The 57,671-nt window shown below is 41.3% G+C and carries 62 protein-coding genes (2 of these 62 cut by a window edge); 20 read left to right on the forward strand and 42 right to left on the reverse strand.

Annotation, left to right across the window (positions count from 1 at the left end; genetic code table 11):
• From OFN73_RS01120 to OFN73_RS01180, 13 genes are all read right to left on the reverse strand, one after another.
• Nucleotides 1-586: the 5' portion of a glycosyltransferase family 4 protein gene (locus OFN73_RS01120; protein WP_270861863.1), read on the reverse strand. 506 nt of this gene lie to the left of the window's left edge; only the first 586 of its 1,092 coding nucleotides appear in the window; its start codon is at nt 584-586; its stop codon lies beyond the left edge, outside the window.
• On the reverse strand, nt 583-1,476 hold the full coding sequence (locus tag OFN73_RS01125; protein ID WP_270861864.1) for an ELM1/GtrOC1 family putative glycosyltransferase: 894 nt from the start codon (nt 1,474-1,476) through the stop codon (nt 583-585). The genes OFN73_RS01120 and OFN73_RS01125 overlap by 4 nt, the downstream gene beginning before the upstream one ends.
• Complete coding sequence (locus OFN73_RS01130) at nt 1,476-2,357, reverse strand: lysophospholipid acyltransferase family protein (RefSeq protein WP_270861865.1); 882 nt, start codon at nt 2,355-2,357, stop codon at nt 1,476-1,478. The genes OFN73_RS01125 and OFN73_RS01130 overlap by 1 nt, the downstream gene beginning before the upstream one ends.
• 57 nt (nt 2,358-2,414) lie before the next feature.
• The gene (gene mnmE / locus OFN73_RS01135; protein ID WP_270861866.1) at nt 2,415-3,746 is read right to left on the reverse strand and encodes a tRNA uridine-5-carboxymethylaminomethyl(34) synthesis GTPase MnmE; all 1,332 of its coding nucleotides are present in this window, start codon (nt 3,744-3,746) and stop codon (nt 2,415-2,417) included.
• Nucleotides 3,746-4,483 (reverse strand): Jag N-terminal domain-containing protein, encoded by a 738-nt coding sequence (locus tag OFN73_RS01140; RefSeq protein WP_270861867.1) that lies wholly within the window; start codon nt 4,481-4,483, stop codon nt 3,746-3,748. Before OFN73_RS01140 ends, mnmE begins: the two co-directional genes overlap by 1 nt.
• Nucleotides 4,473-6,056, reverse strand: coding sequence for a membrane protein insertase YidC (gene yidC / locus OFN73_RS01145; RefSeq protein ID WP_442868094.1), 1,584 nt, complete (start codon nt 6,054-6,056; stop codon nt 4,473-4,475). Before yidC ends, OFN73_RS01140 begins: the two co-directional genes overlap by 11 nt.
• Nucleotides 6,057-6,058: 2 nt before the next feature.
• The gene (yidD, locus tag OFN73_RS01150) at nt 6,059-6,388 is read right to left on the reverse strand and encodes a membrane protein insertion efficiency factor YidD (protein ID WP_270859068.1); all 330 of its coding nucleotides are present in this window, start codon (nt 6,386-6,388) and stop codon (nt 6,059-6,061) included.
• On the reverse strand, nt 6,385-6,717 hold the full coding sequence (rnpA, locus tag OFN73_RS01155) for a ribonuclease P protein component (protein ID WP_333720327.1): 333 nt from the start codon (nt 6,715-6,717) through the stop codon (nt 6,385-6,387). The genes yidD and rnpA overlap by 4 nt, the downstream gene beginning before the upstream one ends.
• Nucleotides 6,705-6,839 carry a 50S ribosomal protein L34 gene (gene rpmH, locus OFN73_RS01160; protein ID WP_270859069.1) on the reverse strand — a complete coding sequence of 45 codons (135 nt, stop codon included), beginning with the start codon at nt 6,837-6,839 and terminating at the stop codon, nt 6,705-6,707. The genes rnpA and rpmH overlap by 13 nt, the downstream gene beginning before the upstream one ends.
• Nucleotides 6,840-6,940: 101 nt before the next feature.
• On the reverse strand, nt 6,941-8,299 hold the full coding sequence (locus tag OFN73_RS01165) for a TolC family protein (protein ID WP_270861868.1): 1,359 nt from the start codon (nt 8,297-8,299) through the stop codon (nt 6,941-6,943).
• A 2-nt stretch (nt 8,300-8,301) separates the two neighbouring features.
• A complete protein-coding gene (locus OFN73_RS01170; RefSeq protein WP_270861869.1) occupies nt 8,302-10,230 on the reverse strand; it encodes a MacB family efflux pump subunit in 1,929 nt (642 codons plus the stop codon).
• A 16-nt stretch (nt 10,231-10,246) separates the two neighbouring features.
• A complete protein-coding gene (locus tag OFN73_RS01175) occupies nt 10,247-11,431 on the reverse strand; it encodes an efflux RND transporter periplasmic adaptor subunit (RefSeq protein ID WP_270861870.1) in 1,185 nt (394 codons plus the stop codon).
• A 131-nt stretch (nt 11,432-11,562) separates the two neighbouring features.
• Nucleotides 11,563-12,420 carry an EamA family transporter gene (locus tag OFN73_RS01180; RefSeq protein ID WP_270861871.1) on the reverse strand — a complete coding sequence of 286 codons (858 nt, stop codon included), beginning with the start codon at nt 12,418-12,420 and terminating at the stop codon, nt 11,563-11,565.
• 167 nt (nt 12,421-12,587) lie between these two features.
• On the opposite strand from OFN73_RS01180, the gene glmU reads away from it, so the two are divergent.
• The 7 genes from glmU to OFN73_RS01215 all read left to right on the forward strand — a co-directional run bounded on the left by glmU (nt 12,588) and on the right by OFN73_RS01215 (nt 19,895).
• Nucleotides 12,588-13,889: a bifunctional UDP-N-acetylglucosamine diphosphorylase/glucosamine-1-phosphate N-acetyltransferase GlmU gene (glmU, locus tag OFN73_RS01185; protein ID WP_270861872.1), complete on the forward strand. Its 1,302-nt coding sequence runs from the start codon at nt 12,588-12,590 to the stop codon at nt 13,887-13,889.
• Nucleotides 13,882-15,063: a bifunctional phosphopantothenoylcysteine decarboxylase/phosphopantothenate--cysteine ligase CoaBC gene (coaBC, locus tag OFN73_RS01190; protein WP_270859075.1), complete on the forward strand. Its 1,182-nt coding sequence runs from the start codon at nt 13,882-13,884 to the stop codon at nt 15,061-15,063. The genes glmU and coaBC overlap by 8 nt, the downstream gene beginning before the upstream one ends.
• A gap of 3 nt (nt 15,064-15,066) precedes the next feature.
• On the forward strand, nt 15,067-15,744 hold the full coding sequence (gene uppS, locus OFN73_RS01195) for a polyprenyl diphosphate synthase (protein ID WP_270861873.1): 678 nt from the start codon (nt 15,067-15,069) through the stop codon (nt 15,742-15,744).
• A gap of 747 nt (nt 15,745-16,491) precedes the next feature.
• Nucleotides 16,492-17,250, forward strand: a complete 759-nt coding sequence (locus OFN73_RS01200; protein WP_270861874.1) for a prepilin peptidase — start codon at nt 16,492-16,494, stop codon at nt 17,248-17,250.
• Nucleotides 17,250-18,281: an LptF/LptG family permease gene (locus OFN73_RS01205; RefSeq protein WP_270861875.1), complete on the forward strand. Its 1,032-nt coding sequence runs from the start codon at nt 17,250-17,252 to the stop codon at nt 18,279-18,281. Before OFN73_RS01200 ends, OFN73_RS01205 begins: the two co-directional genes overlap by 1 nt.
• Nucleotide 18,282: 1 nt before the next feature.
• Nucleotides 18,283-18,984: a tRNA pseudouridine(38-40) synthase TruA gene (gene truA, locus OFN73_RS01210; protein ID WP_270861876.1), complete on the forward strand. Its 702-nt coding sequence runs from the start codon at nt 18,283-18,285 to the stop codon at nt 18,982-18,984.
• Between the two features lie 92 nt (nt 18,985-19,076).
• The gene (locus OFN73_RS01215; protein ID WP_270861877.1) at nt 19,077-19,895 is read left to right on the forward strand and encodes a hypothetical protein; all 819 of its coding nucleotides are present in this window, start codon (nt 19,077-19,079) and stop codon (nt 19,893-19,895) included.
• A 307-nt stretch (nt 19,896-20,202) separates the two neighbouring features.
• Here the strand turns inward: OFN73_RS01215 and OFN73_RS01220 are convergent, their stop codons facing one another.
• The 6 genes from OFN73_RS01220 to OFN73_RS01245 form a co-directional block, all read right to left on the reverse strand.
• Complete coding sequence (locus tag OFN73_RS01220) at nt 20,203-20,949, reverse strand: energy transducer TonB (RefSeq protein WP_270861878.1); 747 nt, start codon at nt 20,947-20,949, stop codon at nt 20,203-20,205.
• Nucleotides 20,942-21,325 carry a TonB system transport protein ExbD gene (gene exbD, locus OFN73_RS01225; protein ID WP_270861879.1) on the reverse strand — a complete coding sequence of 128 codons (384 nt, stop codon included), beginning with the start codon at nt 21,323-21,325 and terminating at the stop codon, nt 20,942-20,944. The genes OFN73_RS01220 and exbD overlap by 8 nt, the downstream gene beginning before the upstream one ends.
• Nucleotide 21,326: 1 nt before the next feature.
• Nucleotides 21,327-21,740 (reverse strand): TonB-system energizer ExbB, encoded by a 414-nt coding sequence (gene exbB / locus OFN73_RS01230; protein WP_270861880.1) that lies wholly within the window; start codon nt 21,738-21,740, stop codon nt 21,327-21,329.
• A gap of 217 nt (nt 21,741-21,957) precedes the next feature.
• Nucleotides 21,958-22,533 carry a cytidylate kinase-like family protein gene (locus OFN73_RS01235; RefSeq protein WP_270861881.1) on the reverse strand — a complete coding sequence of 192 codons (576 nt, stop codon included), beginning with the start codon at nt 22,531-22,533 and terminating at the stop codon, nt 21,958-21,960.
• Nucleotides 22,534-22,542: 9 nt separating this feature from the next.
• Nucleotides 22,543-23,235 (reverse strand): LrgB family protein, encoded by a 693-nt coding sequence (locus OFN73_RS01240; RefSeq protein ID WP_270859088.1) that lies wholly within the window; start codon nt 23,233-23,235, stop codon nt 22,543-22,545.
• On the reverse strand, nt 23,232-23,615 hold the full coding sequence (locus tag OFN73_RS01245) for a CidA/LrgA family protein (RefSeq protein ID WP_270861882.1): 384 nt from the start codon (nt 23,613-23,615) through the stop codon (nt 23,232-23,234). The genes OFN73_RS01240 and OFN73_RS01245 overlap by 4 nt, the downstream gene beginning before the upstream one ends.
• 145 nt (nt 23,616-23,760) lie before the next feature.
• Between OFN73_RS01245 and OFN73_RS01250 the strand changes: the two genes are divergently transcribed.
• Nucleotides 23,761-24,948 (forward strand): ammonia-forming cytochrome c nitrite reductase subunit c552, encoded by a 1,188-nt coding sequence (locus OFN73_RS01250; protein WP_270861883.1) that lies wholly within the window; start codon nt 23,761-23,763, stop codon nt 24,946-24,948.
• Nucleotides 24,949-25,022: 74 nt separating this feature from the next.
• Here OFN73_RS01250 and OFN73_RS01255 read toward each other — a convergent pair whose 3' ends face one another.
• The 8 genes from OFN73_RS01255 to OFN73_RS01290 all read right to left on the reverse strand — a co-directional run bounded on the left by OFN73_RS01255 (nt 25,023) and on the right by OFN73_RS01290 (nt 32,279).
• Nucleotides 25,023-25,262 (reverse strand): hypothetical protein, encoded by a 240-nt coding sequence (locus OFN73_RS01255; protein ID WP_270861884.1) that lies wholly within the window; start codon nt 25,260-25,262, stop codon nt 25,023-25,025.
• Entirely contained in the window at nt 25,263-27,302 is a 2,040-nt protein-coding gene (locus tag OFN73_RS01260; RefSeq protein ID WP_270861885.1) for a TRAP transporter permease, read from the reverse strand.
• Between the two features lie 8 nt (nt 27,303-27,310).
• Nucleotides 27,311-28,252, reverse strand: a complete 942-nt coding sequence (locus OFN73_RS01265; protein ID WP_270861886.1) for a TAXI family TRAP transporter solute-binding subunit — start codon at nt 28,250-28,252, stop codon at nt 27,311-27,313.
• Nucleotides 28,253-28,326: 74 nt separating this feature from the next.
• On the reverse strand, nt 28,327-29,463 hold the full coding sequence (folP, locus tag OFN73_RS01270) for a dihydropteroate synthase (RefSeq protein ID WP_270861887.1): 1,137 nt from the start codon (nt 29,461-29,463) through the stop codon (nt 28,327-28,329).
• Nucleotides 29,463-30,080 (reverse strand): DNA polymerase III subunit delta', encoded by a 618-nt coding sequence (locus OFN73_RS01275; protein ID WP_270861888.1) that lies wholly within the window; start codon nt 30,078-30,080, stop codon nt 29,463-29,465. The genes folP and OFN73_RS01275 overlap by 1 nt, the downstream gene beginning before the upstream one ends.
• A complete protein-coding gene (locus OFN73_RS01280) occupies nt 30,077-30,610 on the reverse strand; it encodes a HobA family DNA replication regulator (RefSeq protein ID WP_270861889.1) in 534 nt (177 codons plus the stop codon). Before OFN73_RS01280 ends, OFN73_RS01275 begins: the two co-directional genes overlap by 4 nt.
• On the reverse strand, nt 30,610-31,815 hold the full coding sequence (locus tag OFN73_RS01285) for an aspartate kinase (RefSeq protein ID WP_270861890.1): 1,206 nt from the start codon (nt 31,813-31,815) through the stop codon (nt 30,610-30,612). Before OFN73_RS01285 ends, OFN73_RS01280 begins: the two co-directional genes overlap by 1 nt.
• Entirely contained in the window at nt 31,815-32,279 is a 465-nt protein-coding gene (locus OFN73_RS01290) for an RNA pyrophosphohydrolase (RefSeq protein WP_270859098.1), read from the reverse strand. The genes OFN73_RS01285 and OFN73_RS01290 overlap by 1 nt, the downstream gene beginning before the upstream one ends.
• Nucleotides 32,280-32,392: 113 nt before the next feature.
• Here OFN73_RS01290 and hemW point away from each other — a divergent pair, with 113 nt between their 5' ends.
• The 5 genes from hemW to OFN73_RS01315 are packed head-to-tail and all read left to right on the forward strand — an operon-like array spanning nt 32,393 to nt 36,857.
• A complete protein-coding gene (gene hemW / locus OFN73_RS01295) occupies nt 32,393-33,451 on the forward strand; it encodes a radical SAM family heme chaperone HemW (protein ID WP_270861891.1) in 1,059 nt (352 codons plus the stop codon).
• 57 nt (nt 33,452-33,508) lie between these two features.
• Nucleotides 33,509-34,009, forward strand: a complete 501-nt coding sequence (tatB, locus tag OFN73_RS01300; RefSeq protein WP_270861892.1) for a Sec-independent protein translocase protein TatB — start codon at nt 33,509-33,511, stop codon at nt 34,007-34,009.
• A gap of 3 nt (nt 34,010-34,012) precedes the next feature.
• Nucleotides 34,013-34,795, forward strand: a complete 783-nt coding sequence (gene tatC / locus OFN73_RS01305; RefSeq protein ID WP_270861893.1) for a twin-arginine translocase subunit TatC — start codon at nt 34,013-34,015, stop codon at nt 34,793-34,795.
• Nucleotides 34,795-35,811 carry a tRNA preQ1(34) S-adenosylmethionine ribosyltransferase-isomerase QueA gene (gene queA / locus OFN73_RS01310; protein WP_270861894.1) on the forward strand — a complete coding sequence of 339 codons (1,017 nt, stop codon included), beginning with the start codon at nt 34,795-34,797 and terminating at the stop codon, nt 35,809-35,811. The genes tatC and queA overlap by 1 nt, the downstream gene beginning before the upstream one ends.
• Complete coding sequence (locus OFN73_RS01315; protein ID WP_270861895.1) at nt 35,808-36,857, forward strand: hypothetical protein; 1,050 nt, start codon at nt 35,808-35,810, stop codon at nt 36,855-36,857. The genes queA and OFN73_RS01315 overlap by 4 nt, the downstream gene beginning before the upstream one ends.
• 44 nt (nt 36,858-36,901) lie before the next feature.
• Here OFN73_RS01315 and rpsR read toward each other — a convergent pair whose 3' ends face one another.
• From rpsR to OFN73_RS01345, 6 genes are all read right to left on the reverse strand, one after another.
• Nucleotides 36,902-37,162 (reverse strand): 30S ribosomal protein S18, encoded by a 261-nt coding sequence (gene rpsR, locus OFN73_RS01320; RefSeq protein WP_270859103.1) that lies wholly within the window; start codon nt 37,160-37,162, stop codon nt 36,902-36,904.
• Nucleotides 37,163-37,175: 13 nt separating this feature from the next.
• Complete coding sequence (locus tag OFN73_RS01325) at nt 37,176-37,763, reverse strand: single-stranded DNA-binding protein (protein ID WP_270861896.1); 588 nt, start codon at nt 37,761-37,763, stop codon at nt 37,176-37,178.
• 11 nt (nt 37,764-37,774) lie between these two features.
• Entirely contained in the window at nt 37,775-38,182 is a 408-nt protein-coding gene (gene rpsF, locus OFN73_RS01330) for a 30S ribosomal protein S6 (RefSeq protein ID WP_270859105.1), read from the reverse strand.
• Nucleotides 38,183-38,291: 109 nt separating this feature from the next.
• On the reverse strand, nt 38,292-39,275 hold the full coding sequence (locus tag OFN73_RS01335; RefSeq protein WP_270861897.1) for a hypothetical protein: 984 nt from the start codon (nt 39,273-39,275) through the stop codon (nt 38,292-38,294).
• Nucleotides 39,275-41,197, reverse strand: a complete 1,923-nt coding sequence (locus OFN73_RS01340; protein WP_270861898.1) for an RNB domain-containing ribonuclease — start codon at nt 41,195-41,197, stop codon at nt 39,275-39,277. Before OFN73_RS01340 ends, OFN73_RS01335 begins: the two co-directional genes overlap by 1 nt.
• Entirely contained in the window at nt 41,194-41,994 is an 801-nt protein-coding gene (locus OFN73_RS01345; RefSeq protein ID WP_270861899.1) for a hypothetical protein, read from the reverse strand. The genes OFN73_RS01340 and OFN73_RS01345 overlap by 4 nt, the downstream gene beginning before the upstream one ends.
• 108 nt (nt 41,995-42,102) lie before the next feature.
• Here OFN73_RS01345 and ilvC point away from each other — a divergent pair, with 108 nt between their 5' ends.
• Genes ilvC through proC form a run of 7 tightly spaced genes read left to right on the forward strand, consistent with a single transcriptional unit; the run spans nt 42,103 to nt 48,594 of the window.
• On the forward strand, nt 42,103-43,125 hold the full coding sequence (gene ilvC, locus OFN73_RS01350; RefSeq protein ID WP_270861900.1) for a ketol-acid reductoisomerase: 1,023 nt from the start codon (nt 42,103-42,105) through the stop codon (nt 43,123-43,125).
• A 2-nt stretch (nt 43,126-43,127) separates the two neighbouring features.
• Entirely contained in the window at nt 43,128-44,219 is a 1,092-nt protein-coding gene (locus tag OFN73_RS01355; RefSeq protein WP_270861901.1) for a divergent polysaccharide deacetylase family protein, read from the forward strand.
• Complete coding sequence (locus OFN73_RS01360; RefSeq protein WP_270861902.1) at nt 44,203-44,994, forward strand: DNA-processing protein DprA; 792 nt, start codon at nt 44,203-44,205, stop codon at nt 44,992-44,994. Before OFN73_RS01355 ends, OFN73_RS01360 begins: the two co-directional genes overlap by 17 nt.
• A 19-nt stretch (nt 44,995-45,013) precedes the next feature.
• Nucleotides 45,014-45,406, forward strand: a complete 393-nt coding sequence (gene ruvX / locus OFN73_RS01365; protein WP_270861903.1) for a Holliday junction resolvase RuvX — start codon at nt 45,014-45,016, stop codon at nt 45,404-45,406.
• A gap of 37 nt (nt 45,407-45,443) precedes the next feature.
• Nucleotides 45,444-46,562, forward strand: a complete 1,119-nt coding sequence (proB, locus tag OFN73_RS01370; protein ID WP_270861904.1) for a glutamate 5-kinase — start codon at nt 45,444-45,446, stop codon at nt 46,560-46,562.
• Complete coding sequence (locus OFN73_RS01375) at nt 46,563-47,810, forward strand: glutamate-5-semialdehyde dehydrogenase (RefSeq protein ID WP_270862230.1); 1,248 nt, start codon at nt 46,563-46,565, stop codon at nt 47,808-47,810.
• A gap of 10 nt (nt 47,811-47,820) precedes the next feature.
• Nucleotides 47,821-48,594 carry a pyrroline-5-carboxylate reductase gene (gene proC, locus OFN73_RS01380; protein ID WP_270861905.1) on the forward strand — a complete coding sequence of 258 codons (774 nt, stop codon included), beginning with the start codon at nt 47,821-47,823 and terminating at the stop codon, nt 48,592-48,594.
• Between the two features lie 103 nt (nt 48,595-48,697).
• On the opposite strand, the gene OFN73_RS01385 is transcribed toward proC, so the two are convergent.
• The 9 genes from OFN73_RS01385 to rpsB all read right to left on the reverse strand — a co-directional run.
• Nucleotides 48,698-50,518, reverse strand: coding sequence for an autotransporter outer membrane beta-barrel domain-containing protein (locus tag OFN73_RS01385; RefSeq protein WP_270861906.1), 1,821 nt, complete (start codon nt 50,516-50,518; stop codon nt 48,698-48,700).
• A 145-nt stretch (nt 50,519-50,663) separates the two neighbouring features.
• A complete protein-coding gene (locus tag OFN73_RS01390) occupies nt 50,664-51,218 on the reverse strand; it encodes a hypothetical protein (protein WP_270861907.1) in 555 nt (184 codons plus the stop codon).
• A 35-nt stretch (nt 51,219-51,253) separates the two neighbouring features.
• The gene (gene argS / locus OFN73_RS01395) at nt 51,254-52,849 is read right to left on the reverse strand and encodes an arginine--tRNA ligase (RefSeq protein ID WP_270861908.1); all 1,596 of its coding nucleotides are present in this window, start codon (nt 52,847-52,849) and stop codon (nt 51,254-51,256) included.
• A gap of 3 nt (nt 52,850-52,852) precedes the next feature.
• The gene (locus tag OFN73_RS01400; protein WP_270859118.1) at nt 52,853-53,056 is read right to left on the reverse strand and encodes a twin-arginine translocase TatA/TatE family subunit; all 204 of its coding nucleotides are present in this window, start codon (nt 53,054-53,056) and stop codon (nt 52,853-52,855) included.
• 9 nt (nt 53,057-53,065) lie between these two features.
• Entirely contained in the window at nt 53,066-53,680 is a 615-nt protein-coding gene (gmk, locus tag OFN73_RS01405; protein WP_270861909.1) for a guanylate kinase, read from the reverse strand.
• Nucleotides 53,681-55,552, reverse strand: coding sequence for a hypothetical protein (locus tag OFN73_RS01410; protein ID WP_270861910.1), 1,872 nt, complete (start codon nt 55,550-55,552; stop codon nt 53,681-53,683).
• 58 nt (nt 55,553-55,610) lie between these two features.
• Nucleotides 55,611-56,252, reverse strand: coding sequence for an ABC transporter ATP-binding protein (locus OFN73_RS01415; protein WP_270861911.1), 642 nt, complete (start codon nt 56,250-56,252; stop codon nt 55,611-55,613).
• Between the two features lie 2 nt (nt 56,253-56,254).
• Nucleotides 56,255-57,313, reverse strand: coding sequence for a translation elongation factor Ts (gene tsf, locus OFN73_RS01420; RefSeq protein WP_270861912.1), 1,059 nt, complete (start codon nt 57,311-57,313; stop codon nt 56,255-56,257).
• Nucleotides 57,313-57,671 carry the final stretch of a 30S ribosomal protein S2 gene (rpsB, locus tag OFN73_RS01425; protein ID WP_270861913.1) on the reverse strand. It continues 436 nt past the right edge of the window, so the window shows 359 of its 795 coding nt (coding positions 437-795); the start codon falls outside the window, past its right edge; its stop codon occupies nt 57,313-57,315. Before rpsB ends, tsf begins: the two co-directional genes overlap by 1 nt.

The following is a 57,671-nucleotide window of genomic DNA, read 5'->3' on the forward strand; positions in this document are numbered from 1 at the left end:
TGCGGCCGACACTTGCGACGATGAAATCGCTATCTTTTAGCCCAAATTCGGCGCGAAATTTCGCCATAAATTCGGCGTCTAAATTACTAGGATTAAATTTTTCCAAATCAATTCCGCGCGGAATCACCCTGATTTTGCTGACATCTGCGCCGAAATTTCGCACTACATAATCCTTCGTAGCGTTGCTGACACAGATGATTTTATCGGCTTTTACCATGATTTTGCTGTAAAAATTCACAGAATTTAGCCCATGCACGGTGCTAACTAACCCAAAATTTAGCCCCCTTTTGGCGAATTTCACTAGCCATGCAGGCACGCGAGAGCGCACATGCACGATATCTGGGGCGATCTCGCGCAAAATTTCTTTTAGCGCACTAGCGCGGGAAAGCGCTGTGAATATATTTTTGGAGCAAACATCGAATTTTATGTGGCGCACGCCGTTTTTTTCTAGCTCGCTTACTAGCTTTCCGCTGTTACTAATCACCACGCTCTCCACGCCAAATTTAGCAAATTCGCGCGTGAGCTCGACCACACCGCGCTCGACGCCGCCCTCGTTAAGTTCTGGCAGTATTTGCACCACTCTCATAGGCTAATTCCTTGTAAAATTTGGCTTAAATTTATCTTTTTTGTCGGTTTTAACTCGCCGTTTTTAGCGTAAATTCGCAAACACTCATTTTGCGCTAAATTTGCGATAAAATCGTCAAATTTATTGTGCGAATTTTTGCGTGGAAGTGCCAAAACAGCGACATTTGCGCGACCATTGCACACAGCCTCGCTTATCATCGAAACAGAATCTTGCGTGATAAAAATCCACTCGCAACCCTCCAAAAAATCGCCGATTGGATTAATCTGATTTTTGCTATAAATCACGCTAAAATCGAAATTCGCGCGCTCAAACTGCACCTCGATATCGCGTGGTGTGCGTGGGCTAGTAGTCAGAGTGTATTCGTGGAGCGGAAATTTCGCCTTAATCTCTTCTATAATCTCGCAAATTTCGCTACTCATATCAAACGAAGCGTTTGGCCCACCGATGACAAATGCGATCGCGCTTTTTTTGGGAGCGTAGAAATTCGCTACTTTGCTAAGGTTTAAATTCGTCGGCAAAATCACCACATTTGGCGCAGTTTGCGTGGTATCGTGAGCGTTAGCGAAAATGAGCGAAAAGTCCTTTTTATAGCCTTTTGGATACATTAGCGCAACGCTTTTTTTGCCAAATTTCGCGGCACAGTATTTTAAGGGATAGTATGTCACAGACCCAGCTCCCACGAAAATGTCAAAATTCGCAAAATTTTTGTTTTCGCACTCGAAAATTTTAAATTTCAGCCCCAAAAAATCCAAAAAATATGAGAGAATTTTTAAAATTTTGTTTTTATAACTAACCTTGCAAAGCTCAAATTCCAAGCCTTTTAACTCGCAAAACGCCACGCTTTGGCTCTCATGCCCCTTGCGCCCGTCGGTAAAGATAAGCGCTCTCATTAGCCAACTTTCCAGCGATTATGCATCCAAAACCACTGCTCGGGCGCGCTTCGCACGACCTCTTCGAAGATATCGTTGCACTGCTGGGTTATAAACTGCTCAGCCTGTGATTTATCCAAATCCGCGCTTGGCGGGGTGAAATCTTTGATGACGATTTCGTAGCGACCATCACTCATGCGACGCGCAAAAATGGGGATTAGGACTGGGTTAAATTTCAAATACAGCGACGCAATCGTCTTTGTGGTGTAACACTTGCGCCCAAAAAATGTGGTTTTTAGGCTGTTTTTTCCGCCCGGCTTTTGATCTGGCAGGATTCCTACATTTTTGCCCGCCCTTAGACGCTCGACAAGCCCGCGCATGGCGTTATCTTTGTAGATTAGCTCGTTGCCGTATTTTTTGCGAAATGGCGTAACTAGGCGATCTTCGATGAGTTCGTTATTTCCCCTGCGTCCCACAACCGCCATAGGAAAGCCGTTTGCGCCGCAAAAATGGGCTAAAACTTCCCAGTTTCCAAAATGCGCTGTAAAAAACAAAATGCCGTTTTTGCTGTCGCCTTTTAGCGCTTTTACCTTTTCTAATGCCTCATCTTTGTTTGCAATAAGTGCGTTAAAATCGAGCCTTTCATGGTAGAAAAGCAGGGTTTGGGTCAGGGTTTTGGCCACAGAGCGGAAATTTTCGCGCGCTAGGGTTTTAATCTCGCCAGCTGATTTTTGTGGGTAGGCAAGGCTGAGGTTTTTTATAGCGATTTTTGCGCGTGATTTTAGCGCAAAAAAGGCGAATTTCGCCAAGAAATCAAAGAAAAAATATAAGAAATTTGTCGGTAGAATTTTGGCTAATTTTATTAAAATTACGGCTAGGAAATATTCAAATTTTTCTCTCATTTTCACCCTTATTAAAAGGGGTAATTATAGTAAATTTTGGCTAAATAAGATATAAAATCACTTTCCTAGGCAAAAATTCCCAAACATTTCATCTAAAATTTCGTCCCTCTCAAAGGGCCTAGAAATCGATGAAATCTGCTCTATGGCGCGATTCATTTCATAAGCAAAAATTTCAAGCTCGGCCTCGTTTAGCTTTTCGCGCGCGCTTTTTAGGGCGTTTAGCGCGTTTTGGCAAGCATTGATTTGGCGAGTATTACTTAGCATAAGTCCGTCGAAATTCTGCGAATTTAGATAAATTTCAAGCTCTTTTAAAATCTCATCGACGCCATTTTTGGCTGAAATTTTAAGCGGTTTTTGCGCAAAATTATATGCAAAATTTTGCGCTAAATCAGATTTATTTAGGATATAAAATATTTTTTTATTGCTTTTTTGCTCCAAAATTTGGACGATTTTTTCATCTTCGTTCTCAAATTTCGCAGAGCTATCAAACACAGCCAGGATAATATCAGCCTCATCAATCGCCTTGATTGAGTATGAAATGCCGATATTTTCGGTCTTGCTCTCGCCATGCCTAATGCCTGCTGTATCAATGATACGGATTAGGTGAGTGCCGATTTTAAGGCTCTCTTCGATTCTATCCCTAGTCGTGCCCGCCTCATCGCTGACGATTGCGCGCTCGTAGTTTAAAAGCGCGTTTAAAATACTGCTTTTGCCCACATTTGGTTTGCCTACGATTGCGACCTTAAAGCCCTCGATTAACCCTTTTCTGCTCTTGCTAATCTGGGTGATTTTTTCTAAATTTTCTATGTTTTCATTTAGCATTTTTAGCGAATTTTCAAGCACATCGCGTGGCAAATCCTCTTCGGCATAATCTATGCAAACCTCGGCAAATGCAAGAGTTTTGACAAGCTTAGCGCGCAGGTCATTTACAAAGCCTTCAAGCTCGCCGTGCAAGTTACGAGATAAAATCTTAGCCGCACTTTCTGAGCGAGAAAGTATCAAATCGCTAATCGCCTCAGCCTTGCTTAAATCCATTTTGCCATTTAAAAACGCCCTTTTGCTAAACTCCCCAGGCTCAGCGATACGCGCTCCTAGCGAAACCACGCTATCAAGCGCCATAGACGAGCTAATAAGTCCGCCGTGTGTTTGTATCTCCACGACATCTTCGCCAGTGAAGCTATGCGGGGCTTTGAAATATATAAAAATCGCCTCGCCAAATTTCACCCCGTCAGTGCCGTATAAATTCGCTAGTGTGGCGTGGCGCGGTGAGAAGTCATTTTTATGTGAAATTTCGCGCGCGATTTGCAGGGCGCCTGCCCCGCTTATACGCACGATTGATATTCCACCGACTCCATGAGCGGTGGCGATAGCAGCGATTGTTTGATTCATTAATTTTTTTCGTCGATTATGATGATTTTGCCGTTACGAGTGGATTTGATACCGATCGTGCGATCTGGGAAGCTTTCTTTAATCTTGTCGCTAGCGATTTTGACAAATGCCCCGTCAAATGGCTTGGTTACGATTTTTGAGCCGTTTGCGTTCGCCTTTAATGCGCCCACATACGAATCAATATGTTTGCTTTGGTTTTGCAAAAATTCAGCCACTTCAAAAACGACAGAGAGGTTGTATTTCATACTAATCCAGTTATAAATCATATACGAAAATGCCTTGTATCTGTGGCCTTCTTTGCCGATTAAAAGCGCGCTATCATCGCCGTCGATTTTGATATAGACGCTGTTTTCATCGTGAATTTTAACCTCGCAAACACTAAGATTAAATCCGCTTTGTGCGATTAAATTTGTGATTTTTTGCTCGATATCTTTGCAAATTTCATCATTTATGGTAGCTTTTGGCTTTTCTTTGCGGACTTTGTGCGAATTTGCGCTTCTAGTTTTTTGCGAATTTTGCGGTTTTTTCTCATCATTTGGTTTTTGGCTTAAATTTTCGCTTTGTGGAAATTTCTCGCCCTTTTTGACAACCTCGATAATGGCGTTTTTCTTAAAAAAGCCCAAAAATCCGCTACTTGGCTGTTGAATTACCCTGATATTTAGCTCGGTAATCGAACACCCAAACTCATCTGCTGCTTTTTGATAAGCTTGCGTTAAATTTATCGCTTCAATTTTCATGTTTTTTCTCCGAAATTTGGGCTTGCTTTTGGCGAGCAAAGATTTTGTTTATGACATATTGTTGCACTATCGAACACATATTATTCACCGTCCAATACAGCGTAAGACCTGCTGGGAACATTAGGAAAAACACACCAAACATTAGTGGCAAGAATTTCATTACCTTCTCTTGCATTGGGTCTGTAAATGAAGTAGGCGTGATTTTTTGCTGTAAAAACATAAGTGCTGTCATCAAAATCGGCAAGATATAATATGGATCTTTTAGCGATAGATCGTGTATCCACATAGCCCACTCAGCGCCTTTTAGCTCGATTGCATTTAAAAGCACGCGATAAATCGCGAAAAATACCGGAATTTGAAGTAGTATCGGCAAACATCCGCCCATTGGGTTCGCGCCGTTTTTGCGATATAGCTCCATCATGTGCATTTGCAATTTTTGCGGATCGCCTTTGTATTTTTCTTGCAACTCCTTCATTTTTGGGGCTAAATCTTTTAGTTTATTCATTGATAACATACCCTTGTAGCTAAGCGGAAAGAGTGCTGCGCGAATAATTAGCGTAAGTATCACAATCGCCCAGCCCCAGTTGCCTACATGGCTATAAATCCAGCGCAAAAATTTAAACATAGGCCTTGCGATGAAGGTGAACCAGCCATACTCGATGACATTAGTTAGCTTTGGATCTACCTCTTTTAGGGTTACATAATCCTTCGGTCCGATATAGCCAATGCTCTTAAAATCGCCGTTTGCTCTAATGAAGGCTTGCGAAATATCGTTTGCGCTAGTAATCGTGGTGTTTAAATTTTCGCCAAAAAATAGGCTTGTGTAGTATCTATCTGAGCTAGCCACAAACACGGCGTTTTCGACGCGTTCGTTTTCGCTCACATCGCCGTCTTCGAAAATCTCGACTGTATCGTCGCTTTTGCCCACTGTGATACCGTGGATTGTGTATCCATCTACCTCGACATCAGGGCGAGAGCCAGGTGTGATAAAATACGAAGTCGGGCGGTTAAATTTGATATCGATTTCGTAACTTCCATTTGGGTTAAATTTCAAATTTTTACTAACGACAAAATCGCCTAAATTTTGTGTCAAAACCACGCTAGCCGCGCCGTTTGTGATATCTAATCTATCAGCAGAGGCAGTGTATGGAGTAGAAAATGCTAGCTCGTTTAAATTAGCGTCTTCGAATCTGATTTCAAGCGGTTTTGAATCGCCATCTTTGCTGATTAAATTTATCGGTTCGCCCTCTTTTGTAAATTTTTTATCATTTAGTGTGTATGAACTAATGCGACCGAAATTATCAATCGTAAAATTCGCCTCTTTGCCGACGATTTTGACTAACTGATTTTGCGCGCTCGCACCCGCGCTTGCGCTTGGAGTTATGCTAGCACTTGCGCTAGTTGGGGCTTGTTTTGCCACGCTTTGCGCACTTTGCGCGGCAGTGGCTGTTTTGTTCGCCTCCATAGCGGCTCTGACTTTTGACATATAAAAATGGTCGTATGCCACAAAAAACAAAAAAGCTAGCAAAATAGCTAGTCCTAGGCGTTTTTGTTGGGATATTTGATCTAACACGATTATCTCCTAAATATTATATAATACTGATTTTTTGAATATGGTATAAACCAAATTTTTGGTTTTACGCCCAAAGCACTGTTTTTGCATGCCCAAAAAAAATTAAATTTAAAATTATGCTTGATGATAGGGTGATCTATACCGCCCTTGAAAAAAGGGTTGCACTTTAAAATTCTAATTAATGTAGCAAAAAATGCGTGTAAGGGGTGGTTAAATTTAAACTGATAGAGCGCGTAAGTAGAGCATGTGGGATAGTAGCGACAACTCGCAGGTAAAAGAGGTGAAATAAAGGCTCTGTAAAATTTAATCAAAAAAACACAAAAATTTCTCATTTTATCGAACCTATCTTTTTAAAAGCCCAACGCAAACTTCGCTCTATCTCTTTAAAACTCATGTTTTCAATCTGTTTTTTTGCGATAATGATAAAAGTGCCATCTTTTAATAAATTTTGCTGATTATAAAACGCCGCTCTTAGCAGGCGTTTGGTGCGATTTCGCTTAACCGCATTTCCAATCTTTTTACTAGCTATCGCACTAAACCTGCGCTCGCCGTCCATAAAATACACGACAGCGCAATCACAGTGCCATTTCGCAGCACTTTTATAAACTTCTGAAAAAACCTGATTTTCGCTTATCGGAGCGAAACTACCTACGCAGCCAATCTTGCTCTACCTTTGGCGCGTCTTGCGTTGATAACTTTGCGTCCATTTTTTGTTTTCATTCTTACACGAAAGCCGTGTGTGCGCTTTCTAGGGGTGTTGTGTGGTTGATATGTTCTTTTCATATTCTTCCTTTTTTAAAAAATTTAAGGTGTGGATTTTACAAAAATTTTACTTAAAAAGCATTGAAAAACTAAATTTTTCAATGCTAAACAAATTTTAAAATTTAAAATTTTTGGCGAAATTTACCAGCCATAGCGCGGTAAATCGAAATTTCATTTTGCATACTCGCATATCTTTGCGCAAGTAGATTTATTCGCGCCGAAATCGCACTCGATCTAGCCTCCAAAAAATCTTTTAGCTCGCTAGCACCTGCGTCGTATTTGACGCGGTAAATGCGCTCAATCTCGCTGGCTGTTTTGTAAGTATCGGCTAAATTTGCAAGCCTTGCGCGGTTGATTTCGTAAATTCTATACAAATTTAGCGTCTCATTTACTGCGTCGCTTAGGGTTTTTTCGTAAGAATTTCGGTAAGCGTAAAAATCCACCTCAGCTATCCTTAACTGCGATTTTAGCCGTCCATAGTCCAAAAACGGCAGGCTAATGCTGACATTTCCGCTCAAAAATTTCAAATCAAATCCATCGCTAAATTTATCTGTATTAGCTGAATTTAACCCTGCGCCCAAATTTACGCGCGGGAAGAAATTTAGCCTTGCGCGTCTGTGGTCATAAAACGCCGCATTTAGCCTAGAAATCGCAGCTCTAATGTCTGGGCGATTATGCAAAGCAGTGTAAGGCACGCTAAGGTCTGCGCCTAGAAATTTCACGCTCTCAATGCTTGGCAAATCTGTGCGAAACTCCAAATCAGGCGAGATTAAATCACGCATAAATTTGCGGTTATCCTCGATATTTTTCTCGATTTCCAAAACGCGGTTTTTTAGATTCAAAATGCTGTTTTGCACCTGCTTGTATTCGATGAGCTCGGATCTGCCATAATCGTATTTTGCCTTGACGATTTGCTCGATTTGCGCATAATCTTTTAAATTTTGCTTCGTCCATTTTAGCGCGTCGTTTAGATAAAGCATCTCAAAATACCCGCTCACGACCGAATTTATCAGCGTCAAACGAGCATTTTGCAAGTCAAACACACTCGCACTCGCGTCCCACTCGCTAGCATTTATGTTCGAGCGAATCCGCCCGAAAAGATCTAGCTCATAGCTGACATTAAAGCCAGAGCTATAAGTCTTGCTCCACTCATCACTTCTGCTGATATCGCGGTTTGCACTAGCACCCCACGAAGCCCCAAGCGTAGGGAATAAATCCTCTTTGCTAAGGCCTAAATTCGCATACGCGCGCTCTAAATTTAACGCCGCTGCGCGCAAATCGTGGTTTTTCGCCAAAGCCTCATCAACAAGGGCATTTAAATATGGCTGATTGTATCCCTTATACCAATCCTGCGCGATTTCATAGGTTTCGTTTTCGTCTATAAAGCTATCTTGCACTTCGTAATCAAGGTTGCTATTTATCGCGGCACACCCGCCAAAAAACGCCACAAAAACTGCGCTTACAAATATATTAAATTTCATCTCTACTCCTGTGCTAATGCGTCGATTGGGTTTAGTTTGCTTGCACTTCTTGCTGGCAAATACCCGAAAATTATCCCGATAGCAGATGAAGCCGCAAAGGATACGATTATCGGCGCAATGGTAAATTTCATCGAAAAATCAGGGCTTAGCGAGTTAAAACTAAATCCGATTAAAAGCGCAAACAAAATTCCCAAAATTCCGCCGAACCAGCATAGCAAAATCGCCTCGATTAGGAATTGTTGCAAGATATTGCCCTCTTTGGCGCCGATTGCCATGCGGATTCCGATCTCTCTGGTGCGCTCGGTAACTGAGACTAGCATGATATTCATTACGCCGATTCCGCCCACGATTAGCGAAATAAAGGCGATTGAGCCGATTAAAATTTTCATCGTGCCTGTCGTGCTCTCTATCGTTTGCTTAATCGTATCTGAATTTCGCGTGTGAAAATCCCTCGTGCCGTGGCGCTGGATTAGTAGCTGTGTGATACTCTCCTCAGCCATTGCGGTGCTGACATCATCTTTGATTTTAACCGTAATTGAGCTAATCTGCCTATCGCCTGAAATTTTATCAATCACGGTCGTATATGGCGCATACACGCGCAAACTCTCGCTACTGCCAAAGGCGTTTTTATCCTCGCCAGCTATGCCGATTATGCGCAAAGCTCTGCCGTTGAATAAAATCGTATTTCCAAGTGGTTCCACGCCTTTAAATAGCGTTTTTTTGGTGTTTTGATCGATGATGATGACAGAATTTGAGTATTTTATATCATCTTCGTTAAAATTTCGCCCCTCTACCACATCTATTCCGCTGACTGCGAGCGAATTTACATCACCGCCAAAAACCTGCCCCGTCGCACTCATACTAGCATAAGTTAGCGTTCCGCTCGTGCGTGAGTTTGGCGTAGAATAATCCACATAAGGCTGGTGCGCTAATGCTAGGGAATCGTTTTTGGTTAGAGTATTTATCCCGCCTGCTCTAATATCGCCGAAATTTCGCCCCGGATAGACGCTAATGGTATTCGTGCCAATCGAGCGGATATTTGATAAAATCCTCTCCTCCGAGCCGTTTCCTAGGGCAACGACGCAGATAACTGAGGCAATTCCGATTATAATTCCAAGCATTGTCAAAATCGAGCGCAACTTATGCGAAAATATCGCGCTAACTGACATTTTAAAGCTCTCTATAAACTGATCTTTGGCAGAGAAAAGCGAGTTTTCTTTTTCTAACTTTTCTTTATGCAAATCAAATGTGCGCTCAACTTTGACATTATCGCTTAAAATTTGCCCGTCTTTGATCTCGACAATCCTATCTGCGATTGAGGCGACATTGCTATCGTGGGTTACGACGATGATAGTATGGCCTTCCTCGTGAAGCTTTTTTAAAATTTCCATTACCATGACGCCAGATTTGCTATCAAGCGCGCCTGTTGGCTCGTCAGCTAGGATAATTTCGCCACCATTTATCAGAGCTCTTGCGATTGAGACGCGCTGCTGTTGTCCGCCTGAGAGTTTGTTTGGTAGATTTTTCGTGCGATCGCCTAGTTCTAAACCTTCTAAAAGCTCTATTGCGCGCTTAATCCTAGCATGAGATGGCACGCCTGCATACACGGCTGGTAGGGCGACATTTTCGGTAGCGTCGATTGAGGCGATGAGATTGTATTTTTGAAAAACAAAGCCAAATTTCTTGCTTCTAAGGCTTGCAAGCTCATCTGAACTAAGCTTAGCAACCTCTTTATCATCGATTTTATAGCTTCCACTAGTTGGGGTATCGATACAGCCGATGATATTCATCAGCGTGGATTTTCCGCTACCGCTTTGACCGATGATTGATACGAATTCGCCGGCTTTTATATGCAAATTTATATCTTTTAAGATATGAACCTCATCGTCGCCGAGTTTGAATTTTTTATTTATATTTTCTAACTTTATCATGGCTAAATTTTAAATTTTAAAATCTCATTCTAGGAGCGCGTCCGCCTCTGCCATCGCCGATTTGATTGGCGTTTGAACCATCTGCGATGATAATCTCATCATCATCGCTCAAACCACCCAAAATTTCGGTATTTAAATCATCGCTAATACCCTTTTTGATATAGGTTTTCTCTGAGCCAAAAGCCCTTTTTACCATGACATAATCGCCTTTTTCATCGCGTTTGATTACAGAAGTTGGCAGATAGTTTGTGTCTTCTGCGTGATTTACGATGATTTCACACTCTGTCGTCATGCCGATTTTTAGGTAATTATCTCTATTGTCGATTGAGGATTTGACATAAAAATAAACAGCGCTTTTTGATGAGCTCACACTCGTGCTAGCCTTATCATAGCTACCATCGCTTAGTGTGGTTAGACCCGGGTCTATGTGTGAGACATGGGCTTGGCGCACATCGTTTAAATTTGAAAGGATATAGTATTCTACCGGCGTGCCGACGCTGATTTTAGAAATATCGCCCTCGGCGACTTCCATTTTTATCTCCATTTTGCTTAAATCCGCGATTTTTGCGATAGTTGGCGTAGTTTGGTTGGCATTTACGGTTTTGCCCTCTTCAACCGGGACTGATACGATTGTCCCGCTAGTAGGGGCTGTGATTTTGGTGTAGCCTAAATTTGTCTCAGCCGTGCTTAAAGAGAGTTTGGTCTGCTCGATTTGCGCTTCGATCTGTTTTTTGGCTGCCTCTTTTGCAGCAAGATTGTTTTTGGCGTTTTCTAGGGCCTCTTTCGAAGTCGCGTTTGCTTTGTAGAGTTTAAGCTCGCGGTTGTATTGAATCTGGGCGTTATCGCTAGCGATTTTGGCTGAAACCAAATTTGCCTCATAGATATTTAACTGCGCCTTTTCCTTGGCGATATTGTTTTCTTGGGTAACTGAGTCGATTTGGGCTATCATATCGCCAGCCTTGACCACATCGCCGACTTTGACATAGAGCTTTTTAATCTGACCGCCTACTTGCGCACCCACATCGACTAACTCTTGCGCATAAACCTCGCCAGTGGCTGTCACGGTGCCACGGATATTGCCTTTTTGCATTTTTGTGGTTAGGATTTTTGGGGCTTCATCTTTTGCGCCAAATTTTTTATACGCGAAATATCCGCCCAAAATCAGGGCTAAAATAACTAAAATTTTAACTATTTTTTTCATCTTCTCCAACTTTTTTTTAAATTCAAATCCGCAATTTTAGCGAACAAATTTAAACCTAATTAAATTTTGCGAAATTTTAATTACAAATTCTATCTCTAAATTTTACAAAAGCTAATCAAAACTAACCAAATTTAGGCTTTTGCGTAAAATTTCATTATTTTTTTGTGCAGGATTAGTGAAGAAGCGATTATTACGCTACCGATTAGGAATTTGCCAAGCTCGGCGTCTTTATGCCAAAGGGCTAAATTTACGATAATTGCGGCTGGGATTAGAGCGTTATTCATAATCGCAAGCACGCCAGCATCGACTTCGCAAGCGCCTTTGTTCCACAAAAAATAGCAAAGCGCGGAACTTACCACGCCCATAAAAATTATGATTGCGACCTGCTCTGCGTTTGGATTAAATTTCGCCGCGTTTCCAAAAAGCGCCGCCACAAGCGCGCACGCAATCACCGCGCCTAGGAAAAAATAGCCAAAAAGCTCTTTTTGCTCGCCAAGCCCCTTGCTTTCGCACAGATATTTATACGCACTCTGACCTGCGCCAAAGCACAAATTCGCCCCTTGAATCAGCAAAAATCCGGTTAAAAACTCAGAGTTTATGCCATTAAATTTAATCACAAACGCCCCCAAAACCGCAAGCGAAACACTAAGCAGATAAAGCGAGCGAAAACGCCTAGCAAACGCATCATATATCAGCGTCACATAAAACGGCGTAAATATCGTAAAAAGCGCCACTTCATAGACTTTGAGATACGCAAAACTTTTATAATAAAAAATATACATTATGCCGATTTGCACTGCGCCAATCGCGCAAATTTGCCCTGCTAGGCGCAAATTTACACCTTTAAATTTCATAAACGGCACGAAGCATACAAACGCCAAAGCCACGCGCGAAAGCGCCAAATACGCACTATCAATCCCGCGCAAAAACTCGCCAATCAGCGAAAAGCTAAACGCCCAAATAAATGTAACGATGATAAGTTTTGTCAAAATTTGCCCCAAAATTTTAAAAATTCCAAGGATTTTATAAAATTTGAGTTTAAATTTAAATTACAATTTTTTTTAACGATAAATTTTAAAATTTCAGCCCGCAAAAGTAATCTTTTATTAATCTTTGCTGTGATAAAATCCCTAAATTTTTATTTTTTAGGAAAATTATGAGTGAAATTTCAGTAGTAATTCTAGCCGCTGGTTTTGGCACGCGTATGAAGTCAGACCGCCCAAAAGTGCTATTTGAACTTTGTGGCAAGTCGATGTTAAGCCATGTTTTGGAGCGCGCGTATGAAATTAGCGATGATGTGAGCGTGATTTTGCACTATCAATTTGATCGTGTAAAAGAGGCAGTTTTGAGCGAGTATCCAAACACCAAAATTTACAAACAAGACCACGAAAACTTCCCAGGCACCGCAGGCGCACTAAAAGATATCAAATTTAATAGCCAAAAAACTCTAATCGTATGTGGCGATATGCCACTAATCGACAGCGCAGATTTGCGCTCGCTTTGCAGTAGCGACGCAGATGTCGCCCTAAGCGTATTTCGCGCAAAAGATCCATTTGGATATGGCAGGGTTATCACAAAAGATGGCGAAATTTTAAAAATCGTCGAGCAAAAGGACGCTAGCGAGGAAGAAAAGCTGGTTTGCGACGCTAATGCTGGGTGCTACTGCTTCGATACAAAGGTGCTAGAAAAAATACTGCCTCAAATCACACCAAACAACGCCCAAAAAGAGTATTACCTCACAGATAGCATAAAAATCGCCAAGGATATGGGCTTAAAATGCTCTGCTGTGTGGGTTGATGAGCAAAATTTCATGGGCATAAATGATAAATTTGCGCTAAGCGCGGCTGAGGAAATCATGCAAAATCGCATAAAAGAGCGCTTGATGAAAGCTGGCGTGCTAATGCGCCTTCCTAGCACGATTTATATAGATTGCAGGGCGAAATTTATCGGCGAGTGTGAGTTGCAAGAAAATGTCAGCATTATCGGTGAGTGCGTGATCGAAAACTCTATAATCAAAAGTTCAAGCGTAGTCGAAAGCTCGCTAATTAAAAATTCTGACCTAGGCCCTATGGCGCACATACGCCCAAAATGCGAGATTGTGGGCACTCATATCGGAAATTTCGTAGAGCTAAAAAACGCAAAGGTTAATAATATCAAAGCAGGCCATTTAAGCTATCTTGGAGATTGCGAGATTGATAGCGGCACAAATATCGGCTGCGGCACGATTACATGCAATTACGACGGCAAGAAAAAATACAAAACCATAATCGGAAAAAATGTCTTCGTAGGCTCCGATACGCAGTTCGTAGCCCCAGTTAAAATAGGCGATGATGTCATCATAGCAGCGGGCTCAACTATCGTCTCAGATGTCCCAAATGGCGCACTAGCGATAGCTAGATCAAAACAAACAAACAAAGCTGAATTTTTCTATAAATTTTTTAGGAGCAACAATGAGTAAGAAGAAAATTTTACTAGCAGTTTGTGGAAGCATTAGTTTTTATAAAGCGTTTGAAATTCTCTCTGCGCTTAAAAAGGCGAATTTCGATGTTTATGTCGCACTTAGCGAGGGTGCGAGCGAGTTTGTGAGCTACAAGGCTTTCGAGGCTTTGTGCGATCACCCTGTGCTATGCAGCGGCAACGAAGACTGGCAAAAAGGGGTAAATCACATAAACTACTCAAAAGTAGATTTAGTCTTAATCGCTCCTGCTACGGCAAATACGATAAACAAGCTTGCTTGGGGAGTTTGTGATAATGTATTTTTACAAACCATAAACGCAGCCTTCGCCAAAGCCAAGGTCGTAATCGCACCAGCAGCCAATCCTGCGCTACTTGAAAACAACATAACCCAAAACTGCATTGAAATTTTAAAAAGCAATGTCAAAGCCTTGTTTGTCGAGCCTATCGAAAAAATGCTAGCTTGTGGCGAAAAGGGCAAAGGCGGCCTTGCGACCACAGAGGCGATACTTCAAACCGTAAAACGCGCAATCCATAAGGATAAATTTTGGGAAGGCAAAAATGTCGTCATCACAGGCGGTCCAACAACCGAGAAAATCGACAATATCCGCGGAATTACAAATTTTTCTAGCGGAAAAACATCAAAGGCAATCGCGGACGCATTTTATTATCTAGGCGCAAATGTAACGCTGATTTCGAGCGTGGATTATCCAAATTTGCCTTATAAACTTACGATTTTTGAGAGCACAATCGGCCTAAAATCAGCCCTTGATAGCACGAAATTCCCTGATGGCTCATACCTGATAATGGCAGCAGCTGTTAGCGACTACACTCCAAAAGTCCGCTACAAAGGCAAGGTCAAAAAGACAGAAATCGGCGATGTATGGAACCTGCGCCTTGGCAAGACCGATGATATCCTAAGCTCAGTGCATGCAAATATCAAAAAAATCGGCTTCAAGCTTGAAACCGACAAAGAGACCGCACTAAACGAAGCAAAACGCATGCTAGATGAGAAAAATCTCGACGCAGTGTGCCTAAATACGCTAGATGATGTGGTAAAACTAGGTGGCGATGTCACGAGAATCACGCTTTTGACAAACGATTTTATTACCGAGCTAGACACTGCGAGCAAAGATGAAATCGCGCTAAAACTAGCAAACGAACTTAAAAAAATCTAAATCGTGAATCAATTAAACCATTTAGCAATCATTATGGACGGCAATGGGCGCTGGGCTAAAAAACGCGCCCTATTGCGCACTGGCGGGCACGAAGTGGGCGCACAGGTCGTGCAGAGAGTCTGCGAATTTTGCATAAAAGAAAAAATCCCAAATTTAACTCTTTACGCATTTAGCACCGAAAACTGGAAGCGGCCAAAAAGCGAAGTTGAGTTTTTGATGAAGCTTTTGGCGAAATTTTTGGTTGATAAAAAAGAGAGTTTTTTGGCAAATGGGATAAATTTCAAAGCCGTCGGCGATATAGCGAAATTTAGCGATGATTTGAAAAGCAAAATTTATGATTTGCAAAATTTTACGCAAAATTGTGCGAATTTAAATCTAAATTTGGCGATAAATTACGGCGCGCGTGATGAAATCGTGCGAGCGTGTCGCGAAATTTCACGCTTTGGGAGTGAATTTAGCGAGAGCGAAATTTCAGCGCATTTGGATACCGCGCGCAGTGGCGATGTGGATTTGCTAATCCGCACAGGTGGCGAAAAGCGCATTTCAAACTTCTTGCTTTGGCAGGCAAGTTACGCTGAACTAGCTTTTAGCGATACTTTGTGGCCTGAATTTTCTAACGAAGAATTATCGCAAATCATCAGCGAATTTAAAAATAAAAACCGAAGATTTGGTGGTTTATAATATCACAAAACAAAAATACACAAAATTCTAACAATCTAGGAAAATTTAAAAGATTTTGAATTTTAAAATTTCGGCGCAGTATTTCCAAAATAAAATTCCAAAATTCAATGATAATTCTCCAAATTGCTTCGTTTTCTACAAAAGCTCGCAACGAGTGCAAATTTGCATGCTTTAAATTTTTAACTCGTAGATTGCTTCGTCGCTGCCACACAGCTCCTCGCAATGACAGATTAAACAAATTTTGCTCGCCACTGTCATTGCGAGAATTTTGCGTTAGCAAAATTCGTGGCAATCTACGAGCGCAAATAATCAGTCGCTCTAATCCGTGTCATTGCGAGGAAAGGCGAAGCCTTGACGAAGCAATCCAGTGGGAATTTTAGATAAATTTTAATTCGAAAATAAATTTCAAAAATTTTAAATTCGCTCTAAAATTTACTGGATTGTTTCGAAATACTTCGTATTTCTCGCAATGACAGAGAATTTTGCGCTTTTAATTTTCAACTCATAGATTAGACTTCGCCTATGACTCGTCCAAATCTACCCAACTCCACACACCACCGCTTCGCTTGTTTTGCTTCCTCGCTGTCACACAGCTCATCATAATGACAGATTTGACGACACGATTGATTTGCGCAATGAGAGCAAATTTCGTAAATTTTAAATTTCACTCCCGAATTTGCCCAAAATTTAGCCAAAAAATTGTAAAATAACCGTTTGCAAAATTTATCAATTTAATAATGGATTTTTATGGAATACTACCTTTATATGGCGATTTTCGCCCTTTTTGGCATCTGTGTCGGCTCGTTTAGCAATGTCTTAATCCACAGGCTTCCGCGTAGCGAGAGTATCAACTTCCCTGCTTCGCACTGCCCTAAATGCGGCACTCCGCTGAAATTTTACCACAATGTCCCGCTGTTTTCGTGGCTGTTTTTGGGCGGAAAATGCGCATTTTGCAAGGAAAAAATCTCTATCCGCTATCCCATAGTGGAGTTTTTAGCTGGCGCGCTAGCCACGAGCGCGTATATCTGCGAGCCAGATATCATCAAAGCCGCCATTTTAGCGCTACTTTTCATACTTTTACTAGCGCTTTCGGCAATCGATTTCGAGTTCAAGGCCGTGCCAGATAGCCTGCTTTTCACAGCTACCGCGCTTAGCCTAGTCTATCCTTTGCTTTATGATTTTGACATTAGCTTGCTGTATCCAGCTGCTGGGTATGGGGTAGCGTTTTTCGCGCTTCGCCTCATCATCACAAAGGTCTTAAAGCGCGAAGCCATGGGCTCAGCTGATATTTTTATCGCCATAATCATAGGCGCAATTTTGGGCTGGAAGCTAGGCGGTATCGCGATTTATATCGGTGCGATTTTGACCCTGCCAGCATACGCAATCGCCAACAAAAAAGGCTACGAACTGCCGTTTGTGCCGTTTTTATCAGCTGGACTTTTGCTAACTTGCCTTTTTGGCGACGAGATTATCGCATTTTTACAAGACATTGGAATTTTAGTCTAATGGATAGAGTTCAAAAATACCTATTTAGCAACTTCATAAGCTCGTTTGCGTCGCTATTTAGCACGCTTTTTATCATTATGTCGATTGTGTTTTTCTTGCAGATTGCGCGCATTACCTCTTTTATCGAGATAAATTTGATAGAGCTAATCAAACTCTACCTTTTTATGCTACCGCGAATTCTCATTTTCACCGTGCCGATTGCTTTTTTTGTCGCCCTTAGCATGGCGCTTTTCCGCCTTTCAAAAGAAAACGAAACAATCGTGCTTTTTACTATCGGTTATGTTACGCGCAAAATCGCTGTGTTTTTCGGCGTGATTGCGGCGATTTTTTCGGTTCTTTTGCTCTTTATTTCGCTTGTGATGATGCCAATCGCCGAAAATCTCAAAGACAATTTCATCGACTACAAAAAAGTCAGCGCCACGCTAAATATCAAAGCTAGCGAATTTGGGCAGAAATTTTCGGAGTGGATGGTTTTCATCGAGGGCGAAGACGAGGGCGAAAACGGCAAAATTTACAAAAATTTAGTATTTTACAACCACGGCAAAAAAGGCGAAGATGAGCGCATAATCATCGCCAAAAAAGGCGAGTTTGTAAGCGAAAATCAAAGCTTCTCCGCGCTTTTGCATGATGGTAAAATCTACACCGTGGATAGCGATGAGTGGCATATTACTGAGTTTGACGAGCTTATCATACGCACACTTTCTAAGAGCAATATCCGCACAGGGAGCGATGTGCTAGGATACTGGCGCGAAATGCGCAAAAACGACAAACGCAAAAAAGATTTCAGCATTTATGTGCTTGTTTCACTATTTCCGCTAGCAAGCGTGCTTTTTGCGCTAAGCTTTGGAATCGTAACTTACCGCTACGAAAAGGGCTTTATTTACGCTGGGATTTTTGGGGTGCTTTTTAGCTATTTTGCGCTGATTATGATACTAGCCAAACGCCCACAAATCGCCATTAGCGTTACATTTTTGCTGACATTTATCCTATCTTGGATTTATTATAACTTCAAAATCAAACCGCGATATTAAAATGCAAAATTTACTTCTTACCTACGCTTATAACGGCGCGCGATTTTGTGGCTCGCAGTCCCAGCCACATGGTCGCAGTGTCGAGGACACGCTCAAAATCGCGCTTGGTAGGGTCGGGATTTTTGGCGCGCTCACCACTAGCTCTCGCACCGACAAGGGCGTGCATGCCCTGCGCCAAACAAGCACCGTAAAATGCGAACTCTACCAAAGCTTGCCACGCCTTAAAGAGCTCATCAATCGCCACTGCGCGCCATACATTTTCGTGCGCGACCTGCGCGTGGTAAGCGATGAATTTCACCCAAGATACAGCGCCAAAGCTAGGGCGTATCGCTACATCATCAACCACGGCGAATTTAACCCATTTCTAAGCGATTTTCAAATTTTTATGCCCAAATTTGATACCGAAAAGCTAAATTTGATTCTTGCGAAATTTATCGGCGAACACGATTTTAGCGAGTTTATGAAGGTTGGAAGCGAGATAAAAAGCCCGGTTCGTGAAATTTTCGTAGCGCGCGCGTATTCGCACGGAAATCTCAGCGTGGTAAATTTCGTCGCAAACGGCTTTTTACGCGCACAAGTGCGATTAATGCTAGCAAACGCCCTTGCCTCGCTCAAATCAAATCGCCCCCTAGACCTCTCCCACGCCCTCACCCGCATACCAGCCCCACCAAATGGACTTTATCTCTCAAATGTGATTTACTAAATTTTACATTTGATTAAGCGGGGTTGAATTTGTAAAATTTGATAAATTCAGTATCACAGATATTGACCGGGATTTTATAAAAAGGATTAAATTTGGATAATGAAAAAATAATGCGAGAAAAAGCAGAGCAAATGACTAAAAAAGCCGAAATGAAAATTCAACAAGCAAAAGAAAAAGAAGCTAAATATCAACAATGGCTAGAAAATAAAAAACAAACCGATCCAAATTTTAGGGATTATGATGAAAATCCATTGATAATACAAAGCTATGAAGAATTTTTTGTATTTTCGTTATTTGTGCCGTCTTTAATGATTAGTGGGATTTTTTATAATTTATTTGAAAAATTATATCTAGCAAATAGCGGTAATTTAGATATTTGGCTTATTCTTTTTCCGATTTGCTGGATAAGTATTATTTTTATGTTTCAAAAAACGCATTTTTCACACCATAAAATTAAATTTACAAATAGATATATTGAATTTTATGATTATGGGAAATTAAAAAGGCGATGTGAAATTGTAGAAAATAAAATGGCAAAACCATTTTTTACTTGTTGTGATGTAAGCAATCACAAACAAAATATTGTCACTATGTATTTTATGATTATGTTGGTTGTATTTTTATTCTACAAACCTATATTAATTGTTAGTTTATCTGTATCTTTTTGTTTTTCATATATTTTTATAAGATTTTTCTTTTATATATTTTTGAATAAGAGTTTAAAAGGATTTGAAATTTTTTCATCTATTCAAATTGATAATCCGGCTAAAACTGCAATCGGTTCGCCGTTATCAATTAGATATTTTATGATTTATCTATATAGTGATGAAATATATAAGGAAGTAAAGAAATATTTTTTACAAAAAAATATAAATATTGATAATTTACCAAAAAGGTATTCAATTTTTTGATAACAAAATTTAATAAAACCAATTTTTTAAAAGAGAGTATCGTAAGGTTGGCGTCCTTGCCCACAAAAAAAGATAAAATAATTTAATAATCATTTAAATAAAGCTTCTTTGCTTTGCAAAGCTTTACTTATAATAACATAAAAATCAATCGTAAATTTAATCTCGTAGATTGCTTCGCTTTCTGCGAAAGCTCGCAATGACAATGGCTGGCAAATTTTTCTTAATCTGTCATTGCGAGCGAGTGAAACGAGCGTGGCAATCTACAAATTTAAAATTTAAAGTCGCTAAATTTGCAAAATTTTGAAATTTATTTCAGCACAAAGCGCACATTTACGACAAAAGTTCGCGCGCTTGTCGTGGGCGGAAATTTCGATTTCGTGCGCTCTATCGCCCGTAATACAGCCTCATCTAGTGCCTCCACACCAGAGCTAGATACTATTCTAGCGCCCTGCACCACGCCACCTGGCAGATATTGAAACTCAGCCTTTACCACGCCAGTTTGCCTACGCATTTTCGCGCTTTTTGGGTAGCTTTTTTGCGCGTAGGCTGCGATGATTTTTTGTATCACGCCGCCGATATTATCGCTCTTGGCATTGCCTTGTATGTTTGCCATGCCCGCTTTTGGCGCGCCTGCGCTAGCATTAGTTTGGGCTAAATTTGGCAAATTTGCGCCTGTTTTGTTGCTATCAAAATTCTTTTTTACAGCCTTTTCTTTTGCGATTTTTTTTGGTTTTGGTTTTGGTTTTGGCTCAGGTTTAGGGAGCGGTTCGGGCGCAGGTTCAGGCTCTGGCTCGGGCGTAGGTTCTGGCGTAGGGGTAGGCTCTGGCTCTGGCTCAGAAACAGGTTCTGGGGCAGGTTCAGGCTGTGAATTTTGCTCGGCTAAATTTTCCACATTTTCGGGCGCAGTATCACTCAAAGCGACGAAATTTTCGATTCTAATCACGCTTAGAGCTTCATCTTGCATCAAATTTGGCGCCCTGAAATTCGCAAAAGCGTAGCAAAGCAAAGCTATATGCAAAACGAGCGAAGTTAAAAATCCGATTGCGCTATTCATCTTTTTTCGTCACAATTGCGAAATTTTCGTGATTTAGCTCTTTTAGGGCGTCCATTACGATGACGAAAGCCTCGAATTTGGAGTTTTTATCATTTTCTAAAACAATCAAATCATGCTTTTGCAAATGCTCCAAATTTGACTTCAAAGCCTCGCTATCCACGGCAATATCATCGATGAAAATTTGCGAGTTTTCATCGATTTTAATGGTGATTTTCTTCTCTTCGCTTGGGCTTTGCGCGCTTTTGGCACTTGGCAAATCGACCTTGATTAACCCTTGTGCGATAAAGGTCGAAACGCTAAGCGTGATTGCTAGCAAAACCAGCATAATATCGATAAATGGGACGATATTTAGCCCCTCTTTCCTAGGTAGTCGCATTTTAGCCCTCGTAGCGATTGAGCATGACATCGACTTTGCGCAAAAAGCAGTTGTAAATCATCAGCGTAGGCACAGCGACCAAAAGCCCCAGCGCAGTGGCTTTGAGCGCGAGAGAGAGGCCTTGCATGATAGCCTTTGCGTCGATATTGGCACTAGCACCCATGTCATAAAATGTAATCATAATGCCAGCCACAGTGCCCAAAAGCCCGATATACGGGGCGTTAGAATACACGATATAAAGTGCGGTGAGATTTTTGCTCAGCGCCTCCTCATACAGCGCCTTGCTTTTGTAGTCTTTTGGCGATACTCTTTTGTAAAACAGCACCCGCTCTATGCTAAACCAAACGACCAAAAAGCTCATAAAAACCAAAATAGAAATAATTATATAATCAATATAGTCTTTTAGAAAATCCATAAATTTCTCCCGTGGATAAAATTTGTAAATTTTGCTTATCAAAAATACAGTGATTTTGAAAATAGCGAAAAATCGGGGTATTTTAACGAAATTTAGAATATAAGTCAATAACTTTTATCAATATCAATCAATTTTGAAAGCAAAATTTTTAATAAATTCTCTCAAAATTGATTGTATAAAATTTTATACTACGCGCTGTAAGTTTTGAAAATTTAAATCATTTTGCGCCCAAATTTTCTTTAAATTTAATCAAATTTTCCACGATTTGCGCCGCGCCATCGACACCGCAAAACGATGTATTTATGCAGATATCGTAGTTTTGCGACGCGCCCCAAATTTCGTTCGTGTAATACCTATGAAAGCTCGCTCTGCCAGCGTCTGAGTTTTCCATAAACTCCCTGACATCGCCCTTGGTTTCGCTAGCAAGGCGAGTGAGTTTAAACTCGTCCTCCGCGCGCAAAAACACACGCAGTAAATCCCCTCTACTGCGCAAAAAATACCCAGCACAACGCCCCAAAATTATGATATTTCCGTCATGTGCGATTTGGCGATAAATTTTGGCTATGCGTTCGCGCTTCTCTTCGTTTGCGATTTCATTGTGCGAAATGGCGTGCAAGAGCATATTTATAGGCATTTCATTGTAGAATTCATACATCATCTCAAAGCACCCCAAAGAATCAGCTCGTTTGAGCAAATCGGCCTTTTCGAGGTAAGTGTATCCTAGCCTAGCTGCCAATTTTTGGGCTAGTTCGCGCCCACCTGCCCCTGTTTGTCTAGCGATTGTGATTACCATAAAATTTCCTTAAATAAAGTTTGCAAAAATACTGGCCCCAACCACGGTAAAAAGCCCGGTTACAGCCATCGCCAAAGACGCCATTGCGCCCTCGATATCTCCGATTTCAAGGGCTTTTGCTGTCCCCATAGCATGGCTTGCGCACCCAAGCGCAATCCCCTTTGCTACGGATTTTTTTATGCGAAATAGCCTTAAAATCGCCTCTCCAAATATATTTCCTAAAATCCCCGTTGCGATTATGCACGCCATGGTCAAATTTACGATTCCGCCCAAACTCTCGCTAATACCCATGCCAATGGGCGCGGTTACGGATTTGGGTAGCAGTGTTACATAGAGCGCATGGTCTATGCCAAAAATCAAAGCCAGCGCGTAAATACTGCAAGTCCCAGCCAGCACGCCCGCAAACAGCCCCGCAAAAATCGCAACAAAATTTTTGCGCAAGAGCGAGAGTTGCTCGTATAATGGCACCGCCAAACACACCGTAATCGGCGTGAGGAAAAAGCTCACATGCGCGGCGCTGGCATTAAATTTATCGTATGGGATATCCACTAGCACGAGGGTTAAGACCGTCAAAATCGTCCCCACCAAAAGCGGGTTGAAAATCGCTAGTTTGAAGCGTTTTTTCAGATAAATTCCAGCCTGAAACGAAATCAAACACAAAAAAACGCCAAAAAACGCCGAATTTATGAGTATCTCTCTCATTTTTCGTCCTCGTAGAGCTTTTTGCGCTCTTTTTCTAGCGTTTTTTCGTAATAAATCTGCGTTACAAATCCGCTAGCACCCATTACCAAAATCGTAGAAATCACCACAATCACGATTATCGCCCAAAAATTCGCCATCAAAACATCGCCAGCTACGATGATAGCAGCCCCTGCCGGGATAAAAATCACAGGCATTATCTGCATGAAAAACGACGCGCTCTCCCTGATTTGCGAGATTTTAACCACCCTAAAAATCAAAGCCAAAAGCATAAGTATCAGCCCGTAAATACTAGCTGGTATGCTAAGCGGGATAAGTTTGGATAAAATTTCAGCGCACAGAGAAATTCCTAAAATAATGCTAAATTGCTCTAAAAATTTCAAATTTCAACCTCCAAAAATTCGTCGAAATTTAGCGCAATTCGGATAAATAAAATATTAAATTTATCTAAAAAGTGTAATTTGACTAATATAAAATTTTAAGAATTCTTTTGCTAGAATAGCCCAAATTTCGATTTGGAGGGAGATTATGAGGTTTAAATTTTTAGGGCTTTTGGGACTAGGTTTCTCATTTTTGTTTGCCGCTGAGGCTGATTTCGCTGATCCAAATGTCTGTGCCACCTGCCACAGCGATGTGCATGAAGCTTGGGTCAAATCCCTACACGCGCTATCACACGAGGATTCTAACGAACTTTACAAAAAATCAATTTCATTAATCGCCAAAGAAACGGGAAATTTAGAAGAGAGTCTAACGCTATCATGCGGTCAATGCCACAACGCAAAAATGAAAATCAAAGAGCTAGATGTATCGATGAGCGTGGCGCTGTCGCTTGATCTTGGCGAGAAAGACAAGGTCAAAGAATTTACCAAAAGCGAAGATGTCAAAAACGGCATTTCGTGCTACATTTGCCACAATGTCGATAAAATCAAACCAGACCAAAGCGATCCGAGTATCTCTGGATACAAAAGCTTCTCGTGGAGCGAGGACTATGTGACTGGCCCATACGATGTGAGCGAGGCTGACGCGCTGTATCACCAAAGCCAAAAACGAGATTTTTTCCAAAACAACGACGAGCTTTGCAACTCTTGCCACCAAGGACAAGGCGGCAAATCTAAGCTTTCGATTTATAACACACAAGCTGAGGGTGCAGGCGTGCAAAACGCCAAACTTTGCGTGGATTGCCACATGGGCAAATCGACCAAAAAAATCATCGCCCCTGGCGCACCTAGGGAAGGCGCGGTTATCAGAGATATCAGATCTCACTTTTTCAACGGCGCACGCAATTCAGATATCCTAAAAGAGGCGATTGAGCTTAGATTTAATCGCTTAGGCGGCGATAAAGCGGTGATAAATTTAAAAAATTTAACCACTCACAAGGTTCCGACAGGATTTAGCGGGCGTTCGGTTGAAGTGCATGTCAGATTCAAAGACAGACTTGGCAAAATTTTATCAACGCAAAATTTAGGCGCGCTTCGTGCGATCTATACAGACAGCAGAGGCGATGAAACCCTATCGTATGCCGCAAAAACTTTGAAGGAAGATACGAGATTAAACGCCGGGGAGAGCAGAGAATTTAGCGTAACTATGCCACAAAACACCTACACCGTCGATGTCAAAATCGTCTATTATGTCCTAGCGCCACAGCTTCAAAACCTGCTCAAAGTCAAGGACGAAAGCTTCACCAAGCCTTATGAAATCATAGAAATAACTTTCTAACTCTGCTTTAAAAAGCACAATGGGGTCAAATTTGACCCCATTTTTAAATTTTAAAATTCACAAAAATATCAAATTTATCCGAGTGTGATTTTGATACCCAAAGCCCTGCAAACCATATCAAAAATTTCGATATCTAAATTTGGATTATATTCATCAAGTATAGCAAAAACCTCCGCTCTCATATCCTCGCTATGACCTGGGTGCGCCTCGTCGTAGAGGACCCCAACCAAATCAACAAGGCTAAAATTATCAATATTTTTCTGCCTCATTGCAGTTTTTAACTGCTTTGAAATTTGCCATTTGAAATTTTGCATTTAAGCTTGCTCGCCCTCTGGTTTTGCGAACCACTGCTTAATAAAAATCCCCACATAAATCGCCAAAGCGACCCCATAGCAGATATATTCGCTACTGATGAAATCGAAATATCTCACGCACATATTTGGCACGAGCATTAGCGGCACGACGCATAGCAGTAGCACGCGCTCTAAGGCGTTGCATTTTTTCACAAACCAGCCTTGAAGCACGGAGCTAAACGCAAACATACCAATGAGCGCGCTAGCAAAAATAAGCGCGATTTGGGCGGGATCTGAGATCCATGTAATGCCCTTTGGATCCATTGGGGTGGTGATTGACTCGATTAAAAGAAGTTTGTTATTGAAAAAAAACGCAAACGGCAAAATCGCTGTTCGCAAATCATAAATAAATCCCTGCACGCCCACGATTACAGGGTTTGCCTTAGCAATACCTGCGGCGGCATACGCTGCAATTCCCACAGGTGGCGTATCATCAGCTAAAATTCCGAAATAAAACACAAACAAATGCACCGCAATCGCAGGCACAAGCAAATCATTTCTATCAGCTAAAATCAAAATCACAGGCGCAATTAGGCTAGAAACCACGATATAATTCGCCGTAGTCGGAAGCCCCATGCCTAAAATCAGGCTCATTATCGCCGTCATTAGCAAAATCAACAAAATATTATCCCCAGCCACAGCCTCGACTAGATCAGATAGCACAGCTCCTAGACCAGTTAGCGAAATAGAACCGATGATGACGCCAGCAAGAGCGGTGGCGACTGCGACTGTTACCATGTTTTTCGACGCTGCGACCATAGCCCAAAAAATATCGCTAAAACCTTGGATAAAATCTTGCCTTAAAATTTGCTCTTTGTAGATTAGTTTGCGAACTGGTTCTTGAAGCACCATTATGATAAATAGCACGCCAATCGCGTTAAATGCCGCTGCAAAGGCACTTTGCTTCAAAATCAAAAGCGTGTATAAAAGTACCATAATCGGGATTAAAAAGTGAATTCCGCTTAAAATTAGTTTTAGTTTTGAAACTCTTTTGTAGTTTGAATTTCCTTTAAGCCCTAGCTTACAGCTCTCTAAATGCACGATAAAAAATAGCCCCGCATAGCACGCAAACGCAGGAATTAGCGCAGCAATCATAATGTGCGTGTATTCCATACCCAAAAACTGCGCGATGATAAAGGCAGCCGCGCCCATGATAGGCGGCATGAGTTGGCCATTTACGCCAGCTGCGACCTCGATTGCGCCTGCTTTGACTGGGCTAAGACCTGCTTTTTTCATAAGCGGGATTGTGAAAGTCCCCACGGTAACGACATTTGCAGTCGAGCTTCCGCTAACCATGCCAGTTAGCCCACTAGCAATAACGCTAGCCTTAGCTGGTCCGCCACGAAATCTACCCAAAAGCGCAAACGCTACATTTATGAAATACTGTCCCGCACCAGCGCGCTCTAAAAGCGAACCAAAAAGCACAAATAGATAAATATAGTTTGTGCTAACTCCCACAGGCACGCCAAAAACGCCCTCTGTGGTAAGAAACATGTGGCCGGCTAGCTTTTCGATACTTGCGCCACGGTGCGCGATGACATCTGGCATATACTGCCCAAAATAGCAATACAGCAAAAATAAAAATGCAATTATCGGAAGTGCTAAGCCCATCATACGGCGCCCAGCTTCGAATAAAACAAAAATTCCTAAAAACGCAATTACCACATCTCTTTGCAAATAATCGCCTGGTCTTTGCGCAATCCCGTAAAAATCAATCGCAGGATAAAGTATCGCAAATGTCCCCACAGCCAGCAAAATATAATCATAAAATGGTATGTAAAAATGCGCCTTAGAGTGAGAACGAGCAGGAAAAAGAGCGAAAATGATAAAAATCGCAAAACCTAAATGGATAGATCTAGCGCGCGTGCCATTTATCGGAAAATACGCGATATAAAGCTGAAAAACAGCCCACGCGAAGCACACTAGCGTCACAAGCCAAAATAGCTTTTTCGACGAAAATTCTCTACTTTTTACCTCTAATACCTGCTCGTCTTTTTTCATCTACTGCCTTATTTTAAAATTCCAGCTTCTTTAAATACCGCCTCAGCCGCTGGGTGAAGTGGTGCGCTAAGACCTTCGATTAGGGATTCTTTGCTAACCAAATTTAGCGCAGGGTGAAGCTGTTTATACTCGTCAAAATTATCTAAAATAGCCTTTACAATCGCTCTTACGGCTGTATCACTCTCGCTCTCATCAGCGACTAACACAGCCTTTACGCCAATCGTCGTAGTATCGTAATCAATCCCCTCATAAAGCCCTTTTGGAATCACGCCTTTTGCGAAATATGGGTATTTTTCTACGATTTTATCAGCTGTGGCTTCATCGATACTGACCAAATCAACGCTCATAGATGTCGCTACATCGATGATATTTGCAGTCGGGTGTCCCACCATAAAGAAATATCCGTCGATTTTCTTATCTTTTAACGCCATTGGGCACTCTTGCACGGTTAGCACGCTTCGTTGCGCCATTTTAGCTAAATCAATGCCGTATTCATTAAAAATCAAAGTGCTTGTTACTTCGTTTCCGCTACCCGGATTTCCTAAATTTATCTTTTTGCCATCTATGTCAGCATAAGCCTTGATTCCGCTATCGCGCGCGACTACAAACGCCAAAAGCTCAGGATAAATCGAAATAACTGAGCGAAGTTTTGGATTTGGCTCGCCCTCGAATTTGCCCTTACCATTGTATTTGTCATAAACGACATCGCTTTGAACGAAGCCGAAATTTAGCTCTTTTTTAAGGACATTATTAACATTGTATGTCGATCCGCCTGTGGATTGAACTGAGCATTTAAAATTTTTATCGGTATTTACAAGGCGACAAATCGCAGTGCCCACAGGATAGTAAGTCCCCGTCATTCCACCTGTGCCGATATTGATAAATTCTTTCGCACTCAAACTACCTGCAAACATCGCTAACGCAGCGACACCAACACAAATTTTTCTCATATTCCCTCCTTGTGAAATTTAAGCTGATAAGTATTGCTAAATTTGGATAAAATTCTAATAAAATTTAGCCATTTTCACAACAAAATTTTATCATAAGCCGATTTTAAATCCAGCATTTGCCTGTGTTCTTTCACATCATGCACCCTGATGATACCTGCGCCATTAAGTGCAGCCAGCAAATGCAAATACAAAGATCCAGACAATCTCTCTTCCACGCTTGATTTGTGATAAAAATCAATCACGCTTTTTCTGCTAGCCCCCACCAAAAGCGGTTTTTCGTGGTGCAAAAAATGCTCTAAATTTTTGATTAAAATCAAATTTTGCTCGGCCGTTTTGCCAAAGCCAATCCCCACATCCAAAATCACATCTTCCACGCCAAGCTGGACGATTTGCGCCAAATTTCGCGCGAAAAACTCATCAATCTCGCCTAGCAAATCATCGTAATGTGGCGAGTTTTGCATATTTTGGGGCGAGTTTTGCATGTGCATTAGGCAGTATTTCGCGCCGTAATTTTTGATAACACTGATTAAATTTAAATTTGCGCTAATATCGTTTATAAGGCTAAATCCGTGATCTAGCGCGAAACGGGCGCAGTATTCATCAAAACTATCAAGGCTAAATTTGACCTTTTTATGCAAATTTTGCCTATAAATTTCGCTTATTACGCCATTTATGCGCGCAAACTCTTCATCTGCGCCACAATACTGGCTTCCAGGGCGCGAGCTAACCCCGCCAATGTCGATATAATCGGCTCCATCTTCAATCATCTTTTCGATTTTTGCGATTGCTTCGGTTAAATTTTGGGTGCGAGAAGCGGGATTGAAACTATCGAAATTTAGATTTAAAACCCCCATAATCTCGCAAATTTTGGGTTTTTTGAAATTTTGCCCCAAAAACTGCGCCAAATTTTTTAGCCCAAAATCCTGTGCCTTTTCTTTTTTTGACAAAATTTCAACCTGTTTATCGTTTGCAATCAAAAGCGCGTCTGAGTTTGCCCCGCCTGTGATCACATGCTCAGCCGTTACGAGCTCTGCGCCTATGCTAAGGGCATCTTGCTTTAAGATATTTGCCGCAGGGGTGCGCAAATCTTTGATATAAAAAAAATTCAGAATTGATTTTTTGCGCATTATTTTCGCACCCTCTTTTGTGCAATTAATGCGCGCGCAAAGTGCCATAAAATCGGCACTATTTGAAATTTTAAAAATTTTCATTATTTGCCTTTGATTATCAAAAATAGCGGTGGCAATACAGCGTGGGATTTGGCGTTGTGTTCGACGAGATAGACGAGCTTGTTTATGTGTTCTAGCTCGGCTTGGCTAAATTTAATCCCAGCTTCGAAGCACTCGATGACAAGTTGCATGACAAGCGATTTTAGGGCAAATTTATCGAGCGAGCCGACGCGTTCTTTATTTATGCACTCGTTAATAAACGCATCGATCTGCCTCAAATCGATTTTTCGCAAATTTAGCCCCGTGCGCTCGCGCTTTTTCTCGCCAAGCAAATTTTGCACCATTAGCCTAGATCTAATCGTCGGCAGCAGCAGTGTAATCGAGGGCGCAACGAGGAAAAATATGGTATTGCGCGGTGGCTCTTCTAGGATTTTTAAAAGCGCGTTTTGCGCCTCATCGCGAAATTTAACCGCGCTAATTACGATGATTTTGTTTTCTACCTCGGCGATATAGGCTTCGTCGATTATCTTCCTAGCTTCGTCGATTTTGAGCTCATCGCTTTCGAAAAAGCGCAAATTTTTAGGGGAAAATTCAGATAAAATTTTTGCTTTAAAACCCGCATAATCGTTCGTTATAAAAATTTGATTAATGAGTTTCAAAGCACAACTTCACCAAAAAGCACCGCGTCGATACTTTTGTTTAAAATTTTAAAGAGTTGAAGCAGTTTGATATCTAGGCTCTCATCGTTTTCGCTTAGCTGAAAGCTGTTTGGCAATGCCTCGTCGATGAGCCACAAATAGCTGTCCTCGTGGCTTTTGGCTATTTTGGCATAAGTGTGATCGCCCCTGCCTATGTAAAAATAAATGAAGCCGTTGCTAAATGAGAGCGAGAGCATATCATTTAGCAAAGCGACCTGTTCTTGGGAGGTAATCTCTTGGTTATAAAGCGATGAAAACTCGAAAAATGGCAGAAGAGGTCTGGTGTTTTTGCTATCGTTTATCTTGCTGACGATATATTCGCCAAACCACCTTCTCTCATCATCGCACATTACCACAAACGAATACCCGCTATATAGCAGACGCATTTTTGTCGCTAATAGCGGTATCCAGTGCTCTTTGCGATTTTCGAGCCACTCCATATCTCGCTCGTTTTGCAGAGTTTTAGCGCTCCAAGTGTATAAATCTTGCATTATTTATCCAAATTATATGCTTTATGCAAGGCCCTAACTGCTAACTCGCCGTATTTTTCAGCCACAATCATCGAAATTTTAATCTCGCTAGTTGAGATCATTTGGATATTGATACCCTCAGCTGCTAGTGTGCGAAATGCTAGCGAAGCGATACCGCTGTGGCTTTTCATACCCACGCCCACGATTGAGACCTTTACGACCTCATTATCGCTTTCGATTACGCATTTTGGATTAGAAATTACTGAGCGCATGATTTCTAGGGCTGGTTCCATTTCGTTTTGTGGAATCGTAAAGCCTAAATTTGTCGCTCCGTCAATGCCGATATTTTGGACTATCATATCTACATTTATCTCTTTTTGCGCCAAAGATGAAAAAATCTCAGCCGCAACGCCCGGTCTATCATCTACGCCTCTGATTGTGATTCTTGCTTGATTTCTATCTAATGCTATTCCGCTGATTACTGCGTCTTCCATATTTTCTTCTCCTGTTATTAGTGTTCCTTGGTTGTTATTAAAACTACTTCTAGTTACCAAATTTACTTTAAGCTTTTTGGCTAACTCTACGCTACGATTTTGCAAAACCTTAGCTCCCATGCTAGCAAGCTCTAACATCTCTTCGTAGCTGATTTTATCGAGTTTTTTAGCCTTTGGCTCGATGCGTGGATCGGTCGTATATACTCCATCGACATCAGTGTAGATTTCGCATGTATCAGCATTTATCGCTCCAGCTATCGCCACAGCAGATAGATCGCTTCCACCTCTGCCAAGAGTAGTGATATCGCCCTCTTCGGTAATGCCTTGAAATCCCGCTACTACGACGATTTTGCCCTCTTTTATGGCTTTATTCATATTAGTCGGATCGATAAAGCTAATGCGAGCTTTGGTGTGCATTGTATCTGTTACGATACCAGCCTGTCTGCCAGAAAACGCCACCGCAGGGTAGCCTTTTGCATTTAGCGCAAGGGCTAAAAGCGCACTAGTAACCCTCTCGCCAGCACTTAGCATCATATCCATTTCGCGAGTGTTTAAATCTTTTGTAAAATACTCTCCATACTCGACCAATCTATTTGTAACGCCACTCATCGCAGATACAACTACGACTAAATCATGGCCTTCGTTTTTAGTCTTTATCACGCGCTCGACAACCGCTTCTATGCGCTCTAATGTGCCTACGCTAGTGCCACCGTATTTTTGAACTATAAGCATTAAAGGTATCCCTCCTCTTTAAAATATTTTAAAACAAGCGCATAAATCGGCTTTTTGAAGTGATTTACATGCTTTAAAACTTGATTTGCATTTACAAATTTAAAATCATCAAATTCAGGCTTATGCGTTTTGATATCAAGCCCTTTTAGGCTTTTTAATCTTAGTAAAAAATACTTTTGCATTTGCCCGTCCCATGGGCGCATTTTTTGCGCCACAGCCTCTGGAAAATCGTAGCTGTGCCACTGCGGACACTCGGCTATGATATCGACATCATCTGTGCCTATCTCTTCTTTTAACTCGCGTAAAATCGCCATTTTTGGCGTCTCACCCTTGTCGATACCGCCTTGAGGAAACTGCCAAGCCCCGCGTATATCACTGCGCTGGGCGATAAGCACATCACAACTAAACGGATACGAAGGCGCAAGCACGATAGCTGCGACATTTGGTCTGTAATTTTTCTCCATATTAGCTCTTTGAAAAAAATTTGCAAAATATTAGCGAAAATAGGTATAAATTTGGCTAAAATTCAAAGAATTTTTGCTAAATTTCGCCCTTTAAATTTGGCTAGGAAGAAATTTTGCATATTTATATTCATATTCCGTTTTGCACTTCAAAGTGCCCGTATTGCGCGTTTGGCTCACGCATGGACGCATTTAAATTAGCTAAAAACTACTTTGACGCGCTGAACTATGAAATTTCAAATTTCATTAAAAAAAATAAAAATTTCAAAATTTCAACCCTTTTTATCGGCGGCGGCACACCAAGTGTGGTATCGGCGCAGTATTATGAAAAGATTTTTGAAAAACTCTCGCCAAATTTCGCCCAAAACGCCGAGATTACAACCGAGGCAAACCCAAATTCTGCCAAGCCCAAATGGATAGAGCAAATGCGAAAATTTGGCGTAAATCGCATAAGTTTTGGCGCGCAAAGTTTCAATGATGAAAAACTCAAATTTCTAGGTCGCACACACGGAAAAAATGAAATTTTCGAAGCTGTGGATAACGCCAAAAACGCGGGAATTTCAAATATAAATTTGGATTTGATTTACGCTAGCAAATTTGATGATAAGCAAAATTTAGAATTTGAGCTTACGCAGTTTGCGCGCGCAGGGGTTTCGCATCTAAGCGCATACGCCCTTACCTTAGAGCCTGGCACGCCATTTTTTGGGCGCGCAGAGTTTGCCAGAGATGATGAAAATTTGGCTAAATTTTTCTTTAAAAAAGCTAGCGAACTAGGCTTTACGCAATACGAAATTTCAAATTTCGCCAAAAATGGCAGGCGTTGCGCGCACAATGTGGCGTATTGGAGTGGCGAGGATTACGCTGGATTTGGCGCGCACGCTGTGGGCACGAGCGGATTTGTGCGATACAGTGGCGCAGGCAGTATCGAGGAATACATACAAAATCCACTTGCAAAAAGCGTGGAAAATTTAAGCTTACAGGATAAAATTTTGGAAAAAATTTTCCTTGGATTTCGCTCGTTTTTGGGCGTGAGGGGCGAAATTTTGCGCGAAAGAGAGCTTAAAAACGCCCAAATTCTAAGCGCAGAGGGCAAGCTGGATTTCAAAAACGGCGTTTTTTACAATCCAAATTTCTTGCTAGCCGACGAAATCGCCCTATTTGTGAGCGAGCATTAAATTTAAGATTAATGAAGTTTTAGCTAAAATACGCAATCTTTTTGTTTAGGAATTTTAATGTTTGGTATCAGTTTCCCTGAAATTACGATAATTTTAATCGTCGCAGTCATCGCCCTAGGCCCTGAAAAGCTCCCTAGCGCGCTAGTTGAGATTGCAAAATATTTCAAAGTCATCAAAAAATCAATCAACGACGCAAAGGCCACTTTCGACCAAGAAGTCCGCATAGCCGAACTCAAAGAGGACGCCAAAAAATACAAAGAAAGCATTAGCAAAACCACAGAAACCATGCGCAAAAAGCTTACCTTCGAGGAACTTGACGAGATAAAAAGCGGGCTAAATTCGGTCAAAGATACGCTAAATGCAGGGCTAAGCGATATAGAAAGCTCTGTTAATACCACGCTAAATGAAGCGGAAAATTCGCTAAATTCTAAGCAAAATTCTACGCAAAATTTAGCGCAAAATTCTACGCCAAATTCGACGCAGGAGCAACCGCAGGCGCAGTCAGAAGCGCACCCGCAAGCGCAAAATTCAAATCCAACACAAAATTCAAAAGAGTAAAATATGTTCGAAGAGTTAAAACCACACCTTGCCGAGCTTCGCAAACGCCTAGTTATCTGCGTAATCACGGTAATTCTTATGTTTGTCGTATGCTTTAATTATTGGGAAATAATCTTAGATTTTATGAAAGCCCCGCTCGTCAAAGTCCTTCCAGATGACGGCAAAGTCGTATTCACCCAACTTGGCGAAACCTTTTTTACAGCGATGAAGGTTTCGTTTTTTACCTCGCTTTTGCTCTCTATGCCGATAATTTTCTGGCAAGCGTGGCTTTTCGTCGCCCCAGGGCTGTATGATAACGAAAAAAAATATGTAATTCCATTTGTGCTAAGCGCTAGTGTGATGTTTTTTTTAGGGGCTGCGTTTTGTTATTATTTCGTAATTCCAGTTGCGTTTTACTTTTTGATAAATTTTGGTGGGGCAGACTATGCTGCAATGCTTGCAATAGGGCAATATGTCGGATTTTTCACAAAATTAGTTGTGGCTTTTGGCATTAGTTTTGAGCTTCCAGTAGTTACATTTTTCCTAGCCAAACTAGGGCTTATCACAAACAAAAGCTTGACTAGTTTTTTCCGCTTTGCGATTGTTATAATCTTCGTTTTTGCCGCGATTATGACACCGCCTGATGTTTTGAGCCAATTCATGCTAGCTGGCCCGTTAATCGTGCTTTACGCCCTTTCAATCCTCATCGCAAAAATGGTAAATCCATACAAAGCCGATGATGAGGATGAGGCAGACGAGGACGAAGAGAGCGAGAAAAGCGCACAAGGCGCAGTAAAAGAGGCGTAATGGATCTAAATTTAGTAGATAGCTATGATTACCACCTGCCGCCAAATTTAATCGCAAACGCCCCGCTAATGCCAAAAGAGAGCGCAAGGCTTTTGGTTTATGAAAGAGAGAAAAATAAAATTTCACACCTTAAATTTAGCGATTTGGCTGAAATTTTGCCACCTTGCGAGATTATTTTCAACGATACTAAGGTCATAAAAGCGCGAATTTTCGGAGCTAAATCAAGCGGTGGCAAAATTGAGCTTTTGCTAAATTCGCCGTTAAATGATAATAAATTTAGCGCATATATCAGAGGGCGAGTAAGCGTGGGTAGCGAGCTAGTTTTTGATAAAAATTTGCGCGCGCGGGTCGTAGAGTGCTGTGAAGATGGGCTTAGAGTGGTGGAGTTTAGCCGTGATAATCGCGCGCTTGGCACGCACGAAATTTTCGCCCTCACCGATGAAATCGGCCATGTCCCGCTACCGCCATATATCAAGCGCGAAGACACCAAAGACGATGAAAGCTGGTATCAAAGCATTTTCGCGCGCGAGGCAGGGGCTGTGGCAGCTCCGACTGCGAGCCTGCATTTTAGCGAGGAAATGCTACGCGCGCTTAAAGAAAATCACGGGATTTACTACATTACCCTGCATGTGGGCGCTGGGACATTTAAGCCGGTTGAGGCAAGGGATTTAAGAGAGCATAAAATGCACTCCGAATTTTATAGCATTACGCAAGATACGGCTGGTATTTTAAAAAGCGATAAAAAAATTTTAGGCGTAGGCACTACGGTTACTAGAACTGTGGAAAATTTCGCACGAAATGGCGCGAGATGTGGGGCTTGCGAGCTGTTTTTGCACCCAAATAATCCGCCTATTAGGCAAAATTATCTACTTACAAATTTTCACTTACCAAAATCTACTTTAATTATGCTGGTTGCTAGCTTCATTGGGCTTGAAAAGACCCTTGAAATTTACCGCGAAGCAGTGGAGCAAAAGTATAGATTTTATTCTTATGGCGACGGGATGATAATACTATGATTAAAGATTACGCGTTACTTGGGATTTTAGGGCTTTTGGCATTAGTTTTGGCGTATAGAATCGTATTTCGCAAGGCACTTAGGCGCAGGGCGTATAAGGGCGATATTTTCCCTAAAAAAGAGCCAGTCGAAATAAAACCTGTAAAAAAGAAAATTATCCCGATAAATCAAGTCGATATCTTAAAACCGCTTAAATTTCAAAGTGAAATTTTATTCGAAGAGTGTAGCAGATACGATAGCTCGGTCTTTATCAAATTCCCGCCAGACGCGCCACGCTATTATGACGGATATGTGATAAATCTCTCAAATGCGATTTATCATATTTGCCTATTTTTCTTGCAAAATGTCAAAGACCCTACCCTAATCAAAATCGTATTTTCCGTGCGAGATGATAAGCCAGGACTATCAAGGATGCAACTCTTAGTCGATATCAGCGTCAAAAAAGAGATCCGCACCACATATATCCACAACCTAAAAACCGCCCTCATAAGCGGTAAAGTCATAAACGACCCATACATTTCCAAAGCCAAACAAAGCATAGGCGATATCGGCAAAATCGCAGAGCTAAGCAACGATAATGGCGGAACCCATATCAAATTGCACGCTCAGTGCTCGTATTTGGAGCAAGAAAACAGACTTAGAAGCAAAAAATACAATTATCAAATTTTAATCGCGCACAAAGATAAAGAAATTTTCGATGATTTGAAGGATTTTTTAGATAGCACGGGTTGTAATGTAGTGCCAAACAACACCTGGGACAATCTCAAAACACACCTAGCAGACCGCATTTACAAGGCTGATATCGTGCTAATTGATAGCGAGATTTTGCGCACAGACTCAACTGCGATTGCTTATTTAAATTTAATCGACAAAGAAGAAACACATTTCGTATTTTTACGCAAAAATGCAAATTCGCAAAAAGCATTAAATGATTTGAAATTTAACTTTTTCAAGCTGGATATGCCGTATTTCCACGATGAAATTTACGCTATTTTGGATCTAGTAAAACAGCTAAAAATAGATAAAGACTTTTTGAAAGTAGAGTAAAAAAGAGAAAAAATAGGCTAGGAAAAATCCTAGCCTAAGAAAAATTATAGATTTTCAAATGGGTTTGTAACGACTTCGTTGTGATCTACGACATAAGGGATAAGAGCTGCTTGGCGAGCGCGTTTGATTGCTTTCTCAACCATCTCTTGGTATTTTTTGCTAGTGCCAGTTAGGCGTCTTGGCATGATTTTAAAACGCTCTGAAAGGCAATATTTTAATAACCCTGTGTCTTTGTAATCGATAAATTCGATTTTAGCCTCTGTAAATCTGCAATATTTTCTGCTATATTTTCTTTTTTCTGCCATTGTTTTTCCTTAATTAAAATGGAATTGTATCGTTGCCTTCGTCATATTTGTCCGAATCAACATCATATTCTGGAATTTGGCTCTCATAGCTCTCTTTTTTCGGTGCTTCATAGTGATTTTGTGCGGTTTGGTTCGCGCCATATCCGCCAGAGCTTTGGCGATTTGGGTTAGAGTAGTTTGAGTGTTGGTTGTATCCGCCACCATAACTATTACCGCTATTTGCTCCGTAATTTCCACTATTTGCGCCGTAGCTATTGTTTCCGCCATTTCCACCTTGTGGAGCACTTAGCATTTCCATAGACTCTACCACTACGCTGTGTTTTGAGCGGTTTTGACCATTTTGGTCTTGCCATTGATCGAGCTTCAAACGCCCCTCAACTAGCACTTTTGAGCCTTTTCTTAAATATTGATTTGCGATTTCTGCTGTGCGTCCCCAAAAATCAATGTCAATAAAGCAAGTCTCTTCGCGTTTTTCGCCATTTCCGCTATTAAATTTACGAGTTACAGCAATGCCAGTTTTACCGATTGCGGTGCCAGTTTGTAAATATCTAAGCTCAATATCGCGAGTTAAATTTCCAACCAAAACTACTTTATTAAACATCTAAAATCCTTTTATTCAGCGGTTTGCTCTGCTTGCTCTTTTGCCTCAGGTGCTACGCGTGGTTCGCGCTCTTTTTTAGCTGGGCTAAGTTTAATGCCTTTGCTTAATTTTTCCCATGCCAAAACTTCGCGTTTTGTCTCGTATTTAACAGTCAAAAATCTAATGATATCCTCTGTGATACGCAAATTTCTAACTAACTCAGCGATCAAGCTTGGCTCGGCAGTAAAGTAAATGACAAAATAAACACCGCGCTCATATTTATCGATTTTATAGGCAAGTTTGCGTGCGCCCATTTCGATGACAGAAGCGATATTTCCGCCATTTTTTGTAATGATTTCTTTAACGAAATCAACTTTTGTTTTTACTTCATCATCAGTCAGCGTAGGCTTGACAATGAATAAAACCTCGTAATTTCTCATAAATTCTCCTTATGGATTTTTAGCTCGCAAATGTAATCTGCGGGCAAGGATTTTGCAAAAAATGCAACCTGTATATTACAAAATTTTGACTTAATCTTTGCTTTTTAGCCTAGTTTTTCTTTGATAAAATTCTTTGCAATTCCAAAAGTGAGGCGAGCAAATACTCATCTTTGATTAAATTTTTCTCGCTTTTTAGCGCAAATTCGAGTTTATTTAAATGGATAAAAATTTTGCGAAATAAATTTTCATTTAAACTTTGAGCGTATGTTTTTAGCTTGTTTGCGATATTTGGCGGCGGAGTGTATCCGAAAATCACCTTAAAATCGGAATTATTCGCGGTTTTTATCGAGATATGAAGCCTAAAAATTCTATGCAAAAATCTGTAAAATTGATTTATCAGCTCCATGTCGTTGTATCCGCCATTTTGCGCCAATCTATAAAAATCCTTGCGAAAATCGCTAAGGGTGAAAATTTTATCGAAAAGCTCCTCGTAGCTTATCTCGCTTAGCCCATAGACCATATCATTTACATTTTCCAAATTTAGCTCAATCCCCAAATTTGCGAATTTTTCAATCTCGGCTGCGCTTAAATTTAGGTTTTCGTTGTGGATTTGATAAATTCTATTTAGCGCGGCGCTGTTTGCGAAAATCCCCACCATTTCGCACTTTTGCACTAGCAACCCCATGGCTTCCTTCATACTGCTTGGGCGGAAAAACCTCACCTCATTTCCGCCAAACTCCCGCACAAAATCGCTACTTGCCGCACCCTCACTCTCGTTTAATTCATAGATTAAATGGTTGTTTTCGTCGTTTTTGCAATACTCAATCAAACGGCGAATTTCATCTTTTTTTATGCAAGAGTTTGTTTTTATATGAAGTGTGTTGCTCTCGCCAAAAAGCGATGGCTCCAAAAAGCTCTTTGCCACGCTAAATTCATACTCGCCAAAATACAAACTCATAAAATTTTCGGCCCCATAAATTTGCTTTAATCTCCAAGCATAAAGCTCGTTTTGAAAGTCATCTACGCCTCGAAGCAAGATAAAATTCGCCACATTTCCAGAAGCAATCCTAGCGTCAAAATCTCTTTTATACATTATATTTTTTTCACCACTCTTCCCATAATCACGCCACTTGCGATATTTGCGTCTGTGATTTCGACCAAAACTGGCGTTAAAATATCGGCGGTAAAATTTGTAATAAAAATTTTCGCACCCTTAAATTTATCATCGAGTTTGGCAGTTACGACATTTGCATTTTCGTCGATATAGCAGCGAAATTTAGCTCCCAAATTCTCTCTCGCCCAGCGCGCAAATTTACGATCCATAAAGTCAAATGCGACCTTATCAGCCTCTCTTTCTAGCTCATTTAGCCTCTCGCAAGTCGCGTCTATGTTTAAAAGCAGGTAATTATAAAATTTCTCATCGCCCCTACTTTGCGCCTTTAAAAGCCTGTGCAAAATCAGATCTGAATACCGCCTAATCGGACTTGTAAAATGAGTGTATGTATCAAAACCAAGCCCAAAATGGCCGCGTGAAATCGAGCCGTATTCGGCGCGTTTTTGCGCTTTGATTATGAGTTTATCCACCTCTTCTCGCATGCCAAGCGCGTCAGCTTGGGCTTGGATTTCGCCTATCATTTTTGCCAAATTTGGCTTATAAATCGCATCTATTCCAAACAGCGCCAAATCGTCTAATAAAGCGAAAATTTTCTTTAATTCAGCCGCACCGTGATTGCGGAAAACGCCCGTTTCTATGCGCTTGGCAGCGGCTTTGTTAGCTAGAAGCATACAATCTTCTATTAGCTTGTGCGAGGGCGTATCGCTCTCAAATCTAGTCGATTTCAAAAGCCCAGCTTCATCGATACTCATGCGAAGTTCTTTTGTGCGAAAGTCAAATCCGTGCTTTAATCTTTGCGCTCTAAGCCTTTCGCAAAGCTCATTTAGCGGAAGCAGCCAGTCTAGTATTTCGCTCTCGCAGCCACTTTTTGTGCGCAAAATCTCATCGACCTCATCGTAGTTAAAACGCCTTTTTGATTTGATTATGCCTGAAAACAGCTCCTCGCTAATCACGCTCAAATTTTCATCAAGGCAAATTTTAAAAACAAATGCTAATCGCGGTAAATTCGGCATTAGCGAGCAGATATTTTCGCTAAGCTCGCGTGGAAGCATTGGGACGGATTTGTGCGGGAAATATATCGAAAACCCTCTTACCTTCGCTTCCTTGTCAATCGGAGAATATTCGCTGACATACTCGCTCACATCGGCGATTGCGACATAGACTATGCGATTTTTTTTATCATAATAAATCGCGTCGTCAAAGTCCTTGGCGTCGATTGGATCAATCGTGCAAAAGCTCAAATTTTGCAAATCCACGCGATCTGGGTAGAGCGTAGGATCGACCGACGAGCCAAAGCTAAGGGCTTGTTCCTTGCAGGCTTCGTTAAATTCGTCGTTTTTGTTATAAATCGCAAGTGAAATTTTCTCATCGACCCACGGATCGTCTAAATTCCCTAAAACTTCGCAAATTTCATTGCTTAAATTATCAATTTTCAAAAGCGTGCCAGGTGGAAGCATTTTAAGCGATTTTTGCGTGGCTTTGAGCGGGTTTGCAAGAGAAGTTTTAACATTTACGCCCAAAATTTCGCGCCCGAAATTCTTCGTATAAACCACGCTTGATGAAAAGGCAGGTTTCACGCACATTAGCACTTTGGCGTGAATTCTAGCCTTTTTTGAGTTGATGATTTTTGCTAGGATTATGTCGCCTAAATGCACGCCATTTAGGTATTTGTTTTCGATTATCAAATCTTTTTTATATCTATCATCGTAGCTTTGCAAATACCCAGTCCCATCGCGCGCGATATCGAGCCTACCAAAAACATAGCTATTATTTAGATAAATTTTGCCTTTGTGAGAGCTCAATGCGCCTAAATTTAGCAAATTTCGCACTAGCTCTTTTTGGTCAGAATTTAGATTTTTTTCCACCACTCCAAGGCTAAGCGAACTTAAAAATTCCTTCATAATCCAGCCCTTATTTTAGCTTCGAAAAACGCCTCTTGCTCCAAGCCAAACTCCACTAGCAAATTTAGCGCATTATCGATACTGCGCTCATCGAAGCAGTGATAGATCCCCATTACGGTTTTGGCTACTTTTAGCATTTCGTATCGCCTCGCACTCTCAAATGGCGCTTCGTCGATTAAATCAGAAAAATATATGTCTTTGGCGATTTTTTCTAGCCCAAAATGCTTAAACAAAACCTCCCCCACGCTCTCTCTACTCATACTGGTAAATCGCATTTCCACATCGGTGAAATCCTGCGGGAAAAGGCAGTTTTTGATATGCAGATAAAACTCGCTGTTTTTATCGTGCTTAGCGATATACTCGCTGATAAAAACCCTACCAAAATCCATTAAAATCACGCTAGATAGGATATCGGGCGAAATCTCTGGGTAAAATTTAATCCACTCTTTTAAAAACAAATGTCTTTTTAGCGAAATTTCATTAAACCTAGCGCGATCTGTCTTATAACACTCGAAATTTAGCTCAAATTTACCCTTAAAAATACTAAACAAAAATAGCGCCCTAACCCCCTCTCGTCCGTAAAATTTAAAGGCGTTTGGAAGGGTTTTTTCCATGCTAATTTGCGCAAAAGTGCTAAATGCGTAGTCTAGTATCCTACTCTCAAATTCTGGGTTATTCATAATCTGAAAAATAATCTCATCATCGCTACTAGCATTGTCAAATGAGCTTAAAATTTTTAAAATTTTATCGTTAAATTTAGGCATTGAAGCGATTTTTTCGCTAATAAAGCTTTGCATATCTACATTTTCCGTTCATAAATTTTGCGTTTATAATATCACAAAAAAGCTACATAAAAGCATTTTTGCGCTAAAATCACGCAAAATTTTTTTTGAAAAGGATGGCTCATGGCAATTACCGTGTATTACGACAAAGACTGCGATTTAAATTTAATTCGCTCAAAAAAAGTGGCTATGATTGGCTTTGGATCACAAGGTCACGCTCACGCTGAAAATTTACGCGATAGTGGCGTAGAAGTAGTAGTCGGACTAAAAAAAGGTGGCGCAAGCTGGAAAAAGGCCGAGGACAAGGGTTTTAAAGTATTAAGCGTAGCTGATGCGACAAAAGTGGCAGATGTCATAATGATACTAACCCCAGATGAATTTCAGGCCGAAATTTACAAAAACGAAATCGAGCCAAATTTAAAAGACGGCGCAGCGATTGCGTTTGCTCACGGATTTAATATCCACTTTGGACAAATCAAAGCTCCTAAAAACATAGATGTAATTATGATAGCTCCAAAAGCCCCAGGACACACTGTGCGCAATGAATTTGTAAATGGTGGTGGAATCCCAGATCTAATCGCAGTAGAGCAAAATGCAAGTGGTAAGGCAAAAGAGATCGCTCTAAGCTATGCTAGCGCGATTGGTGGTGGCAGAAGCGGTATCATCGAAACAACTTTCAAAGATGAAACCGAAACCGATTTATTTGGCGAACAAGCAGTTTTGTGCGGCGGTCTATGCTCGCTCATAAATGCTGGTTTTGAGACCCTAGTAGAGGCTGGATACGCCCCAGAAATGGCGTATTTCGAGTGCTTACACGAAATGAAACTAATCGTAGATTTGATCTATCAAGGCGGTATGGCTGATATGAGATACTCTATCTCAAACACAGCTGAATTTGGCGATTATGTCAGCGGACCACGCGTCATCAACGAACAATCAAAAGCCGAAATGAAAAAAATCCTAAAAGAGATCCAAGACGGAACTTTTGCGAAAAACTTCATTTTAGAGCGCCAAGCTGGCTATGTCAAAATGAACGCAGAGCGCAATATGACCGCAAACGCGCTGATTACCAAGACAGGCGAAAGACTTCGTGGTATGATGCCATGGATCGCAAGCGGCAAAATCATCGACAAAGATAAAAACTAATCTTGGCTCAAAAACGCACCAAAGGGCGCAAAAACGCGCCCTTATTAAATTTCAATCCAAATTTCATAAAATACATTTTAATCGCAATTTTTTGCTTTACCTGCGCCGCTCTTTCGTATGCCGTGCTAAATAAATTTTTCAAAGACGAGCCAAAAATTGTGCTTAAACTCCCGCGCGATGAGAATAAAAGCGAAATTTCAAAACCCATAATTCAAAAAGATAAAAATTTGAGCGTGGCAAAACCTGCACCCCAAATTTCGCCTGAAATAAAAGAGCAAAATTTAACCCAAATTTCAAAAACAAAAGAGGAAATCATCGAGGAAGAATTAGCCAAAATCGCAGCCCAAAGCATAGGCGAAATCACGCCAAAATCGCAGGAAAAAACAGAGCCAAAAATTTCGACCCCTAGCAATAAACCAGCCAAAACCCTGCCAAAAGGCTCAAAACCAAAACTAGCTATCATAATGGACGATATCTCCACAAGCGCGCAAATAGCGCGTATCAAGGCTTTGCCGATAAAGGTTACGCCATCGATTTTCCCGCCGGCGAAAAATTACAAAAACACCCCGACTCTGGCTAAAAATTTGCAAAATTTCGCAATTCATTTGCCAATGGAGGCAGAGGTCTTCGCTCACGATGTAAAGGCGCTAAAAGTAGGCGATAGCTACAAAGAAATCGAAAATTTTCTAGCGCAAATCAGAGCTGATTTCCCGCACGCTAAATTTATCAACAACCACACAGGCTCGAAATTTACGGCAAATTCAGCCTCAATGCAAAATTTAATCAAAGCCATGCAAAAATACGATTTTTATTTCGTCGATTCTCGCACAAGCGCGCAGACCAAGGCACCCGACGAGCTTAAAAGGCAAAATTTGCGCTATGTTTATAGAGATGTTTTTATCGACAACACAGACGAGGTAAAGGCTGTGCGCCAAATGCTACAAAAAGCCGTGCAAATCGCGCAGAAAAGGGGCTTTGCCATAGCTATCGGCCACCCCAAAAAATCCACCTTCGCAGCCCTAGAAAATAGCGCAGATATTTTCAAGAGCGTCGAAGTCATCTATCTAGGCGAAATTTATGAATACTACAAATGAGCTAAATTTCAAAATCCCTGCCCTATCTCTCCTTGGCAAAACAGAGCCTAAAACCCTGTATTACAAGGGAAATTTAGAGCTTTTGGATATGCCAAAAATCGCAATCGTAGGCTCTCGCAAAATGAGCATTTACACCAAAAATTTAATCACAAAATTAGCCCAAAAACTCTCAAACGCTGGTATTTGCGTGGTCTCAGGGGCTGCGATTGGCTGCGATATCACGGCGCATGAGGGCGCATTTTCGCGCACGATTGCTGTTTTTGCAAACGGGCTAGATGAAATTTATCCCAAACAAAACGAGGATATGATACGCAAAATTTACAAGGGCGCCCTTGCATTAAGCGAATACGAAGACGGCACACCTGCGCGAAATTTTCAGTTTTTAGAGCGCAACCGCATAGTTGTAGCCCTCTGCCAGGCCCTAATAGTAGCCCAAGCCGAGCCAAAATCAGGCTCGCTTCAAAGCGCGCGCATTGCAAGAGAGCTTGGGATTCCTGTCTTTGTCCTGCCGCACAGAATCGACGAGAGTATCGGTACCAACGAGCTTTTAAGCAAAAAAGACGCCACGCTAATTAGCGATTTGGATAAATTTGTGGCTAAATTTAGCGGAAAAGAAAAACCCAAAAATCTCTTTTCGCACAGCGACGAAATTTTGGATTTTGTCGCGCTAAATTCGAGCTTAGATGAAGCATTGATGAAATTTGGCGAGCGCATTTACGAATACGAATTAGAGGGAAAAATCATAATAGAAGCGACGAAAATTTCGCTTGCGTAACCCAAAAAAAGGATTAAATTTGATAGTAGCTTTCGATGTGGGACTTAAACGAATCGGCGTAGCAATCAGCCCAAATGGCGCACTAGCTCTTCCTAGCGAGCCTATTTTGCGCAAAAACCGCAACCAAGCCGCCAGGGAAGCTAGCGAGTTTTTACGCGAAAGGGGAGCGCAAAAGCTCGTCGTTGGCCTTCCCAAAGGCGGTGCTAGCGAAGAAGAAATGGAGCGTCGCATAAAGCATTTTGTCTCGCTTTTAGAATTTAATGGCGAAATTTGCTACCAAGACGAGAGCTTTTCTAGTGTCGAGGCGAAGGAATTCGCGCTAAAAAGCACGAAAAAAGGCGGTATAAATGAGAAATTTGATAGCGTCGCAGCGATGATAATTTTAGAGCGATTTTTGGCGAAAAATGGCTAAATTTAGGTAAAATACCAAAATTTTCAAAAGGCAAAAAATGAGAAAAAATCTACTAAAAAACACCAAACGAATCGTCATCAAAGTAGGCACCAGCACGCTAACTCACAGTGACGGCTCGCTAAATGAGGGCTTTATCAAATCGCTCGTGGCTCAAATTTGCGAACTCAAAAAACAAGGTTTTGGGGTCGTGCTAGTAACCTCTGGCGCGGTCGGGGCTGGTATGGGCATACTAAAAATCGAGCAAAAACCAAAAGAGCTAAGCGCCAAACAAGCCCTAGCAGCCGTGGGACAGGTCGCTTTAATGCACCTGTATGAGAGGCTTTTTTGGGCGCATGATGAGATTATCGCGCAACTTTTGCTGACGCGCATTGATTTTAGCGACCGTGCGCGCTATCTAAGTGCGCGAAATGTCGCTACCGCCCTGCTTTCGCAAGGCATTATCCCTATCATCAACGAAAACGATCCAGTCAGTGGCGATGAGCTTAAAATCGGCGATAACGACACAATGAGCGCGCTAGTAACCGGGCTAATCGACGCTGATTTGCTCGTGCTTTTAAGCGATATCGACGGGCTTTATGATAAAAACCCTAGCACGAACCCTGACGCAAAACTGATAAAAATCGTAAATTTTATCGACGAAAACACCCTTAAAATGGCAGGCGATGTGGGGTCGAAATTTGGCACTGGTGGCATGGCAACGAAGCTTGGTGCTGCTAAAATGGCCAATAAAATCGGCGCAAATATGATAATCGCAAATGGAAAAGAGAGCAAAATTTTAGCCAAAATCATCGCTGGCGAGGAGGTTGGAACGATTTTTTGCAAAGAGGAAAAATCCATTAGCGCGAAAAAATACTGGCTAGCTTATGGTGCCAATGTGCGTGGCGCAATCAGCCTTGATGAGGGCGCATGCAAAGCCATAAAAAACGGCAAAAGCGTGCTAGGTGTGGGAATTGTGGGCGTGAGTGGCGAGTTTGAGCGGGGCGATGTCATCGAAATACTGGGCGCGGATTCACAACGCATCGCGCGCGGTATCGCAAACTACTGCGCCTCTGAAATTTCGCTGATTATGGGGAAAAAATCGAGCGAATATGAGAAAATTTTACCTAGCGTGAGCGATGATTATATCGTGCATGCAAACAATATTGTCTTAGGATAGATTATGGAAATTTTAGAATTAGCAAAACGCGCAAAACGCGCAAGCAACGAGGTCGCAAAGCTAAGTAGCAAGCAAAAAAATCAAATTTTGCTTGGCGTGGCTGATGAGCTAATCGCTCAAAAAGAGTTTATCAAAGAGCAAAACCAAATCGACATAAAAAACGCGCGCGAGGCAGGTATTTCCGAGGCTCTCATTGATAGACTCACGCTAAATGATAGCAGGATTAGCGCAATGAGCGTGGCTTTAAAAGAGTTAGCCAATTTTCCTGATCCAATCGGGCAGATCGTGGGAGGCTGGCGACACCAAAACGGCATGAGTATCGCCAAAGTGCGCGTGCCTCTTGGCGTAATCGCTATGATTTATGAAAGCAGACCAAATGTCAGCATAGACGCCGCCGCACTCGCGCTAAAAGCGGGCAATGCGATAATCTTGCGAGGCTCAGCTAGCGCTCTTGCCTCAAACATCTGCCTAAGCGAAATTTTTTGCCGTGTGGGAGAGAAAATTGGCATGCCTAGCGGCGCAGTATCACTCATAAAATCCAAAGAGCGCGAAGATGTGCTAAAACTAATCCAGCTAAAAGAGTGGATCGATGTGCTAATCCCTCGTGGTGGCAAAAATCTCAAAGACTTCATCACGCAAAACGCGCAAATCCCAGTCATCATCACAGGGGCTGGCGTCTGCCATACATTCGTCGATGAGAGCGCAAATTTAAGCAAGGCAGTAGAGATTATCAAAAATGCAAAAACCCAACGCCCAAGTGTCTGCAACGCCCTAGAATGCTTAGTTTTGCACGAAAATATCGCAAAGCAAATTTTACCGATTTTATTAAAGGAAATGAACGAAGTAGAATTTCGCCTAGATGAGAAAATTTACGCGAAATTTACAAATTTCGCAAACACCAAAAAAGCGGATTCTAGCGACTTTGGCACGGAGTTTTTATCGCTAATAATGGCTGTTAAAATCGTAAAAAACACCGCCGAAGCGATTGAGTTTATCAACGAAAATTCCAGTGCGCACTCAGAAGCGATTTTAAGCCAAAATTCCGCCAATATCGAAAAATTTCTAAACGAAATCAATAGCGCAGTCGTCTATGCAAACGCTTCGACCAGATTTAGCGACGGGGGCGAGTTTGGATTCGGTGGTGAGATCGGCATAAGCACACAAAAGCTTCACGCGCGCGGTCCAATGGGCGTGGAGGCACTCACTACCACGAAATACATCGTGCGTGGCGAGGGACAAATCAGATAAGGAAAATGCGATGAAAATAGGATTTATAGGCGCAGGAAATATGGGCGCAGCGATGATAGAGGCGCTCATGGGAGCGAAATTTGAAAAGGATAAAATTTGCGTTTATGGCAGGGAAAAAGGCGAGAAGCTCTGCGCAAAACTAGGCATAAAATCCGCTAAAAACGAGGCGCAGCTCGCGCATTTTGCCGATATTATTATTTTGGCAATCAAACCTGCCGTTTATGAGAGCGTCCTAGAAAAAATAAAATATAATTTGGAAAATAAAATTTTAATCTCGCTTGCGCCAAATTTCAGCGTCTCGCGCATTGGCGAGCTTTGCGGGGCGCAAAAAATCGTTCGCGCCATGCCAAATACTCCTGCTAAAATTTCGCTTGGAAATACTGCGCTGTGTTTTAGCGGAGTTAGCGAAGAGGGAAAAGCCAAAATCAGGGAAATTTTTAGCGCATTTGGGCAGACTTACGAGATTGATGAGAGCAAATTTGCGATTTTCACAGCCATTAGCGGAAGCTTGCCAGCGATGATTTTTAACCTAATCGAAGCCGCTAGTGACGGGGCTGTGCGCGGTGGGATAGCGCGCGAAATGGCGCACGATATCATCGCTAATGCCGTGCTTGGCTCAGCTAGCCTATGCGCTCGCACCAAAGCCCACCCACGCGCACTCAAAGACGAGGTCTGCTCGCCGGGAGGCACCACCATAGAAATGGTCGCAACACTCGAAAAAATGGGCTTTGCCACCGCTATCATCGAAGCGATAAAAGCTTGCGAAGAAAAGGCAAAAAGCTAAATTTGGCCAAAATTTTGCGATAAATTTTACATAAATTCAACAAATTTAAAAAAGCCAAATTCTTTAAATTTAAGAATTTGGCTAAAATTTTTAAAATTTAGGGTTAGAATTTAAATGTCAAACCTAAATTTCCACTATACCCTTTTTCGCGACCAGTATAACCCTTTGCCCCAACTTCAAATTTCAATGCACCATCTTCATATACATAGCCAATTTCGCCAATTCCTGTTGAGCCTTTTAGTTTAGGACTTGCTATATCTGCGCTCACGCCAAGCGAAGATAGGCTTACGCTTCCGTTTGCCACGCCGTCAAATTCATGCTGATATGTCGCACCAAAATACATTTTATTGGCTTCATTAAATTTAATATAGTCTTTAAATCCGATTTGCGCTCTTTTTGAAGTTATGCTATCAAATTCTACATTTACGCCCTTTATTTGGGTGCCTGCGCTTTGTGTATATGAATAAATTCCACGAGCGAAAATATCTAACTCATTTGAGCCTGTTAGTTCAAACACCTTTCCAAGCCCCAAATGTGCACCATAATATGTAGAACTTATGTCAAATTCATCATACAAGCTCTTTTCATAATCAGTTGTTACACTACCGACGCGTCCGCTGATTTCGAAATAATAATTGCTTATATTTTTAAATTTAGCAAATACGCCACCACCGATAAATTCAGTATCGCCCTCACCTTTTGTGCCATTATCAAGGTAACTTTCGTATTTTCCTTTGCCATATTCGATAAATACTCCTGTTGTTAAGGTGCCAGAATTATAATAATCATTTGCCGCAACGCCTACATTTACATTAAAACCTGTCAAATCTATATGTGAGCCTGTTTTTAATCTTTTATCAAGCCCAGCTCCAAGTGCAAAAGCAAAATAATTCGAATTTGCATCTTGTGGGATAATTTTTTCTAAATTTGATAGAAGCAAATTTGCACCTTCATTTACCATTGAAATATGAGCTAAATTTGTCTCTAACAAAGATTTTGCATTTTCATCTGCTTTCGGAGTTGGAGTTGGTGTAGGTTTTTCTTGACCACCCGTAAAAGTCAAATCCAAAGTTGTTTCATCATTAGAAATACCTATATCGCCCTGAACATGGATCAAATTTCCAATATTTACATCTACTGACGGCTCTACATTATACTGACCACTAGCACCTGTTGTATCTTGAACCACTATTTTACCATACTTACTTTTCATCAAATGCACAACGCTATCCATGCTCAAATTTGGAGTATCGCCTTCTAAAAATGCTCTTATTGTCATATCATGTAGATTTATAAGGCGTTGTCCAGGAAAATATAAAGCTACATCATTAGGTTTAACAGAAGTCGGCAAATAAAATTCTACTTCTTTAAAATTTTCTATACCGTCTGCTTCTAGCGTATTCATCGGCGCAGGGTTAGCTAGGCTTTCGCCGATTTTTAAGATATTGCCACTTAGCATATCGCCACTACCCATTCCAGTACCTACTGCCGTGCTTGTATCATATACAATGCCGCCATAAATGATACCATGAACCTTTCCACCACTAAATATTACGGTATTGTTTATGGCTTCACCATAATCAGAAAAGCCACCATAAAGGTTACCTGATATAGTCCCACTTTTCATATATACCGTGTTGCCATTTGCACTCAAAGCCTGTATGCCATAACTTCCATAAATATCGCCAGTATAAGTATTTGCATCGCCTAGCTCAATATTTACGGTGTTACCATTGCCTCGTGGTGAATAATATTCATACGGATTATAAGTTTGATTATTTATATTTCCACTCGCATCTGAAATCACAGCTTCGCTACCACTCCAAGTAATAGTAAATGTATCGTTATCGCCAAGTGCTAAATTTGGCACCACAACCATAATCGTAGCTGCCGCTACAACGCTAAATTTGATTGAATTTTTCATATCTCCTCCTGTTTCAAAAAAAATAACTTGTTTAAATTTCGTTAATTATACAATAACGGGGGGGGGTAGTCAATGATTTTTTAAATTTTATAGTAAAATCTAATTAGAATTTGACAAAATTTTAAATTACATAATTTTACAAGAACTAAAAACACAAATTTATATTTTTAAAAAATTTACTAAATCCTAATTTGTAAGACAAAAAACTAAAAAATACTTTAAATTTGGCATAGGCATTTACCACGCCCATGCCATAGACGATTGCAACAATACAAAAGAAAAGAAAATAAACTAGCTTGTCATAAAAATACTCTATCCGCACGATTTCTTCCACGCCAGATACGATGAGTGCGCTCATAAATGCGACGAAAAGTAGCGAAAATACCACGCCACAAAATCGCTTTATCAAGTTCCAATTTCCCCAATAAGCCGTGGTCGAATAGCTAGTAACACTAAGCGCGCTATAAGTGCCCTCCTGCCAGCCTCTGGTGTAAATCACATCGATCAAATCGCCATTTTTCGCCCACCATTTGGCGAAAATCGAGCTAAACCTAAGCCCCCCTACATGAAAAATCACGACAAAAAAATTCTCCCTCACCTCGCAGGCACGCACATCGCTGATGATTCCGCTGATTTTGCGCGCATCTGGCGGGAGTGGTTTTTTGATTTTATAAAGTAGAGTTTTGATAGGATTTTTCATTTTGAAATGAAATTTTGCCGAAAATTCGGCAAAATTTACATGCGCTCTTTCGCACTTAGCCCCATTAAGCCAAACGCCGTGCGAATACTAAGCGCGACAAGGGCAAAAAGTTTGAGTTTGGCATTTTCGTTTTCGCTGCCAACCACGCGGTTTTCGTTGTAGTATTTATGAAAATCTGCGGCTAAAATTTTAAGGAAATCAGGGATTTTTTGCAGTCCCCTGCTAGTAAAGGCTTCGTTTAAAACCTCATTAAGCGTCATCGCCTCAAAAGCCAAATTTAGCCCAGCTTCGTCAAGTGTGCTAAAATCTGCGCCCAAAACCTCGCTATCGCTCATATTTTTGCCAGCTTTGCCAAAAATTTGATAAATTCTAGCGTGAGCATAATTGATATAAAATATCGGGTTCGAGCTGTCTTCCTTGCCAAGCTCGTCAATGTCGAATTCTAGCGGTGTTTCGCCCTTTTTGCTAATAAACATAAAGCGCAAATTATCCTTGCCAATCGCGCTTAGCACATCGCTCATTAGCACGCTGGTGCCTGATCGTTTGCTCATTTTAAACGCTTCGCCGTTTTTTAGCAAATTTACCATTTGCATAAGCACGATTTCTAAGGCATTTTCATCGTATCCTAGGAAGTGGATTGCTGCCTTTAAGCGCGCGATATAGCCGTGGTGATCTGCGCCCCAGACATTGACATATCGCTTAAATCCGCGTTCAAATTTGTTATTATGATATACAATATCACCCGCTAGATATGTCGGACGGCCATCCTCGCGGATGACGACACGGTCTTTTTCGTCGCCCACGGCACTGGACTTAATCCAAACCTTGCCGCCTTCTTTATACATTTCGCCACTTTTTTCAAGCTTGGCAATCGTCGCGTCAAGCTCGCCATAAAGGCTCTTTTCGCTAGCCCAGTTTTGTATAGTAATTCCACAATCAGCCAAATCTTTTTTGATGATTTTCAAAACCTCGTCTTTGGCAAATTCGGCGAGTTCTAAAACTCTGCTCTCATCATAAAAAATCTCTTTGCCAAATTTCTCTACGCTTAAATTTACCAGCTCATCGATATACTCGCCGCGATAGTATTTCTCAGGATACTCGACACTCAGCCCGAAAATTTCCTTCGCGCGTAGTATCATTGAAATACCAAGCAATTCGATTTGATTGCCGGCGTCGTTTATATAATACTCTGTGCAAACCTCGCTGCCTAGGTAGTTTCCTACCTTAGCAAAGGTATCGCCATATACTGCGCCCCTGACATGGCCTATGTGAAGCGGGCCGGTTGGGTTCGCACTGATGTATTCAAGCAGGATTTTTTCGCCTTTATGCTCTGCGCTATTTTTCGCAAAATTTTCGCCCAAATTTAGCGCATTTTGGGCTAAATTTCCAAGCACGCTAGGTTTTATATGAAAATTCAAATACCCATTTATCGCACTTGCTGATAAAATTTCGTTATCGCTAAATTTAGCCGCTAGCTCCTGGGCGATGATTTTAGGGGCTTTTCTAAGCTCTTTTGCGAGCGAAAAAGCCACAGGCGAAGCATAGTGAGCTAGGGTTTTGTCTTTTGGTTTTTCAATGATTACCTCGCGCCCTAGGACGCGAGAGATTTCGTTTATAGCTAAATTTTTCAAAAACTAAGCCTTTTGAGATTCGTCAGCTTTGGTAGTTTCGCTCTCTTTTTTCACACTCTCTTCAAGCTTTGGGTCGTCTTCCATCTCTTTTTTAAACGACTTGATACCCTTGCCTACGCCCTTTGCAAGCTCAGGGATTTTTTTCGCTCCGAAAAGCAACACTATAATAGCCAAAATAATTAGCAATTGTTGAACGCTAACGCCCATTGTCTCTCCTTATTTCCAAGATTTCATAACCGCTGAAATATCGCATCTAGCGGTTTCTAATCTGATTGTTTTGTAGATTGATTTAAAATTTAAATACGCGCTTTCTAACTCGTCGTTGATTACGAAATAATCGTATTGCGCGAGATATTTTATCTCGTCTTTTGCATTTTGCAAACGCGTAGCGATATCGCCAGAGGCTGTATCTGCCCGTGCTAGCAGACGCTTTTCTAGCTCTGCTGGGCTCGGAGTGGTTACGAAAACCGTAGTAAGCTCGTTTTTGCTTATTTTTTGGCGAACGATTTCGAAACCTTGCACATCGATATCAAAAATCACGATTTTACCCAAATTTAGCGCCTCTCGCACGGCTTTTAACGATGTGCCATAGTAGTTGCCATGCACGAGCGCCCACTCTAAAAATTCGTCATTTTCTATGCCGGCTTTAAATTCGTCTTTGCTGATGAAATGGTAATTCACGCCGTCTTTTTCGCCATCTCGCATATCTCTTGTAGTAGAACTGATAGAAAAATATATCTCATCTGTGCCAAACTCAGCGATAAGCCTCTTTATAAGGGTGCTCTTACCGCTGCCGCTTGGACCTGAAACTAGTAAAATTTTACCTAGCAATTATTTATCCTCAAATGAGATATTGATATTGATTCTAAGGTCTTTAAGTGCTTCTTGTATGTTTTCCTCGCCAGAGAATTGCTCCAACACACTAGCGATATTTGCCTCTAAATCGTAGCGCAACTGCTCTTTTAGCTCATCAACGCTCAAAAATCTGCGCTCTTGCTCTAAAATTCGATTAACCTCATCGTGAGTTTTTGGTGCGACATGCGCAGGAACCTCGCTTTGAGCGGTCGGCTCGACACTGACATCGACAGCTGGTTTGATATCAGGTAGCTCTACGCCACTTGCGACTTGCGGTAAATCCAAATCATCAAAATTTGGTTTTTCATCTTTTTTCTCATCTTGCGCTGCCGCTTTAACAGGCTCGGAAGCGACTTTTTTATCTTTTTCAAGGGCTAAAATATTATCAAAAAGCAAATCATCATCGCCAGTTTCCTCATCGTCCTCATCTAGGGTCTCATCTTGTGAAATTTGGGCTTCTGGCTCAGCCTTTGCCTCGTCCTCGCCGTGCTCTACACTCTCAAATGCTGGCTCTAACGAAACATTTGCCAAAGGAATTTCTTTGTCGCTAGCTAGCGCGATTGGGGCTTCACTCTCTTTTTTGCCCTCTGCTTTATCCTCTGGCTCATCATCACTAGAATTATCAAACATCGAAGAAAACATCGAACCAAAATCACTATCAGATGAATCTTCGCTCTGCTCTTTTAGCTCTTCTTTGGCTTCTACTTTTGCTTCTTCTTTTTGCTCATCTTGCGCCTCTTCTGGCTCGTTATTTTGCGCAATCTCGCTAAGTGGCATATCGTCTGAAATTTGATCCATAACAGCACTTAGCGGCATGTCATCATCGATATCATCTAGCGAAATTTCATCTGCTAATGCGCTTAAAGGTTTATCATCGTCAAGATCATCAAGCGAAATTTCACTTAACGGCGTATCATCATCGATATTTTCGGCCAATGCAGATAGCGGAACATCGTCATTTACATTATCTAGCATAGCAGAAAGTGGTGTGTCATCATCGATATTTTCAGCTAATGCAGATAGCGGAACATCATCGTCAGAGTTATAAAAATCATCTAAAAGGCTTTCGAAATTTTGCGTGCTAGTCTCATTTTGGCTAGCTTCGCCGCTTTCAGAAGCCACCTCGCTAGCTGGCTCTACGCTAGCTTCTGCGGTAGTTTCGGCCTCGTTTGCAGGCTCGCTAACACTATCATCGCTTGGTTTAGTTTCTGGCTCGCTAGGAGCAAGTTCTAAAACCAAATCATCTAAATTATCGGGAATTTCGATATTAAAAGGCTCATTTTTTGCAGGTTCAGATTTTACTTCGTTTTGCGTCTCATCGCTAGCTTCTGCGCTAGTAGCAAGAGAGATTGTATCGCCAGCATCGATATTTAGGCCTGGTTTTGGTTTTGGCGCAGGGTTTTCAGCTTTTGTTTCCTCGTCTGCGCTATCATTGATTGGCGCTAGGCCGATTCCCATATCAGCGCTCTTGTCGCCCTTTTCATCGATTGAGTCTATCTCTTTCATCATCGAGCTTACATCGGCGAATTCTTGTGCCATTTTTGATTTTATCTCAGGATTTGGTTTTGCCGATGAAAATCCGCTAATAAATTTAATCAATTCAGCAGGCGCAAATGGCTTAGTCAGCGTGTGTGTTGCACCCACGATAATATCGTCTTTGGAGATCAAAAACAGGGTTTTATCGACATCAAAATGAGAAATGCTATCCTCTTCGCTATAATCTTTTATTACCAAATCATAATCTTGTTCGTCCATGCTATATTGCGCTAAATCAGAGTGTGTGCGTTCGCAACAAATATTAACTACTTTTGCAACTTGTTCATTTGTGCTATCAAGTAAAATTTTCATTTTTAGCCTTTTTGAAAAAAAATTTCCCTATTTTAGGATAATTTTGGTTAGTGATTGCTTATATTTTAGCTAAATTTTGATTATTTAGGCGATAAATTGACGAACATTTGCCAGCTAAGCTTTCATCGTGAGTTACAAGCACGAGTGCGCCGTCATTTTTGGCGATATAATCAAATATCACCTCCATGACCTCATTAGCGGTGTTTTTGTCCAAATTTCCAGTTGGTTCATCGGCAAAAATAATGCGTGGGCGTTTGTTTAGCACCCTAGCGATACTGACGCGTTGCTGCTGACCACCGCTAAGCTCACCGATATTTTGGGATAGTGTCCCTGTAATTTTTAGTTTTTCTAAAATTTCATAATCAATTTTGTTGTTTGTAAGCTTGGCTGCAAGTTCGATATTTTCTTTGACAGAAAAGCCCTTAAAAAGGTAGTGTGATTGAAAAATTATGCCAAAATCATGCCTACGAATTTTAAGCCTTTCATCGGCACTTAGCGAGTATAAATTTGTGTCATTGTAAAAAACTTCGCCCGAATTTGGCTTTAAAAGTGTGCATAAAATGTGCAAAAGTGTGGATTTACCGCAACCGCTCACGCCCAAAATGGCGCTAGTAGAATTTGAATTTATTGTGATATTTATATCGTTAAAGAGCGTATAATCATACGCATGAGTAAGATTAACGCCCTTTAAAAGTGTCATTTTTAGCCGATTTGTGCTGCGACTTCTGCTGCGAAGTCATCGACTTTTTTCTCTAAGCCCTCGCCTACTTCGAAGCGGACATATTTTACGATTTCGATTTTGCCACCGAGTTTCTCGGCTGTCTCAGCCACTACTTGCTCGATAGTTTTTTTATCGTCCATTACGAAAAATTGTCCCATAAGCGTAAGTCTTTGGTCGATTTGAGTATTATCAGCGATAAATCTGTCGATTTGACCTGGGATAATCTTGTCCCAAATTTGCTCAGGTTTGTTTTGTTTTTTAAGTTCTGCTTTTAAATTCTCAGTCTCAGTCGCCAAAACTTCATCAGTGATTTGAGCGCGTGAGCCATATACTGGGATTTTGTGCAAAGGTTTGCCTAGTCTTACTCTCTCTTCATTGTCTTTTTCTAACTCGCCCACAAGTGCTGCGAATTCTTTTTCGATAAATTCTTTATCCAAATCTTTGTAGCTAATAACGCTTGGTTTCATAGCTGCTGCGTGCATGCAAAGGTTGCGGATTAGATCTTTTGCACCTTCGGCAGTTTTTTCGCTATCGCAAGCAGCAGCGATGATGACGCCCACACGGCTGTTTGAGTGCAAGTATCCTTGGACTACGCCATTTGCGCCAGCTTTGACGGTTTCAAATCTGCGAACAACCAAATTTTCGCCGATTGTTGCGATTTGAGTTTTTAGGTGATCTTCGAATTTCACGCCGTCGATTACGCTCTCGTTTAGCGCTTCTACTGTTTCAATGCTATTTTTTTGGACATGAATAGTGATATTTTTAACCAAATCAATGAAATTTTGGTTTCTTGCGACGAAGTCAGTTTCTGAATTTACCTCGCTGATTGTTGCAGCGTTGCCATTTACTTCGACACATACTAGACCTTCGCTAGCTAGGCGATCTGCTTTTTTAGCAGCTTTGCCTAGACCTTTTTCACGCAATAAATCTACGGCTTTTTCCATATCGCCGTTTGTTTCAACTAATGCTTTTTTGCAGTCCATCATACCTGCGCCAGTGCTTTCGCGCAGTTCTTTTACCATTTGTGCTGAAATTTCCATTATTCTGCGTCCTCTGCTGTTTCGAAATCTTCTTCGCTCATCGCTTCTTCTACGATTTCGTCTTTTTCTGCTTGACTAACTGGTTCGCCACCTTCGCCCTCTACGCTGTCTTGATCACGCAATGCTTTTCCTTCATTGATAGCCTCAGCCATTTCTTGGCAGAAAAGTTGAACGCTTCTAATAGCGTCATCATTGCCCGGAATTGGGAAATCTACAACATCAGGATCGCAGTTTGTATCAAGTGGCGCTACAACAGGGATTTTTAGTCTGTTTGCTTCTGCTACGGCGATTTTTTCTTTTACTACATCGATAACAAAAATCATATCAGGCAAGCTTTTCATATTGCGAATTCCGCCTA

Source organism: Campylobacter sp. JMF_14 EL1 (genome assembly GCF_027737585.1).
In the GTDB taxonomy this organism is placed as follows: domain Bacteria; phylum Campylobacterota; class Campylobacteria; order Campylobacterales; family Campylobacteraceae; genus Campylobacter_B.

Coding starts and splice junctions, on each gene's coding strand:
- glmU (WP_270861872.1), top strand. CDS start 12,588: ATGAGTGAAATTTCAGTAGTAATTCTAGCCGCTGGTTTTGGCACGCGT.
- queA (WP_270861894.1), top strand. CDS start 34,795: ATGGATCTAAATTTAGTAGATAGCTATGATTACCACCTGCCGCCAAAT.
- OFN73_RS01315 (WP_270861895.1), top strand. CDS start 35,808: ATGATTAAAGATTACGCGTTACTTGGGATTTTAGGGCTTTTGGCATTA.
- mnmE (WP_270861866.1), bottom strand. CDS start 3,746: ATGAATCAAACAATCGCTGCTATCGCCACCGCTCATGGAGTCGGTGGA.
- tatB (WP_270861892.1), top strand. CDS start 33,509: ATGTTTGGTATCAGTTTCCCTGAAATTACGATAATTTTAATCGTCGCA.
- ilvC (WP_270861900.1), top strand. CDS start 42,103: ATGGCAATTACCGTGTATTACGACAAAGACTGCGATTTAAATTTAATT.
- exbD (WP_270861879.1), bottom strand. CDS start 21,325: ATGCGACTACCTAGGAAAGAGGGGCTAAATATCGTCCCATTTATCGAT.
- OFN73_RS01175 (WP_270861870.1), bottom strand. CDS start 11,431: ATGAAAAAAATAGTTAAAATTTTAGTTATTTTAGCCCTGATTTTGGGC.
- OFN73_RS01400 (WP_270859118.1), bottom strand. CDS start 53,056: ATGGGCGTTAGCGTTCAACAATTGCTAATTATTTTGGCTATTATAGTG.
- OFN73_RS01165 (WP_270861868.1), bottom strand. CDS start 8,299: ATGAAATTTAATATATTTGTAAGCGCAGTTTTTGTGGCGTTTTTTGGC.
- tsf (WP_270861912.1), bottom strand. CDS start 57,313: ATGGAAATTTCAGCACAAATGGTAAAAGAACTGCGCGAAAGCACTGGC.
- rpsR (WP_270859103.1), bottom strand. CDS start 37,162: ATGGCAGAAAAAAGAAAATATAGCAGAAAATATTGCAGATTTACAGAG.
- OFN73_RS01290 (WP_270859098.1), bottom strand. CDS start 32,279: ATGGAGAAAAATTACAGACCAAATGTCGCAGCTATCGTGCTTGCGCCT.
- OFN73_RS01285 (WP_270861890.1), bottom strand. CDS start 31,815: ATGCTTATAGTTCAAAAATACGGTGGCACTAGCGTAGGCACATTAGAG.
- OFN73_RS01235 (WP_270861881.1), bottom strand. CDS start 22,533: ATGGTAATCACAATCGCTAGACAAACAGGGGCAGGTGGGCGCGAACTA.
- OFN73_RS01130 (WP_270861865.1), bottom strand. CDS start 2,357: ATGAGAGAAAAATTTGAATATTTCCTAGCCGTAATTTTAATAAAATTA.
- OFN73_RS01390 (WP_270861907.1), bottom strand. CDS start 51,218: ATGAAAAATCCTATCAAAACTCTACTTTATAAAATCAAAAAACCACTC.
- OFN73_RS01385 (WP_270861906.1), bottom strand. CDS start 50,518: ATGAAAAATTCAATCAAATTTAGCGTTGTAGCGGCAGCTACGATTATG.
- exbB (WP_270861880.1), bottom strand. CDS start 21,740: ATGGATTTTCTAAAAGACTATATTGATTATATAATTATTTCTATTTTG.
- OFN73_RS01140 (WP_270861867.1), bottom strand. CDS start 4,483: ATGAAAATTGAAGCGATAAATTTAACGCAAGCTTATCAAAAAGCAGCA.
- rpmH (WP_270859069.1), bottom strand. CDS start 6,839: ATGAAAAGAACATATCAACCACACAACACCCCTAGAAAGCGCACACAC.
- OFN73_RS01220 (WP_270861878.1), bottom strand. CDS start 20,949: ATGAATAGCGCAATCGGATTTTTAACTTCGCTCGTTTTGCATATAGCT.
- OFN73_RS01335 (WP_270861897.1), bottom strand. CDS start 39,275: ATGTATAAAAGAGATTTTGACGCTAGGATTGCTTCTGGAAATGTGGCG.
- OFN73_RS01260 (WP_270861885.1), bottom strand. CDS start 27,302: ATGAAAAAAGACGAGCAGGTATTAGAGGTAAAAAGTAGAGAATTTTCG.
- OFN73_RS01250 (WP_270861883.1), top strand. CDS start 23,761: ATGAGGTTTAAATTTTTAGGGCTTTTGGGACTAGGTTTCTCATTTTTG.
- proC (WP_270861905.1), top strand. CDS start 47,821: ATGAAAATAGGATTTATAGGCGCAGGAAATATGGGCGCAGCGATGATA.
- OFN73_RS01265 (WP_270861886.1), bottom strand. CDS start 28,252: ATGAGAAAAATTTGTGTTGGTGTCGCTGCGTTAGCGATGTTTGCAGGT.
- OFN73_RS01170 (WP_270861869.1), bottom strand. CDS start 10,230: ATGATAAAGTTAGAAAATATAAATAAAAAATTCAAACTCGGCGACGAT.
- folP (WP_270861887.1), bottom strand. CDS start 29,463: ATGAAAATTTTTAAAATTTCAAATAGTGCCGATTTTATGGCACTTTGC.
- OFN73_RS01415 (WP_270861911.1), bottom strand. CDS start 56,252: ATGACACTTTTAAAGGGCGTTAATCTTACTCATGCGTATGATTATACG.
- truA (WP_270861876.1), top strand. CDS start 18,283: ATGCAAAATTTACTTCTTACCTACGCTTATAACGGCGCGCGATTTTGT.
- OFN73_RS01410 (WP_270861910.1), bottom strand. CDS start 55,552: ATGAAAATTTTACTTGATAGCACAAATGAACAAGTTGCAAAAGTAGTT.
- tatC (WP_270861893.1), top strand. CDS start 34,013: ATGTTCGAAGAGTTAAAACCACACCTTGCCGAGCTTCGCAAACGCCTA.
- coaBC (WP_270859075.1), top strand. CDS start 13,882: ATGAGTAAGAAGAAAATTTTACTAGCAGTTTGTGGAAGCATTAGTTTT.
- OFN73_RS01125 (WP_270861864.1), bottom strand. CDS start 1,476: ATGAGAGCGCTTATCTTTACCGACGGGCGCAAGGGGCATGAGAGCCAA.
- yidD (WP_270859068.1), bottom strand. CDS start 6,388: ATGAGAAATTTTTGTGTTTTTTTGATTAAATTTTACAGAGCCTTTATT.
- OFN73_RS01240 (WP_270859088.1), bottom strand. CDS start 23,235: ATGAGAGAGATACTCATAAATTCGGCGTTTTTTGGCGTTTTTTTGTGT.
- OFN73_RS01340 (WP_270861898.1), bottom strand. CDS start 41,197: ATGAAGGAATTTTTAAGTTCGCTTAGCCTTGGAGTGGTGGAAAAAAAT.
- OFN73_RS01200 (WP_270861874.1), top strand. CDS start 16,492: ATGGAATACTACCTTTATATGGCGATTTTCGCCCTTTTTGGCATCTGT.
- OFN73_RS01360 (WP_270861902.1), top strand. CDS start 44,203: ATGAATACTACAAATGAGCTAAATTTCAAAATCCCTGCCCTATCTCTC.
- OFN73_RS01325 (WP_270861896.1), bottom strand. CDS start 37,763: ATGTTTAATAAAGTAGTTTTGGTTGGAAATTTAACTCGCGATATTGAG.
- proB (WP_270861904.1), top strand. CDS start 45,444: ATGAGAAAAAATCTACTAAAAAACACCAAACGAATCGTCATCAAAGTA.
- rpsF (WP_270859105.1), bottom strand. CDS start 38,182: ATGAGAAATTACGAGGTTTTATTCATTGTCAAGCCTACGCTGACTGAT.
- OFN73_RS01255 (WP_270861884.1), bottom strand. CDS start 25,262: ATGCAAAATTTCAAATGGCAAATTTCAAAGCAGTTAAAAACTGCAATG.
- OFN73_RS01205 (WP_270861875.1), top strand. CDS start 17,250: ATGGATAGAGTTCAAAAATACCTATTTAGCAACTTCATAAGCTCGTTT.
- OFN73_RS01280 (WP_270861889.1), bottom strand. CDS start 30,610: ATGCAAGATTTATACACTTGGAGCGCTAAAACTCTGCAAAACGAGCGA.
- OFN73_RS01345 (WP_270861899.1), bottom strand. CDS start 41,994: ATGCAAAGCTTTATTAGCGAAAAAATCGCTTCAATGCCTAAATTTAAC.